The following is a 56534-nucleotide window of genomic DNA, read 5'->3' as shown; positions in this document are numbered from 1 at the left end:
TGTTTGGTGGCGAGAAGGAGAGTGGTGTTGTGGAGTTTTACCGCGGAGGAGTACTGGTCTCCACACTGATGTTTAGCTCGGATGCGGCAGGTGGAGAGTACAACCAGAACTTCCAGGTGCAGCAGGGCGGTTTTGACACCATGGTGATCAAGGCTACTAACAACGGCAATACCAATACCTCAGATAACAGCGACTTTACCGTCAAGTCTATCGAGTTCCTTGGCTCCTATACCCCGCAGGCGATTGCCTATGGTTCGGGTACAGTTGCAACGCAATGGGGGGCGGATGGTAAAGGTTATATGGCGCTGGACATCAAACCGGAAGATTTTGAACGCGGCCTGCTGACGGCCACTGGCTCCCCCATCACTATCAGCAAGAGTGGGAACAACACCCTGCTGGGGAATGATGGGAGTGGCAAATTGGTCTTCAAGTTGGAGTTCACCCCTGCTACCGGCAAATGGGAGTTCTTCCAGTATGCCGAGATGCAGCGTCCGGACGATGGCGACATCGACTTCACCTTCAAGGCCTTTGATCGCGATGGTGATAGCTCGCAAGGCAGCTTTGCTGTCAACCCGCTGGCGCGCCCGACTGTGGTCAATATAGCAAGTGACAGCGAGCTTGAAGGTACCAGTCTGCAACATGTAGTGACCCTGAGCGGGGCGACCAATGTGGTGACCCAGTACAGCTTCTCCATTGCCGGCACAGGAGCGAATGCCGCAACAAATGCTGATTGGGGAAGACCAACATTTAGCCATGGTGTGACTTTGAGCGCCGATGGCAAGAGTGTGAGCGTACCAGCCGGGGTGACCAGCTTCACGGTTACCGTGCCTACAGTGAACGATCGTCTGGTTGAGACTAACGAGACTCTGCAGGTGACCGTAGGTGACAAGAGTGGCACTGGCACCATCATCGATAACGATTTTAGAGTCCATTTAGAGAATGGTCTGGTTGATGAAGATGGTTTGTCTGGTGGCAATGCTGGTTTGCCAGAGCCTGTCGGAGAACCGATCAGTGGTCCGCTTTCTGTAACCCAGCAGCTACAGGTGACAGATGGTAGTGGTAACAACGTGACAGGTGTTCAGCTCAAGCTGTTGAGTATTGGCGGGATAACTGGCATAGAAGGACAAGTGTTGAACTGGGAGCAGGTTGGTTCGGGGCTTAATGGGTATATAGGTACCAAAACCCCTGCGAATCTGGCCTTTACCGTGACGGTAGATAACAACGCGAATCCGCCGAGCTATACCTTCACCATGATCAAGCCGCTCAGCCATCTTGTGGATGGTCAAAGCAATATATTGAGCAGTCAGGATGAGCTGCGTCTCACCGTGAACTATGAGGTGAGCAAAGCCGGTTTCGACACTATCCCCGACTCTTTCGTTGTTGCCGTACGTGATGATGTGCCGGTTGCCGGCCCGATTTTCCATGCTGTGGAGTCAGAAACTAAAGTCGGTGCTAATGTGCAGTTGATCTTGGATATATCCGGCTCTATGGCATGGGATGCAAAAACGGGAAGTGATAAAAATGTCATCAAGTCTCGTTTGGATGTAATGAAAGAGTCTGCTTACCAGTTGCTGGATCAGTATCTTGCGCAAGGGCAGACAAAAGTACAGCTTATCGTTTTTTCTTATGATGCAGCGCTTAAAGGCGATTCAAGCTGGCTTGATGTTGCAACTGCCAAAAATATCATCTCCCAATTGAAAGCCGATGGTTCCACTGATTATGATGATGCTCTCAAATTGGCCCAAAATAGTTGGGGGGGAAGTAATTCTGGGCGTTTGAATGGGGCCACCAATGTCAGTTATTTCTTATCTGATGGTCAACCGAATCCGAATGATGAAATTGATAAATTTGAAGAGCAGACATGGACAGAACACTTGCATAATAACAAGGTGACTGCACTGTCCTATGGCATGGGTGATAACGTACCAGCTAGTCATCTAGACAAAGTTGCATTCGATGGTTATTTGAATGTGGATGGAAATGCGGTAATTGTCCCAGATGTGACCAAGTTGCCACCCATTCTGTTGCAATCAGTGGTTCAGCCTATTGGTGGTAATTTGCTAAGCGGGTCTGATGGTTTTGGTGTGGGGGCTGATGGTGGTTTTGTGAGCCAACTTACGGTTCGCGGCGTGACGTATAACTTTAACGGTAATACTGTTACTACTTCTACTTCAGGCAGTTCCAATACGCTCAGCCATAGCTTTGATGCTGTAACCAAAACGCTGACTATCTACATCGATAACAAGCATTCACTGATTGTCGATCTTGATAACGGCAGTTATCAGTTCTTTGGTGCCGCAGTGTCGCCCTCGGTCAAGCTTGATTTCGGTTACACCTTGAAAGATCTTGATGGTGATACCAGTTCGAGCACGTTGACCTTTGTGGTGGGGACAGATGTAAGGTCTACAGGTGATGTGATTGATGATGTGCGATTGAATTATTTTGGTACCAGTTATGAACAACTGTTGTGGAGTAACCCTGCAGGAATCAGTAATCAGTTGATTGCAAACCATACTCGAGGTGTTGTGATTGACGTGGGGGCTGGCGGGGATAACGTATTATCTGGGCGTGGCGATGACATAATCTATCTTGGTGAAAGCCATGCGATTCTGGATCAGAATGCAAGTGCGCCTAACAATATAGCAGCCGCGCAACAAAAGCTGGTGTCGTTCATGAGTGGTGCGGACAGTAGCCTGCTAGTTACTCCAAGTAATGGTGAGGATAGTGCGCTGAAGACTCAGGCTTTTAGTACTGCCCATATTGATATTGCTCATGGGGGTGCCGGAAGTGATCGTATTTATGGTCAAGGTGGCGTTGACTTGCTATTTGGTGGTTCAGGTAATGATTTATTATTTGGTGGTGACGGAAATGACGGTCTGAGAGGGGGAACGGGTAATGATCTCCTTTCCGGCGGAACAGGGAATGACTATTTGAGTGGTGGTCTGGGCAACGACATACTGACCGGTGGCGATGGAGCGGATATCTTCGTGTGGAACAAGGGGGATACCGAATCAGGTAAGTTGACGGTTGATACTGTCACGGACTTCAAACCGAGCCTGAGTGATCCGACGCTGCGCGACAAGCTGGATCTGAGTGACCTGCTGGATCATGATGGGTCTAAAACGGAGTCATTGCTTAAAAATCTGTTGTCTGTGTCTGCAGATAGCCAAGGTGTGCATCTCAAGGTTAGCGATTCGGTGGGTGGTTCTGTGACCCAGGAGATTGTGTTGTCTGGCCACACTTTTGGCTCTCTGACCGGTAATAGTGGTGCAACGGCTAGCCAGGTGATCGATTACATGTTGACCAACAACATGCTCGATATCGACAAGTAAGCCCAACTCGGGGCAATAAAAAAGCGGCAGAGCAATCTGCCGCTTTTTTTATCTTTGCAGGGGAGTGAAATCAGTTGCCGAGGGTGGCAAACAGGCTCTGCTCCAGGGTGCCGCGGGAGACACAGACCGGCTTGATGGACGGGGCCGGTACGCGCTCGCCTGAGGATTCAACGAAGAACAGCTCGGTGTTGCCCTTGACGTTGACGGTGGCCACGCTGCTGTTGCCGCTCTGGGTGATGATCAGGTTGATCTGCAGGTTCGGGTTGCCCAGTGCAACTTTGGAACCCATGGTACCGCAGTCCAGCCACTCCAGCCCGTCGGCTGACTGGTTGACGTTGGCAGTCATCAGGCCGGAGCCACGCTGGCTGTTTTCGATGGTGAGGCCGTGATCGGTGAACCACTTCTCGGCGCGAGCCCACACCAGATCCACCGGGATCGCCATTTCCTGAGTGTTGTTGGTTGCCTTGGCAATTGGCGGGTTGTAGCGATACTCCTCACCGCCGTTATTGTCACCAGCACAACCAACCAGCAGCAGCGCCAATGCGCTCCCCATAATCTTTTTCATCTTGTTTCTCTCGTCCATATCACCAGGCCATTGGCCAACCGGCGCCTATTATCGCCGGAGCGACAATCTCTGTCAGCAACCATCCAGCGTTCGATGTTATGGGGAGGTGATCGGGGTGCTTTACAAAATTGGTTTGCTATCATAGATTTGCTCGAAATTCCTCCATAAGCACCCCTGTGACCAACATGCTCACCCCGGATCTGCTGCAGCAGATCATCGACCAATTGCCAATGAGTATCTTCTGTCGAGATAGTCATGGGCGTTACCTGTTCGCCAATCGTGAGTTTGCCCGTGAAGCCAAGCTGGAGTCGCCTGCCGAGGTTGTCGGCAAGACAGATGCAGATATGCCATGGGGCGATCTCTTTCGCAGTGAGGATGAGCAGCTGCTTGCTGGAGGCGTGCCGATGCTGTATCAGCAGCTCCATTGCAACCGGGGCGGGAATACCTGCTGGATGGAGGTGCACAAGGTGCCTCTTTACACCCCGCAGGGAGAGGCGTGCGCAGTATTCGGGGTGGTTAACGAGATTGCCCAGCGCAAGAGCCTGGAACAAACCGTCAAAAAGCAGCAGTTGTTGCAGCGTTTTCTGCTCGATGCCATTCCTGATCTGATCCGTTTCGATGATCACAACGGGGTGTTGCTGGAGTGCAACCAGGCGTTTCTCGACTTTATCGGCCAGGGGGCGGATGAGGTGCTGGGTCAGCAGCTACCGTTCCGGCTGGCGGCGCCGCAGGGGATGGGTCATGGCGAGTGTTGTCTGCTGGATGCCAGCGGGCAGGGGCGACACATGGAGATCACCCGGGTCGATGTCCCCGATGGTGATGGTCACTCCCTAGGGATCCTGACGCTAGGGCGTGACATCACCGGCCTGCGCACCACTCAGGCGCAGTTGCAGCAGGAGCAGCACTACGACAGTCTGACCGGACTGCTCAAACTCTCCCGGTTCTTGCAGACCAGCCGCCATCTTGGGGAACGCAGTGCCACATTGGTGCTGGTCGATCTGCACCATTTTCGTGAGATCAACGATCGCTTCGGGATACGGATTGCCGATCGCCTGCTCAGCCAGGTGGCCAAGCGGTTGCAGCAGCTGGTACCGCCGCGTTCCCTTCTCTGTCGGGTCGCTGCCGATGACTTCAGCCTGTTGCTGCCGGATTTCAATGAGCCATTGCAGGGGTGGAGCCAGCATCTGCAGCAGCAGTTGATGGAGCACTATCAGGTGGAAGATCATCGCATCCAGATCCCGGTGTTTCTGGGGCTGGCCCAGGGGCGGGCAAGCGATGCCGAGCGGTTGCTCAGCCATGCCGAGGCTGCGCTGGCGCAGGGCAAACGGCAGCAGCAGTACTGCACCCTGTTTGATCCCGAGCTGCATGCCCGGCTCAAGCGGCGTCAGTTGATCGCCGCCCAGTTGCCGCTCGCCATCAAGTCCGCCCAGCTGGTTGCAGTCTATCAGCCGATCATCTGTACCCGTACTCACCGGCTGCATGGCGCCGAACTGCTCTGTCGCTGGCCCCATCCCGAGCTTGGGATGATCTCCCCCGACGAATTCATTCCGTTGGCGGAAGAGATGGGGATCATCGGTCAACTTGGCCAGCTGATGCTGGAGCAGGGCTGTGCCCAGCTGGCGCAGTGGCAAACTGCGCAGCCGGATATGGTGCTCTCCATCAACCTCTCGCCGCTGCAGTTCCGTGATCCGGCGCTTTGTGAGCGGGTCTCTGCCTGCATCGCTCGCCATGGTCTCAAGGCCAGTCAACTGGAGCTGGAGATCACCGAAGGGGTACTGATGGAGAACGCCGACGAGATTGAGACCAACCTCGACAACCTGATTGCCGCCGGTTTTCAGTTGGCCATCGACGACTTTGGTACCGGTTACTGTTCACTGGCCTATCTGCCGCGTTTGCAGGTGGCGACCCTCAAGCTGGATCGCAGCTTCACTCAGGGGCTGGCCAGCAATAGCGCGACCACCGCTATCGTGCGTTCGGTCATCGGGTTGGGCCATGAGCTCGGGATCCGCATCACCGCCGAAGGGGTAGAGACACCCGAGCAGCAGTTGTGGCTGACCGAGGCGGGGTGTGATCGGTTACAGGGCTATCTGTTCAGCCGCCCCCTGCCGCCGACGGAGTTTGCTGCCAGCTATCTGGCGTGAGAGATCGTCAGAAACAACAAGGCCACTGCAAGGTGGCCTTGTTGTTTTACGATGGAGGCAGGATCAATCCTGGAAGTAGGTGCCCCAACCATCGTAATCCACCCCGTATTTTTCCAGGATGGGCAGCATCTTGGCGATATCGGCGACGATCGCTTCGACATTCAGCTTGCACTCGATGGTGGCATCGAAGCAGAAGATGGTGGCGCCGTCATCCAGCTCCATCTCTTCGGCATCGGTCACTTCAAAACCGGCCTTGAACAGGTCAACCGCTGCTTTTTCCAGACGGTCGAAATCCTGGCAGGCGAAGTGGTGCTCGATGTCGTAATCCGCATCGGGATTGCTGCCATCGGCCAGCAGTTCGTTGACGATCTCGGTGGTCTCATCACGCCACTCTTGCATATTCAGACTCATGTTGCCTCCAGGCGGTATCATTGCGGCAAAGCATACTCGCAGAGTGGATTCGGCTCAATGCGGCGGACCCACTGAACCTCGAATTTCCATCATATTGGCGCAGCCTGCAGGGCGTGCAGAGGCCAGCAAGTACGGCAAACAGGACTGAAATGGATAATAAATGGCCGCTTCGTTCGGTTGTTGAGCGAACGCGCTTTTTATCGTGCCATCATGGTTGACACTCTGCGCTGGAAAGGGTTTAATGCGCGCCGTTGCCCAGATAGCTCAGTCGGTAGAGCAGGGGATTGAAAATCCCCGTGTCGGCGGTTCGATTCCGTCTCTGGGCACCATAATTCCTCCTTAGTTCAGTCGGTAGAACGGCGGACTGTTAATCCGTATGTCACTGGTTCAAGTCCAGTAGGAGGAGCCAAATTCGAAAAGCCCGCTCAATCGAGCGGGCTTTTTCATTTCTAGTTGCTGTTGCATGCGGCCAAAAAGAGCGTCGCGCCACAGGTGGCACTGAACAGCAGCATTCCGGTTTGCAACATGCTGGCAGGGCATGGCTTCTTCTCTCTTTTTCTGGCCCTGATCCACTTCGGTTTCATCACATTCCCTTATCCATTTTGTCGGCCTGAATGGCTGCACTCCTGTGCAGGCGAGCCATCTTTGTTGAATGGCGCCATGGCGTCAATCTCCCCTGCAAAACAATTAATTCAGCACCGTTGAAGAGCGGCTTGTCTGGTGATGTTTCGGCCTTTAAGCCATTGTTAACATTTTGGAAAACTGGAGTGACCCTGTGGCTGGGCGGGGCTATGATGGGGTCAATGATGTTCCCATCCTGACGGAGAGATCCCAGATGAACAGCCCCTTGAGCTATGTACTGGACGGCATTCATTGCGAGCCGCACTTTTTTACCGTTCCCCTCGATCATGATGAGCCGGATGGTGACAGCATTACCCTGTTTGCCCGCACCCTCTGCCGCAAAGACAAACTCGATGACAAGCTCCCCTGGCTGCTCTTTTTGCAGGGCGGTCCCGGTTTCGGCGCGCCGCGCCCGACAGCCAACAGTGGCTGGCTCAAGCGGGCGTTGCAGGAGTTCCGAGTGCTGCTGCTGGATCAGCGTGGCACCGGGATGTCGAGCCCCATTCACGGGCAGATTCTGGCCAAAATGACCCCGGCCGAGCAGGCGGAGTATCTCAGCCATTTTCGCGCCGACAGCATAGTGCAAGATGCCGAGTTCATCCGGTTGGAGCTCAGCCCCAAGCATCGCTGGAGCCTGCTGGGGCAAAGCTTTGGTGGCTTTTGCTGCCTGACCTATCTCTCGCTCTTCCCTGATAGCCTGCGGGAGGTCTATATCACCGGCGGTATCGCGCCGATTGGCCGCAGCGCCGAGGAGGTTTACCGCGCCACCTACCAGCGGGTGGCTGACAAGAACCGAGCCTTCTTCGCCCGCTTCCCCCACGTTCAGGGGATTGCCTACCGGCTGGCCAACCATCTGCACCAGCATGATGTGCGACTGCCCAACGGCCAGCGCCTGACGGTGGAGCAGTTCCAGCAGCAAGGGCTGGATCTTGGTGCCACGGGTGCCTTCGAGGAGCTTTATTACCTGCTGGAAGAGGCCTTTATCGGTGACAAGCTGAGCCCGGCCTTTCTCTATCAGGTGCAGAGCATGCAGCCATTCAATACCAACCCGCTGTTTGCCATTCTGCACGAGGCTATCTACGCCGAAGGGGAGGCGACTCGCTGGGCGGCGGATCGGGTCAGAGGGGAGTTTCCTGCGGTGAACTGGGCACTCGGAAAGGATTTCGCCTTCACCGGCGAGATGGTTTACCCCTGGATGTTCGAGCAGTACCGCGAGTTGCTGCCCCTGAAAGAGGCGGCCCATCTGCTGGCCAACAAGGCGGACTGGGGGGCGCTCTATGACCCGGCACAACTGGCCCGCAACCAGGTGCCGGTGGCCTGCGCCGTTTATGCCGAGGATATGTATGTGGAGTTTGACTACAGTCGCGAAACTCTGCGTGGTCTTGGCAACAGTCGCGCCTGGATCTCCAATGAATATGAGCACAACGGTTTGCGCGCCGATGGTGAGGCGATTCTTGATCGTCTGATCGCGTTGAATCGCGACCGTTAATTGCCGTTATCGGCAACTATCGCGGGAGCCCGGACTCCCGCGATGGTTGTGATGGATAGTTGTTATGAAAGCGTGACTCCCTGAACCTTGCCCCGCGCCTGCCAGACGATGAGTGGATAGCTGGCTGATTAATTTCCCCCTCTTTCACTGTCTCTGTCGATCCCTCACCATATACTTTCCAAACGACTCTGTATTGAGCCGCGGTCAAACCGATTGACCAACCCGTGCTCGTTACCATTAGAAAGTCGCTCAGATGCTCTGTATCCCGCGTATCTGATATGCCATCTCTGCATGCCCCGCTATCCGGGGGAGGGGATGGTCGTGCTTTTCAATCAAGATAAGGATGTATGATGAGAAAGTCTCTGTTGGCCTGCTCCCTGTTGCTGTGCCCTGTCGTGTTTGCTGCCACCCCCCATTGGGAATATAGCGGTGAGGCGGGGCCTGCCCACTGGGCCAAGCTGACCCCTGAGTTTGGTCAGTGTGCGGGCAGCAATCAGTCGCCGGTTGACCTGAGCGGATTGGTCGAGGCCAAACTGGCCCCGCTGGTACTCCACTATCAGGCGGGTGGCAACACAGTGGTCAACAACGGTCATACCGTGCAGGTCGGTTATGCCCCGGGCAGCACCTTGCAACTCGATGGCACCAGGTTTGAATTAAAGCAGTTTCACTTCCACGCCCCGAGTGAGAACCTCATCGAGGGCAAATCCTATCCGCTGGAAGGGCATCTGGTGCATGTCAGTGACAAGGGAGAGATCGCCGTGGTGGCGGTGATGTTCGAGGCTGGCAAGGCCAATCCGGTGCTGGCGGCAGCCTGGGGTGAACTACCGGCTAAGGTGGGGGAGATCCACACCCTCAAGACGTCGCTCTCTGCTGAGCAACTGCTGCCCGAAAGCCATGACTACTATCGCTTCAGCGGTTCCCTTACTACGCCCCCCTGCTCGGAAGGAGTGCGCTGGCTGGTGATGAAGCAGCCGGTTGAGGTCAGTCAGGCCCAGATCGACGCCTTCAAGGCGGTGATGCACCACCCCAACAACCGGCCGGTGCAACCGCTCAATGGGCGCGTGGTGCTGCAATAACACAGCGTTGCAATAGCGCTGCAGATAGCAAACACAACAAGAGGGCCGTCAGGCCCTCTTTTACATGGCGAGGTATCGGCGTGCGATCAGAGGCTGGAGGCGATGCGGGCACCGAGGGCCGCGTTGTTCAGTACCAGCTGTATATTGGCCGCCAGCGAGTTGCCGCCAGTCAGCTCGCAGACGCGGGCCAGCAGGAAGGGGGTTGACGCCTTGCCCTTGATCCCCTGCTCGTCCGCTTCATGGAGCGCCTGGGCAATGGCTGCGTCGATATCGGCTTTCGGCATGGCGTGTGCGCTCGGGATGGGGTTGGCCACCACGGCGCCGCCCGCCAGTCCCAGCTCCCACTTGAGGCGCAGCGCCTCGGCGATGGCTGCCGGGGTATCGAGGCGATAATCGACCTTGAAGCCGCTCTCGCGGGTGTAGAAGGCGGGCAGCTCCTCGGTTTGATAGCCGATCACCGGCACGCCCTGGGTCTCCAGATACTCCAAGGTCAGCCCGATATCGAGGATCGACTTGGCACCGGCACAGACTACGGCCACCGGCGTTTGGGCCAGCTCCTGCAGGTCGGCCGAGATATCGAAGGTCTCCTGCGCGCCGCGATGTACCCCGCCGATACCACCGGTGGCAAAGACCCGGATCCCCGCCATGGCGGCGATGATCATGGTGGAGGCGACCGTGGTGGCCCCCATCCCCTTGCGCGCCAGCACGAACGGAATGTCGCGGCGGCTGCACTTGGTCACGTCGTGGCCTGCCCGGCCGAGCGCTTCCAGCGCACTCGCATCGAGACCCACCTTGAGGCGCCCATCGAGGATGGCGATGGTGGCCGGAATGGCGCCGTTATCGCGCACCACCTGCTCCACCTGACGGGCCGTCTCCACGTTCTGTGGATAGGGCATGCCGTGGGAAATGATGGTGGATTCGAGGGCGACGACCGGTTTGCCGGCAGCCAGCGCGGCAGCCACTTCCGGTTGGATATCGAGGTAAGCGTTCAGCATGAGTACTCCTCCAGTATGCGGTCAACGGCGGTCTTGCTCAGACCGGAAAAAACGGTATCGGAACAATTGACGGTGAGTGCGGCGCAGCCCAGGGCAAAGCGGGTGGTTTGGGCAATGTCGAGCTGTTGCAGCCAAGCGTGGGCAAGGCCAGCCATAAAGGCATCCCCGCCGCCGGTGACGTTGAGTACCGGACTACCCAGTACCGGCAGGTGACCCTGCTGCTCGCCATCGCTGTAGAAGATCCCCAGTTCACCCAGACTGAGGAACAGTCGCTTGACCCCGGCGCGGTGGAACCAGGCGGCTACCATGGGCCAGGTTTCGGGCCCGGCGATGGTCATACCGCACAGCTGCTCGGCTTCACTGCGATTGGGTTTGAGGGTGTGGATCTTGCCGAGCCAGGGGCGGATCTTCTCCACCTTGGCCACCGAAACGGTATCGACAAAGATGGCGTGCTCCCCCTGTCGCTCGAACAGCCAGTCGAGGGTGTGGATGGCCAGATTGGTATCGAGCACCCAAAGCCGGGCACCGCCGAGAAAGCCTGCGAGGGGGGTCAGGCGGGCAGGGGTGAGCTGCTCTATGATGGCCATGTCATTGATAGCGCAGCTCATTTCGCCGCTGCCATCATGCAGGCTGAGATAGCAGGAGGTGGCGTGACCATCGAGCACCAGAGTCTGGCGCACATCGACGCCGGCCCGCTGGCTCACCTCCAATAGATGGTGGCCATACTGGTCGTTGCCGACCGCGGTTAGCAGCCGGGTGTCGCTGCCGAGCCGCGCCAGATTCTCGGCGATATTGCGGCCAACACCACCGGCCGAGGTGCGCACCTTGCCCGGGTTGGAGTCGCCGAGCAGCAGGTTGTCGTGGCTGGTGCCGCAAATATCCATATTGGCACCGCCGATCACCACCACGTAGGGGCCCTCTCGCAGTACATAACCTCTGCCTTGCACATATCCCTGCCGGATCAGGCTGGAGATGTGGCTGGCCAGCGCGGAGCGGCTGATGCCAAGGCGATCGGCCAGCTCCTGCTGGGCAATCATGGGATCCTGACGCAGCAGGGCTAGGATCTCTTGTTCACGCTCAGTCATAGACAAATATCCATTTACAAACGTTTGTCTATTATTGCTGGGAAACGTTTGCTGGCTATCGGCTTGTACAAAATTTGTCGGCTTGCGCACAAAAAATCGACATTCAAAGCTGGGTTGGCAAGCGGTTTAGCCGGGGAGGGGACTTTTAATGGGTCGGTGGCCCTGCAACGGCTTATAATGGCCGCCGCAAGATGAGGAGAGATGATGGAAAAGAGTGCATTCTGCTGCGTGGGGTTGGTCAATCCCAAGTCTCCGGAAAATGTCGGCTCAGTGATGCGGGCTGCGGGCTGCTACGGGGTGGATGAGGTCTACTACACCGGCAACCGCTTCGAGCTGGCGCGCCGCTTTGCCACTGATACCAAGCAGATGGTGGAGAAGATCCCGCTGCTCGGGGTGGATGATCTGATGGCGTTTATCCCGCAGGGATGCGTGCCCGTGGTGGTCGATCTGATCGACGGCGCTACGCCGCTCCCCGACTATGTCCACCCTGAGCGCGCCTTTTATATCTTCGGGCCGGAGGATGGCACGCTCGATCCTGCCCTCTATGGCGCGGTGAAAGATGTGGTTTATGTGCCGACTCAGGGCTGCATGAATCTGGCTGCCTCGGTCAATGTGATCCTCTATGACCGATTGGCGAAGGGGTTCCGGCAACCCTGAGTTGTGGCGCGGCTACGGTGACTCAAACCACAATGGAAAGGTATTGCTCATGGGCAGGTTGCTGGCGGTGGCCGCTGTTGACGGGGCTGCGGCATCCTTCTCTTTCCCCTATGGTGGGATCAGTTTTCGCCGGCCTTGACCGCCTGCTCCTCGAGAAAGTCGCGGTAGTAGTCATAGAGGTGATAATTGCGATATATCTCGGCCAGCGTGCCGCGACGGATCAGATTCATCATCTCCTGATCCCACAACTGCAGTAGCCGCTCGCCCTGCTCGGTATCGGCAAAAATGGGGTAAGTCGGTATCCAGCGCAAAATGGTGCGGTACATATTGGCCGGGGTCTCATCGGCTGCATGGAGCACGCCAGCGGTCAGGTAATAGCGATAGCGCCCCTTGCCAATCAGCTGCAGTGCCATCTCATGGTTGTCGATTTCGTGCCACCGCATGGTGACCGGAAGATATTTATCCAGCACCCATCCTCGCCGCCAGAGTACGGTCTCTCCCTCCAGGCTGCGCTCTCCCCGCCATTGTGGCTGCCACTGCTTGAGCATGAAGACAGTCACATCATCGGCGGAGGCTGGCTGACGGGGCTGTTCGACCCCCTTGATCTCGTCCCGATAGACACTCATCGCCATATCCCCCTCTTGCCTGGCTACCATGGCGACGGCGCGTTTGTAGGGCACGATATGGGGCACGATCTGATAGCCGTGGGGTTGGTAGATGGTTCGCACCAGATCGAGATAGATACCGTGGCCATCCGGTTGGCAGAAACCGGGCCAGCCATCGCAATAGACGTGAATATCGGCTGTGCGAGCGTGGGCGATCGCACACAGAGAGCAAAGCAGCAAACAACCGATGCGCAGCATGGTCAGCATTATCCTCGCAGAGGTGAGGAGAGCACGTATCACCTGATTTATACCATGCATTGATCGCGGCAGGCGGAGAAAACATCTCGCATCTCCATTTTGCGACAGGGTCGAGGGTTATTTACGGTCGGATCGTTATGATCGAGTAAAGATTCAATAGCACCCCAATCAGTAGAGGAGACTGCATTATGCCATCGATCAAGACTCTGCTCTGTCCAGTCGATTTTTCCCAAATGTCTCGCGCGGTACTCGACTATGCCGTTTTTATGGCACAGAGCCATCAGGCCCAGCTCAAGCTGATCCACGTGGTTGATCAACTGCACGGTTTTGACAGTTACAAGATCCTTCATATGACGGCCATCGAGATCACCCACGAGATGGAGCGTCAGGCCAGAACCCAGCTCAAAGAGCTGGTTGCCACCCTGCCGATCCCGGCCACCTTTGATATTCGCTTTGGCCGCGCCGCCGATGAAATTGTCATTCAGGCCAAGGAGGATGAGGTTGAGCTGATCGTGATGGGCAGCCACGGTCGCTCCGGTATCAGCCATCTGCTGGTAGGCAGTGTCGCCGAGTCTGTGGTGCGTCATGCACCCTGTCCGGTACTGGTGGTGCGCCAATAACGCGCCACGTTTAGAGTGAAAAGCGTAACAAACAAGGCCAGCGATTGCTGGCCTTGCGTTTTCTGGTGTTGTGCCCGCTAGCCGTGGGCGTAGATGACACTCCCTCCCTTGATGGTATCTATGATGGCTCTGGCCTGCTCTTTGGGCAGGGCGGGGCAACCCCAGCTGCGCCCCAGCTTGTCATATTTGCGCAGATGAGTCGGGCTGGCATAGGCGGCGCCATGTACTACGATGGCACGCTTGCGGGCATTGCTGTTCTTGCCGGGGCTGAGTCCGTCCAGCCGCAGGGAGTAGCCATGCTTGCCCAGATAGGTTTCTGCGGTGCGATAGACGCCGAGGGAACTTTGGCGGGAGTTGAGCTGGTTGGAAAAGTGTTTTGCTGCCAGTTCACCTGAGTTGCGGCCATGACTGACCCAAGTGTGATAGAGCAGCTTGTGGCGTTTCATATCGATGACAAACAGCCTGCGCTGGGTGGATGGCTTGCTGTAATCGATGATGGTGAGAATGGGTTTTCGTTTGTGGCGCACAGTTTGATAACTGTTGAGTGCCTGACGAAAGGTCTGTTTATCCAGCTTGCCGGCCAGACCCAGTTGACGATAGAGGCTCTGATCCCAGCTGGCATCTGCCGTGCTGCTCCAGATGAGCGATATCAACAGCAGTGGCAACAGCAGCCACCCGCGTTGCCAGTCTATGTTCCCGCGCGCTTGTCTCATCCGTGAATATCTCCTTGTCACTCCCTGTCAACGACGCGGATATTGCCATCAATCCGCTCGATAGTTATATGCAAGGTGCTGAAAAGGCGCAATAAAAAACCGGCCGCAGAGCGGCCGGAAGTAATTCAAACAGTAGACATTGGTATCACAGGGTATAACTGACTTCCAATTACTTAGAAGTTGTACTGCAGGGCAACTGCGACTACGTCGTCGGTATTTTTGCCCAGAGAGTTGGTGGACTTGCCATCTACGGAGTCCAGCAGGTTCAGCTTGTAATCAACGTAGGCGTTGAAGTTCTCGGTGAAGTTGTACCAGGCACCGATAGATACGTACTCGGTGTAGGTATCATCGATACCGTGAGCGGAGTCTTTCACGTCAGTGCGCAGGTAGGCCAGAGAAGGCTTGAACTTGCCGATGGTGTACTGGGCAACGGCTTCGTAGCCATCCATCTTCTCGGCGTAGCCGTTGTTGACGAACAGGTGGTCTTCACCGTGGGAGTAGGTTGCAGCCAGGTAGAGGTCGCCAGTTGCATATTTGGCGCCGAAGCCCATCAGCTTGGCATCCTTGTCGCCACCGAAGGCGGCGTAGCGAGCTTGCTCGTCAGTCTTGCCAGCCTGGTTATAGGCAGCACCCAGGCTCAGGCCCATATCGAAATCGTAGTTGGCAGATACTGCGAAGCCTTCTTTGGAACCTTTCTTGTTCCAAGTAGTTTGGCCATTTACATCTTTGAAGTTGGAACGATCTGCATTCTGCGGATCATTGTTACCAGTGAACTGGGCACCCAGAGTCAGACCCTGGTAGTTATAGATGTACTGGGCCAGACCGTTGGTACGGCCGGTACCGAATACTTCAGTATCTTTGCCCAGGCCGTCACCGCCCCACTCAGGCAGAACGTCGGTATAGTTGTTGACGGCCTTGGTGAACAGGCCATCCTGACGACCATAGCTGAATGCGCCGAAACGGTCGTGCTTGATGCCGGCATACGCATAACGCAGCTCGTCGTTGTCAGAACCGGAAGTCGGCAGGTTGTACTCGGCAAAGCCGAACGCCTTCATCTCGGGAGCAATCTTGGTCTCGCCAGCAACGTGCAGACGGAAGTAGCTCTGGTCACCTTCGGAACCGTTGTCGTCAGTACCGTAGTAAGCACCTTGTGCACGGCCGCCGATTTCCAGCTTGGTATCGTTCTGGTTGTAAACGGTAGCAGCATGGGCGCCGCTCGCCAGCAGCAGGCTGGAGATGGCAATAGTCAGTGCAGACTTCTTCATATGCGTTATTCCTCTGATGTAAACACTTCCGAACTTGTTGTCGGTTCTGTGAAATCGGAAATGGTCCGATAGCCACACGGTAGGCGCCCCAACCTTGACTGGGCCTGAATCCATCATTGTTTAATTGAGGTGACGAGGTCGTTATCAAGACTGGGTGTGACGGTTTTTGACAAGATAAAAAGAGATTAAATTCAATGAATTATTTTCTAGTGACTTTTTTGACATCAAGGCTGTTCTGAGCAACAAGGTCGATGGCTCAAGTTGTGAGCTATATCACACAGGGGAGAATGGGGCGGGGCGGGAAAAACGGGGGGGAGCCTTGCAAGGCTCCCCCCAGTGATCAGAGGGGCTTTTGCCACAGGGTCAGCAGCAGATCCTGTTCCAGTTCATTCGGGCCCTGTTGCGCGAAAGCGTGACGCTGCTCACCGGTTGCCCGCCAGCCAAGACGGCTGGTCTCCAGAATAAAGCTGCGCATGGCCTGATCCATGGTGAGGCTGAACTGGCAGCGCTGTTGAGCCATCGGATTGAGGCCGCCGAGGGTTGGCCAGCTGAGAGGGTGTTCCATGCTCACCGGATTGAGGCTGACCCGCAGTTGCCACTGATGGCGCGGGCCCGGCTGCAGATAGAGCAGATAGCCACCGGGGGCCAGCCAGCTGACCAGCTGCTCGGTCTTGACCTTGAGATCGTTGACCAGCAGCACCTGAGCAGAGCCCGGTTGCAACGGCGCGCGAGCGGGATCGGCAATGACAAACTGGCCGTCCGGCTGCGCTTTTTTGGCGGCAAAGATGGTGTTCTTGGCGATATCAACCCCAGCAAACTGCCAGCCGGGCAGGCGCTCTGCCAGCGCGCGGCAGTAGTAGCCTTCACCGCACCCAAGATGGATCAGCTCTTGTGGGGCCAGCGGAGCGAGCAGGCCGGCCATGGCCTCAACCAGCGGCAGTTGGTGGCCGGCTTCCAGGAAATGGTGCTTGGCGCGCATCAGGGCACGGCTGTCGCTGTCTTTGGGGTTTTTCTTGCCGGGGATGAGATCCAGATAACCTTCCGGTGCCGGATCGAAGTGATGCTTGTTGTCGCAATAGCGCCCCTGGGAGGCTTCATGAAGATGGAGCGGACTGCGGCAACGGGGACATTGAAGATGCATAGTAACTCTCTGGGCGAATGCCGGAACAGTGAAGGGCGTTCGGGATTATAGGGGAGAGGATCAAAAAAGGCTGCCGTAGCAGCCTTTTTTATCCCAAGGCCTCAGTCAGGCCTGCGGACGGGTCATCAGCGAGTGCCAAATACCACAATGGTCTTGCCGTGAGCAGAGATGAGCTCCTGCTCTTCCAGCATCTTCAGGATGCGGCCCACAGTTTCACGGGAGCAGCCGACGATCTGGCCGATCTCCTGACGGGTGATCTTGATCTGCATGCCATCCGGGTGGGTCATGGCATCCGGCTGTTTGGCCAGGTTGAGCAGGGTCTGGGCAATCCGGCCGGTCACATCCAGGAAGGCGAGGTTACCCACTTTCTGGCTGGTGTGTTGCAGGCGCTTGGCCATCTGGCCAGAGAGACGCATCAGAATGTCCGGGTTGACCTGGATCAGCTGGCGGAACTTCTTGTAGGAGATCTCTGCCACTTCGCAAGAGCCTTTCGCGCGAACCCAGGCGGAGCGCTCGGGGTTCTCGTTCTCCTCGAACATCCCCATCTCGCCCAGGAAATCACCCTGGTTCAGATAGGAGAGGATCATCTCTTTGCCCTCATCGTCCTTGATCAAGACGGCCACAGTGCCCTTGACGATGTAGTAGAGGGTCTCCGCTTTTTCACCCGCATGGATCAGGGTGCTCTTGGCGGGATACTTATGAATGTGGCAGTGCGACAAGAACCATTCCAGGGTGGGATCGCTTTGCGGTTTGCCAATGACCATGAGAATTCCTCTGTAGTGTCTTTTTATGGACTTGTGCGTCCGGGCAAGCTGCCAATCTTGCCATTCCTTGTATTGGTCGCAGTAGGATAAGAGCCTTTGCCTGTGCTGACAAGGCTTTGCGGGCTTTTGACAGAGCCCTTTGAGTAATGCCTGCTGCGCCGCTCCGGCCATTCTAGGGAAGATAGAGGTCGGAGATGTTGATTTTGATCTATTTCCATCCCAACTCCCTCTGTTCGGCAGAGATAAGCGACTGGGTTATGCTAGGGATCCATCATCATGATTAACAGGAGAGAGTGCGAGATGAAAGCCAAGGTCAGCTGGGTGGAAGGGATGAAGTTTGTGGGTGAGAGTGAATCCGGTCACAAGGTGATCCTGGATGGTGCCAACCCCGGTGAAGGGGCCAGCCCGATGGAGATGATCCTGCTGGCGGTCGGTGGCTGCAGCTCCATTGATGTGGTCTCCATCCTCGAAAAAGCGCGCCAGTCGGTGACCGCATGCCATGTCGATGTCAGTGGCGAACGGGTCGATAGCGTGCCCCGGGTTTTCGAGAAGATTAATCTGCACTTCGTGGTGACAGGCAAGGGATTGGCAGAGAAACAGGTGGCCAGAGCGGTCGATCTGTCGATGGAAAAATACTGTTCTGTTTCCCTGATGTTGGAAAAAGCGGTACAAATTACCCATAGTTATCAAATTGTTGAAGCTTGATAACGATAGTTTCGTTGGTACCCTGGCATAAGGCCGTTACGTAAGGCCACTGCACAAGGCCATGACATAAAGCCATTACATAAGGAAAGTGCAATGAAAAAATTGATCGCTCTGCTTCCCCTTTTGGGCCTGGCGGCGTGCAGCAGCCCGCAACCTACCCAGTATCAATACAGCCAATACCAGTGTGGCGAAGAGATGCTGGCCGTTACCTATGATGCCCAGGCTGACATGGTGCAGTTCCCCTATGCCGGGGTTTATCACAAGCTGGCGCGTGTGGAGTCAGAGTCTGGCGCCAAATATTCCGACAGCGTCACCACCTTCTGGAATCAGGACAAACAGGCTCTCCTCACCCAGAAAGGAGTCACGCTGCTGACCTGTACACTTAAATAGGTGACCACAGATAGCTGAAGGTGTGCGGCTTTGTGTCCGGGTCTGGCCTAGGCCGAATTGGGTCAAGAGGTTGAGACCACAAAAAACGGCTTGCCGGGAGGCAAGCCGTTTTTCTATCCATCCGTTATCACTAAACAAGCGCTAGTTGGTGGGGACGCGATTGAGCAGCTCAGCCGCGAGCTGTTGGCTGAGTGCCTGACGCTGGCTGTCTGCAATGTTCACATCGCTGGTCAGCTGGATGATGCTGCTCCAGACCGCTTTCTGGGTTTTGCGATCGAGCAGCACGATGGCCAGCGACCCTTTGCGCTGGTTGGCCGAGGCATATACCCCGGGCGTCATGCCAAGACGGGCGAAAATCTCGCCGTCACTCATATCCTTGCCGCCCGCGACGCCGATGGCGACCCACAGATCCGCCTCGTCGAGCGGTGCGCTTTGCCATCCCTTGCCATTGAGCTCCCGGCTTACCGCCTGCTGCATCGGCTCCAGCCACCCTTCCGCCAACTCACCGGCAAATTGATACTGTTCGGCCAGGGCGTAGCGCGGGGTTGCACCATAGGTCCAGTTGCCCATCGGGCGAACCAGCATGGTGCCGGACTCCAGCGTGGGGGCCGCCGGCCCGCTGCTGCAACCGCCAAGCAGGGCGAGCAGTGCCACAGAGAGATAAGCAAGCCGCATCGTGAACTCCTTTGAATCAGGTTATTTTGCCGGTTTCGATCAATTGCTGGATGAGCGGGCGCAGGATCAGCTCCATCGCAAAGCCCATCTTGCCACCCGGCACCACTATGGTGTTCATCCGCGACATGAATGAGCCATCGATCATCGACAGCAGGTAGGGGAAATCCACCTGCTTGATACCGCGAAACCGGATCACCAGCATACTCTCGTCCAGACTCGGGATCACCTTGGCGCTGAAGGGGTTGGAGGTATCCACCGTCGGTACTCGCTGGAAGTTGATATGTGTGCGCGAGAACTGCGGGGTGATGAAGTTGATGTAGTCATCCATGGAGCGAACGATGGAGTCGGTCACTGCCTCGCGGGAATGCCCTCGCTCCGAGGTATCCCGGATCAGCTTCTGGATCCACTCCAGGTTGACGATGGGCACTACGCCTATCAGAAAATCCACGTGGCGCGCCACATTGTGATCCTCGGTGACCACGCCGCCGTGCAGCCCTTCATAAAACAGCAGATCGGTATTGCTGGGCAGATGCTGCCAGGGGGTGAAGGTGCCGGGCATCTGGTTGAAGGGCACTGCCTCGTCAAAGCTGTGCAGGTAGCGGCGATACTGGCCATTGCCATCCTGCCCATAGCCCTGAAAAAAGCTCTCCAGTAGCCCGAAGTCATTGGCCTCAGGGCCAAAATAGCTGATATGACGCCCCTGTTCGCGCGCCTTGCGGATCGCTACATCCATTTCCGGTCGGGTGTAGCGGTGAAAACTGTCACCTTCCACCACAGCCGCGGTATATCCCAGTTGATGGAACATGGAGCGAAAGGCGTTGGTGGAGGTGGAGGTGCCGGCACCGGACGAACCGGTAACAGCAATAATGGGGTGCTTGGCCGACATGGGATTCTCTCTTCCTTGGGAATTCCGTTATAAGGTCCGGATTGCGGTTGGGTCAAGACTGCTCGATGAAGCGGTCTTTCATCACGATATTCACCGATTCGTGCAGCTCGCTATAGACGATAACAGCTTTGCCTTGCTGTAATTGTTCTCTCACTGCATCGACTTTGACGCCAAGCGGTACATCCTGCTCTCCATATTCGGTTCCTTCCTGCAACACAAAGTGTTCGATCAGGTTGGTCAGGGTGTCGCCGTCCAGTTCTTGCCAGGGAATGATCATTTAAAGGTCTCACAGCAAAAGAGGTGATCGTCAGGCTATTGTTGTGTTGAATCCCGCGAATGCAATCACTTTTTACCTTTTCACCGGAGTCTGAGAGATGTTGTCTGAAGCGCAGCGCAGCGCGCCGTTAACCCTGACTGAGCATCTGGACAGCGCACGTCGAGAGGCGATTGCCCGAGGCATGGTGTGGTTCTGGTTGTTGAACTGGCTGGTGGTATTGTTTCTTTCGATACGCTACGAGGTTTACAGTCAGGTCGGGCTCGCCAGTGATGACAGCTTGCCCTGGCGCTTTCAGAGTGAGCTGGCCCTGGTCATGGTGGTGCTATTGCTACTACCTGTTGTCAGCCTGTTTTGTGACCATCTGCAGGATCGCCTCTGGTTACGGATGGCTGCGCTGGTGATGGTGCTATGGGGCGGACTCTGGACGCTGCACATCTACACGATTGGTCAGGTAGAGCTGCGGGGAGGGGTCAGCTATGCCAACGGGATCATGCGGCTCAACCTGCTGGCTGCGCTCATCGCGTTTTATCCCGACCGCAAGGTGTTGTATGGCTATCTCTTGGGCCCGATGACGGTGGGTGTAGGGTTGGAGCTCTTTTTGCGCGTCGATTTTCTCCAGATTTACCTGCTTGGCGTGTTGTTTGGCGTGATTGCGCTGGAGGTCGGCCGCCGCATGCTGCACCGCTGGTTTGAGCTTGCGATCATGCGAGAGCATGAAAATCTGATGCTGCTGCGCCAACTTGATCAGCTCGCCAAGCAAGATCCTCTGACCAGTGTCGCCAACCGGCGGCATTTCAATATCGAGTTGGAGCGCGCGTTGGCCCATAGCCAGGAGAGCGGCGCTCCGCTATCGCTCATTCTGATCGATGTGGACTATTTCAAGCGCTTCAACGACCACTACGGCCATCAGGTGGGAGATATGTGCCTCAAAGAGGTGGCACAAGCGCTCAACCGTGCGGTACGCACGCCATCTGATCTGGTTGCCCGCTATGGCGGGGAAGAGTTTGTGCTGCTGCTGCCCAATACCGACCGTCAGGCTGCGGCCAGCGTGGCGCAGCGGCTGCAAGATGGCTTGGCCAGCCTGCAGCTGGAGCATCTGGCGTCCGATGTTGCCCCCTGGGTGACGGTGAGTCAGGGGATTGCCAGCACAGTGTCCGGCGAAGGGGCGAGCCAGCTGCTGGAGCGGGCCGATCAGGCGCTCTATCGGGCCAAGGAGTCGGGACGCAATCAGTTCTGTGTTGCAGAGTGACTCTGTTCGGCAATCCAGCGACTGATCCGTTCATCCAGCCAAAACCGTGGCCGCCAGGGCGTGCCGTGCAGAAAGCCGACATGGCCGCCGCGCTGGCTCAACTCATAGCGCACCGTGGGCGAGAGTTGCTCCGGCCGGGGAATGACCGCGTGTGACATAAAGGGATCGTCGGCGGCGTGCAGGATAAGGGTAGGGATGGGGATTTGAGCCAGCAGCGGTAGCCCCGAGCAGCTCTGGTAGTAGTGGCTGGCGCTGTGAAAGCCGTGCAGCGGCGCGGTGACCAGCTCGTCAAAATCGCGCAGGGTGGCAATCTGCTCCACTTGTCGAGGTTGCCAGCGCTCACTCGCTTTCTGCTGCTGGCTGATCTTGTTGAGCAAATTGCGGCGCATGGTGCGCAGCAGATAGTTCTGATAGACCTTCGAGAAGCCCTGATTGACCCGCTCGGCGCAACTCGCAAGTTGCAGCGGGGCCGAGACCACCACCGCCGCCTTCAGCGCCGCAGGGCAGGCCCGCGCCAGCAGATTGACCAGCATATTGCCACCCAGTGAAAAGCCGATGGCGATCAGCGGTTTGCCCGGGAAGCGCTGGCTCAGCTCGGCAATCAGCTCCTGCGCGTCACCGATGGCGCCGGAGTGATAGGCCTGCAGGTGGCGATTGGGCTCGCCACTGCAACCGCGAAAGTGCATCAGCACGGCCTCTCTGCCCTCTTGCTGCAGATGGGCGAACAATCCCTTGGCATAGTGGGAGTGAATGCTCCCCTCCAGCCCGTGAAACACCACTATCAGCGGCCGTTCATCAAGGCTGACTTCCCCGCTCCAGGCGAGGTCGACAAAGTCCCCATCCTGCAGTTCAAACCGCTCCGCCACAAAACGGGCAGGGGGGCGGCGCAGCCATTTGGGCAATATGGTCTGCAGATGAGGATTGCGTGCCCACCAGGGGGCGTGGAAGTGGCTCTCGGTCAGCATGGGGTCAGTCGGTCTGGGTCGAAGATAAGGAGGACGGGAGGCGTGTTCCTCCCGCCAGTCATTGGCTTATTTCAGCAGGCGATCGTGATGTTCGGCGCCGCGCAGCATGGCCTGGATCAGCTCATTGGCTTCGAACTTGGTCAGCGCCTCATGGGCTCCCACCTGATGGGCCCGCTCCACACTGATCTCGCTGGAGAGCGAGGTGTGCAGGATGATGTAGGCCCCCGCCAGTTTGCTGTCGCTCTGTACCTCGAAGGCCAGCTCGTAGCCATCAAGCCCCGGCATCTCGATATCGCTAACCAGAATGTCGATCGGGGTCTTCTGGCTTGCCCGCGTCTGCATCAGGGTCAGTGCATCCTTGCCATTGGTGCAGACCTCATAAGGGATATTGATGTAGTCGAGGGCGGCCATCAGCTGACGGCGAGCGACCGAAGAGTCATCGACCAGCAGGATCCGCATCGGCTTGATCCGTTCCCGCTGCACATCGGTCAGTACCGGATAGAGGTGGCTCGGATCATCCGGATAGACCCGGGAGAGGATCAGCTCCACATCCAGCAGCTGGATCAGCTGGTCATTGACCCGGGTCACGCCGGTTACGAACACATTGTGACCGAGAGAGGCGGGTGGCGATTCGATATCGCGCCAGTTGCACTCGGTGATCTTGTCGATGCCCCGTACCAGAAAGCCCACCAGGGTACGGCGGCAGTCGGTAATGATGATGAAGCAGTGGGGCATCTCCTCCTTGCTGATGGGGCGATAGCCCACCGCCATCGCCATGTCGATCACCGGAATGGTGGAGCCACGCATATTGGCAGCCCCCAATACGGTCGGGTGCGAGTGCGGCATTGCCGTCAGCTGGGTGTAGGGCACTATCTCCTTCACCTTGAGGGTTCCGATGGCAAAGGATTGTTTGGCTGAAAGGTGAAACAGCAACATGCCCTGGGATTGATTGGCTTTGCTCGTCATGGCAGATGTCCTGTTGGTCGAAACGTTGGCAGTCACTTCAGGCCTCTAGCATAAAGGATTACGGGGGGAATGGCCCTTCCTTGTTAACGACCATCTGGCAAAAAACTGGACTCATTCAGCCAATTTCGTTGGCGTATTCCATCGGCGTCCGGTTATTGATCGCCATCCTCGCCAACGCCCCACTGCTGGCAGGCTGCTTGCAATGTGGCCTCATCGGCATAACCCAGCTTGCTGGCCACCTGCGCGGGTTTGCTGCCGCCTTTGAGCAATCTGAGCGCCTGCAGCAGTTGCCACTGTTGTTGCAATTCACTCCCTTCCACCGGCGCATCGGCTTGTTGTGCCCACTGTTGCTGAGACTCCGGTTGGCCATTGGCCAGCGCTTGCCAGCAGGCTTGCAGCTCACCGTGACCCTGCTGGCTGATGGCACACTGTTGCAGCTCATCCAGGATCACCTGCAGTCGCTGACCGTAGGCCCCTTGCCACTCTTTTGGACGTTGCCACCGGGCCAGAGAGTCGAGCAGGGCATCGAGCAGCGGGGTGGTCTGCAGCCAGCCTGCCTGCTGCGGCTGAGCCACGCGCAAAGAGACGCTCAGCTGATCGTACTCGCAACCGCTGAGGGGGCTGAAGGCCGCGAGGGCATCGGCGCAGAGCCAGAAACTGCTGCCTGCCGGCAGCAACAGCTCATGTTGGCCCAGTCTCAGCAGCGCGGCGCCCCGGGTGATCCGCAACAGCTGCCCGACCGGAGTTCGTTTGCGGTTGCCGGCGTGCAGGCCCTGGCAGGAAAAATGGTGATACTCGATGGCGTGATGCATGTAAAAACCCTGATATGATGCTGCCTGGAGGTAACAAATATGGAAACCAGACGTAAAAAACGCTTCATTGCCGGTGCTGTCTGCCCGGCGTGCGGCAAGTTGGACAACATGATGCTGTATCTGGAGCATGGAGTCGAGAAGGTGACCTGTGTCGCCTGTGGCGATACCCAGGTACAAACGCCTGCCGAGGTCGACAAGCAGACTCGCGAGGCGGAAGAGGTGATCGGGGTGTTTCGCCCCTGATAAGGGAACGGCGGGTGGAATGCGGGTCTCCTCGCTGACGCTGTTGCCGTTTTTTTCGTCACTCCGTGGCACGGCACGGCATATGCGCGGCCCGCTTTTTAGGGTATTCTGAGCCCGTTTTTTTCTATCCGCAGGATCCTGACATGAAAGTAGCTCCTCTGAGCGTGGTTACGCTGGAATACACAGTCACCGACGAGCACGGTGAAGTCATCGACAGCACTGTCGGCAAAGAGCCGCTGGTCTATCTGCACGGCACCCGTTACCTGGTCTCAGGCCTGGAAGCCGAGTTGGAAGGTCGCGCGGTAGGTGAAGCCTTCGAAGTGACTCTGGCACCGAGCCAGGCCTACGGCGAATATGATGAGACCCTGGTACAAGAAGTACCGGGCGAGCTGTTCGACGGCATGGAAGTCTCCGAAGGGGATACTTTTGTGGCTGAAACCGACGATGGCCACCGCCCGGTGACCGTGGTTGAAGTGTCCGAAGAGTTCGTCAAAGTGGATGGCAACCATCCGCTGGCTGGCGTAACCCTGGGCTTCAAGGTCGAGATCAAGGACGTGCGTGCCGCCACTGCCGAAGAGCTGGCCCACGGCCACGTTCACGGTGCCGGTGGTTGCGGTCACGATCACGGTCATGACCACGATCACGGCGGCTGCTGTGGCGGTCATGGTCACGACCATGATGAGGAGCACGGTCAGGGCGGTTGCTGCGGCGGTGCTGGCCACGGTCACGATCATGGCCACGACCACGGTGACGACCATGGTCACGGCGGCTGCTGCGGTGGCGGCGGTTGTGGTGGCAAGGGCCATCACCACTGATCACGGCCATGCCGATGATAAAAAATCTGCCGTAGGAGTCATACCGAGCAATTAATGCTCATTAATTGCTCCTCCTTGGATGATGAAATCCGAAGCCGGTTGTCTTGGCTTCGGATTTTTTATGTCTGTCAAATAGGCTCGCGGCTTTTCCCAAGCTAATAGGCTGCTTATTTTTGATTAATGCTCAACATTATTCCCTCTCGGTTCCGCGATGGGGCTTTTGTGCGGAGCGCAAACGTCATCTGCAAACGAGTCATCAAATCGGTGTCTTCATCAGCACAATATGACCATGTTAGGTCATGTCCCAACAGCTATAACGAGCCAGCGTCAGTCTCTATTTGGTCTCGTTGTGTCCCATAAAAAAAAAGCCAGTCAGGCTTAACTGACTGGCTATTGCCTAGTGACTAACTGATAGGCGCGAAGCCTTACAGCTGCTCGATACCGACGATATGCCAGGGGGCATTGTTCTTGGCCAGATCGCGCTCGAGGTGCCACACCTCTTTGATGTCTTCTTCGACCTGCTCCTGACGGTCCATGTAGCGGCCGCTGAAGCGCACGCTCACCTGAGCCCAGTCGCTGCCGTAGTCGGCGCGTACCAGCTGGGTATCCACATACATTACTTCTGTGTGCTGGTCGCCAGTCAGTTCGGCGCGCTCGGCTTTGAGCTGCTCAAAAAGCTCGGGGCTGACGTACTCGCGCACCTTTTCCAGATCGTTCTTGTTCCACGCCTCTTGCAGGGTGCGATAGTGATCGCGGGCACCGGCCAGGAAGCTGTTCATGTCAAAGCCTGGCGGCAGGCGGAACGGCACGTCGCTGTCGGCAAAGCCGGTGGCTTGCGGTGCGCTGTTGCTCTGCTCAAACTGCTGCGGGGCCGCGGATTGCGGTGGCTGATAGCCCGCATAGGCCGCCTGTTGTGGCTGTGGCGTCGCGACCTTGCCCTTGCGCAGGGTACGGATCAGGAAGACTACCCCCAGCGCCAGCAGGGCGATCAGCAGGAAGTCCATTCCTTGCAGACCTTCAAAGGCACCGCTGCCCAGCAGGTAGGCAAACAGGCCGCCAGCCAGCAGGCCGCCCAGCAGGCCACCCATCATGCCGCTCTTTTTCGGCGGAGTCTGGGCATTCAGTGTCGGATTCTTGTTGTCGACCGGTTTGGCCGCAGGCTGGGCCGGCGCAGTTTTGTAACTTTTACCAAAGGATTTGCCGCCGCCAAACTTCTTGGCTTCGGCGTGAGGTGCCCCCAGGCCAATGGCCAGGATCACGGCAAACAGGGTCAGCATCTTTTTCATTTTGACTCTTTTCACTCTCGTCTGTGGGTGGGGCATGCTCCGCTTTGGCAAGCTCAGCAAGGCGCATGGCAGGCTGCCTGTCCCTAATTGTGTCGCAGCTTGTATTCATCAATATCACCTCTGGCATGAATTATTCATGAACGAGGTTGCCGCGATGCGGCGTCAAACAAGAGGAGTAAACCGGATGAAAAGCAGAAGATTGAGTCGCAAGGAGCGCAAAATGCGAAGCAAAATCAAAATGGTCAAGGTAGAGCAGACTCTGGTTTGGCCCTTTATGATGGTATGAGCCGCCAGATAGGGCTCGCCGTAGTTGGCTTTCTTTTGTAAAATTCCCGTCCCCTTCCCGCTGCGGTTTTTATGTGTATGGCAGAGCAAGTGACGGCGAAAAAAGACGCCAAGACACAACAGCTGAAAGTTCCTCCCCACTCTTTTGAGGCCGAACAGTCCGTACTGGGCGGCCTGATGCTGGATAACGATGCCTGGGATCGGGTTGCCGAACGGGTGATCGATCAGGATTTCTACAGCCGTCCGCACCGGTTGATCTTCCAGGCCATGACCCGCCTCTCCAACGCGGGCAACCCCATCGACCTCATCACCCTGCAGGAGGAGCTGGAACGCTCCGAACAGCTGGAAGAGGCGGGTGGCTTCGCCTATCTGGTGGAGATCGCCAAGAACACCCCGAGTGCCGCCAACATCAACGCCTACGCCGAAATCGTGCGCGAGCGGGCGGTGGTGCGGGAGATGATCTCGGTCGCCAACGAGATAGTCGAAGCGGGTTACGAGCCACAGGGCCGTACCTCCGGCGATCTGCTGGATCTGGCCGAGAGCAAGGTATTCAAGATTGCCGAGCAACGCACCAGCGCCAACGAGGGGCCTCAGCCCCTGAAGCTCATCCTCGAGCAGACTGTCGACAAGATTGAAGAGCTGTTCAAGACCCCCCACAACGGGGTGACCGGGGTATCGAGCGGTTACAACGATCTGGACAAGATGACCGCCGGTTTGCAGCGTTCGGACTTGATCATCGTGGCGGCCCGTCCCTCCATGGGCAAGACCACCTTTGCCATGAACCTCTGCGAGCATGCGGCCCTCACCGCCGACAAGCCGGTGCTTATCTTCTCGCTGGAGATGCCCTCCGAGCAGATCATCATGCGTATGCTCGCCTCGGTCGGTCGCATCGACCAGACCAAGGTGCGTACCGGTCAGCTCGACGACGAGGATTGGGCGCGCCTCTCCTCCACCATGGGATTGCTGCTCGAGAAGGGCAAGATGTATATCGATGACGCCTCCGGCCTCACCCCGACCGATGTACGCTCCCGTGCCCGTCGGGTGGCACGCGAGCACGGTGGCCTATCCATGATCATGGTGGACTACCTGCAGTTGATGCGGGTGCCGGCGCTCTCCGATAACCGGACCCTGGAGATCGGCGAGATCTCCCGCTCCCTCAAGGCCTTGGCGAAAGAGCTGCAGTGCCCGGTGGTGGCGCTCTCCCAGCTGAACCGAAGCCTGGAACAGCGGGCCGACAAGCGCCCGGTCAACTCGGATCTTCGTGAATCGGGCTCCATCGAGCAGGATGCGGATTTGATCATGTTTATCTATCGTGATGAGGTTTATCACGATGACAGCCCGGACAAGGGGATTGCCGAGATCATTATCGGCAAGCAGCGTAACGGCCCTATCGGCCGGGTGCGCCTCACCTTCCAGGGTCAGTTCTCCCGGTTCGACAACTACGCCGGTCCGGCGTTTGACGACGACTATTGATGTAAACCCAAGGTGATGGCGGTTTCGTCATTACCACGACTGCCCTGATCGACAGCCAGTCATTGGCTGCTGCTCAGGGCCTGTTTTCCCGGTTCGACAATTATGCCGGTCCGGCCTTCGACGACGATAAGTGAGTGGCGGTCTTCTGCCCGATGAGGGGGAGGCCATTTGTGCCCTCGTAAGGGAAAACCATGAAAGCGGCTACTGCCCAAATCAACACTGCGGCCTTGCGCCACAACCTCGCCGTGGTCAAGCGCCACGCCCCCGCTTGCAAGATCATCGCGGTGGTCAAGGCCAACGCCTATGGCCACGGACTGCTGCCGGTCGCCCGCACCCTGGTGGATGCGGATGCCTATGCGGTGGCCCGAATCGAAGAGGCGCTGATGCTGCGCTCCTGCGCCGTGGTCAAGCCCATCGTGCTGCTGGAGGGTTTCTTCTCCGCCGACGATCTGCCGGTGCTGGCGGCCAATAACCTGCAGACGGCGGTTCACACCTGGGAGCAGCTCGAAGCGCTGGAGCAAGTCGAGCTGCCAGCGCCCGTGGTGGCCTGGCTCAAGCTCGACACCGGCATGCACCGCCTCGGGGTGCGTGCCGACGAGATGCCCGCCTTTATCGAACGACTCGGCAAGTGCAAGAACGTGGTACAGCCGTTCAACATCATGACCCACTTCAGCCGCTCCGATGAGCTGGAGCAGCCCACCACCCGCGAGCAGATCGACCTCTTCAGCAAGTTGACCGCGCCGCTAGCGGGCGAGCGGGCCATGGCCAACTCGGCGGGCATTCTGGCCTGGCCGGACTCCCACTGCGACTGGGTGCGCCCCGGCGTCATCCTCTATGGCGTGTCGCCCTTCCCCAACACGGTGGCGGCCGATTACGATCTGCAGCCGGTGATGACCTTGAAGACCCAGCTGATTGCGGTGCGGGATCACAAGGCGGGCGAGCCGGTGGGTTATGGCGCCAACTGGGTGTCGGATCGTGATACCCGGCTCGGGGTGATCGCCATCGGCTACGGTGACGGTTATCCGCGCATGGCGCCCAATGGCACTTCCGTGCTGATCAACGGCCGTATCGTGCCGCTGGTGGGGCGTGTCTCCATGGATATGAGCACGGTGGATCTGGGGCCGGGCGCGACCGACAAGGCAGGCGACGAGGCGGTGCTATGGGGCGAGGGGTTGCCGGTGGAGCGGGTGGCCGACGAGATTGGCACCATCCCCTACGAGCTCATCACCAAGCTCACCTCCCGCGTCTTTATGGAGTACGTCTGATGTGGCAGCAGTGCCTGCTGACTCTGAAGCCCCGTTCGCGGGGCTTTCATCTGGTGACGGACGAGCTGGTAGCCAAGCTGCCGATGCTGGCGGATTACCGAGTCGGCATGGCGCACCTGCTGTTGCAACACACCTCCGCCTCGCTCACCCTCAACGAGAACTGCGACCCCAGCGTGCGCAGCGATATGGAGGCCCATCTGCACCGGCTGGCGCCGGAAGATGCCCCCTACTATCGTCACACTTATGAGGGGCCGGATGACATGCCCGCCCATATCAAATCCTCCCTGCTCGGGGTGAGCCTGCTACTGCCGATCCGTGACGGTCAGCTGGCACTTGGCACCTGGCAGGGGATCTGGCTTGGCGAACATCGCGTCGATGGCGGTGCCCGCAAGGTGCTGGTGACCCTGCAGGGTGAGTAATCAGACTACAACTAGCTGAAAGATGAAGATAAAAAAGAGGGATGGCGCCGAGCCATCCCTCTTTTGTTTTTACGATTTCGCGAGCTATCTGCTTGCCAGTCGTGAAGCGCTCTGCGTGGCTCAGGCGACCTTGAAGGGGGTCAGCTCGGCCAGCGGGGCGGCGTCCATAAAGGCTTGCGGCTCCTGACCGTGTTTGAAGATCTTGAAATCCTGCTCGCGGGCGCTCCAGTACTCCAGACGCTCGCTGCCGTTTTCTCCGGTGATTTGCAGCAGACTCGCTTCACGCAGGGCCACCACATATTCGCTCGGGTTGATGGCGCAGAACTCGGCCAGACGCTCGTCGCGGGTCTCGCCCATGTGGCCGCTGATGCTGGCATCCAGATAGTGCGGGTTGATCTGCAGCGGGAACAGGCCCAGCGCGGGCAGCACGGCGGCGTTGCAGACCGGCATGTCGTTGGTGGTGCGGATGCTCGGGGTCGCCACGTTGCAACCGGCGCTCCAGCCCACATAGGGGACGCCCCGCTCGCGCACGGCACGCTGGATCGGCACGATCAGGCCGTTTTCATGCAGCAGCTGATTCAGGCGCCAGGTGTTACCGCCGCTGATAAAGATGGCGTCGGCCTGATTGACGGCCGCGACCGGATCGTCGAAGTGGTGAATGCTGATGGTCTCGATCCCGAGGCTCTCGGTAAGTTCGTTGGCGCGGGCAACCCAGTCGCTGCGGATCACCGCGTAGGGGATGAGCAGGATGCGCTTGACCTGTTTGCGAGCTAGCAGGCTCTGCACCCGATCGCGGGCCCAGCCGAGCAGACCCGGAAATTCGTTGGCTTTACCATTGCTAAGCAGAAGCAGTTCCATCAAATCGTTCCTCAAAAAGTGAAAGCGGAGGAGGGAGGGCCACCGGATCCGCCGTGCGGCCGGATGGCAAGAGCGGGCATGCTACCACCATTGGCGTGGCGGTTCTGTGATCGCGAGGCCCATTCAACTGTTATGGATGGGGGATGCCATGCCAAGCGGTGGATTAATGAGCCGTGGTCAATGCGCCACCCCTCGCCAATAAAAGACCCCGCCGCAGCGGGGTCATGGCAGAGTTAGTCGAGTTTGAGATCGACCCACACCATGCGGTGATCCGAACTGACTCCCTTGGCGATGCCGAGTTTCGCATCATAGACCAGGTGATAACCGGCCTCGAAGCTGGCAGGCCAGAAGACGCCGCTTTTGACCGCGTTGAGGTTGGCGGAGGGGATGACGTGATCCAGCTGCAGCACGCTGCTGTTGGTGATCCGTTCCGGGTTTGGGCGATTGAGGTTGCGTTTGCAGTCGGTCCCCTTGCTGACACACTCCGGGCCCCCTTCGCTGACCGGGATCAGGGTGCCATTGGTGATGGCCTGATTCATCAGCGGGTTGTTTAGCAGATCCTGAATGGCGGTCAGGTCACCGTCACCGGTGAGCGGATCGGCGTTGAGATCCCCGGCGATGACGAACTTGGCGTTTTTGGCCAGTCCACCCTTGGTGCCCTTGTCATCGGTCATGTAGTTGAGACCCTTGACGTAGTCATTCCAGAAGGCGATCTCGGCGCGGTTGTGCTTGACGGTGTGACGCGCCGCGTTGGCAAAAATCGGCGGGGTCGGGTGGGAGATCAGGAAGTGGATCACCTCTTCACCCTTCTCGGTCTTGATCAGTACCGGCACATCGGCGTGGTTCTTGGAGGAGAGCGGGTACTGCTGCCAGGCTGCGTCTGAATACCAGGCATCGCCACACTGGCGGCTGGCCGGGATCTTGACCTTGGGATTGTTGCAGTCATCGATGATGGGATTCTGTTCGCCCGGCATATCCTTCCACTTGAAGTGCTGGAAGGTACGGATCTGCTTGGTGTCGATGGGGTATTTGGACATCACCGCAAAGGCGTACTGGCCGTGATAGTTGCCAAAGCCCCAGGCATCGTCGGGGCCGTTGTTGATATTGCCATCCAGATTGAGGTCATAACCGCTCATCAGGCCGGTGTTGGTAGCGAAGTTCTGCATCACCGGATAGCTGATGGCGGTCACTTCGGCGTGCTGGGCGTGGGCCAGATAGTTGTCATTGAAGGCTTTCAGATCGGCGGTGCTCTCGCCTTTGCCGTCGTTGTCGAACTCGTTGAGCAGGAACACATCCGGACGGGTGCGCTGGATGATCTCCGCCACGTTGCGGATCTGCTGCACGTTCTTGGCTTTGGTTTCAGTGGCGCCGCTCAGGCTCCCTTCGGCGAGGCGGGCCAGCAGAGCATCCTGCTCGGTGCGAGTCAGCGCCAGCTCACCGGTCAGCATACCGGCGGCAGTGCGGTCAAAAGAGAGGTTGAAGGTGGCAAAACGAACCATGGGATCAGCTGCCTTTGAGTCGTTGTCGCTGTTGCAGCCAGCCAGCATCCCGAGGGAAATGGCGGCAGCCAGTAGGGTCTTGTTGATATTTTTCATTGTAATTATTCCGTAGCATCAATGAGTTATGCCTTCTGTGAGGCGGCGCCATTATAAGTAGACGGCGATGCTGCGGGGATTTTGCCTGAGTAAAGTGTGAGGATATTCACACCACATATCTGGCGATGATGAATGTTAGCAGGGCGATATGGGGTGTGAAAAACCGGTTTATACGCTGCAGTTTCCGGGATGAATGGCGCACTTCCTGCCGTTACCGCACTCTGAATTTGTCACACCACCATCGGCAGGCCGCTCTCGGGGTGGTGGATCACCTGTGCCGGATAGTCATAGAGACGGGCGATCAGCTCAGGGGTGAGCACCTCGGCAGGCGTGCCATCGGCCATCAGCTTACCCCGTTCCAGCATCACCAGCCGATCGGCATAGCGCGCCGCCAGATTGAGGTCGTGCAGCACCACCAGCACAGCTGTATTGCGGCTGGCGAGGGCGCGCGCCATGGTGAGCAGCTGATGCTGGTATTTCAGATCGAGCGCCGAGGTGGGCTCGTCGAGCAGCAGCAAGCGGGGTTGCTCGGCCTGCTCGGTCGGAGAGGGGGCCTGCCAGATCTGCGCCAGCACCCGGGCAAACTGCACCCGCTGCCGCTCGCCGCCAGAGAGCCCGGGATAGAGCCGCTTGGCCAGATGCTCGACCCCGGCATGGGTCATGGCCGCCGCCACAATTTCGTCACGCCGCGCCGCCGGTTCACTGTGGGGCAAGCGCCCCATTGCAACCACTTCCTCGCAGAGAAAGGGGAAGTTGAGGGAGGAGCTTTGCGGCAATACCCCGAGTCGGTGGGCCAGTTGGCTGCTGTCCCACTGCTGGCGATCTGCGCCAAACAGGGTGATGGAACCCTCATATTCCAGTTCGCCGGTCAGGCACTTGAGCAGCGAGCTCTTGCCCGCCCCGTTGGGGCCGAGCAGCGCGGTCAGGGTGCCGCTCTCGAGACTAAGATCGAGCCCATCCAGGATCTGGCGCTGGCCGCGACGCAGGCTGAGTCGGGTGCAGCTCAACAGGGGGGAGGAGAGTGAGGATGAGAGTGGTTGCATAACAGTCCGTATCACAGGGCGCGGCGGCCTTTTACCAGCAGCCAGATGAAGAAGGGAGCGCCGAGCAGGGCGGTGATGATGCCCACCGGCAGCTCGGCCGGGGCCAGCAGGGTGCGAGCCAGCATGTCGGCCGCCAGCAGCAGGGCGGCGCCAAGCAGGGCCGAGAGCGGCAGCAACCTGACATGGTTGGGGCCTGCCAGCAGGCGCACCAGATGGGGCACTACCAGCCCGACGAAGCCGATCATCCCCGATACCGCCACCGCCACCCCGACGCCCGCTGCGGTGAGCAGAATCAGGCGACGTTTGAGGGATTGCACATTGATTCCAAGATGACGGGCTTCTCCTTCACCCAGCAGCAGGGCGTTGAGGGGATTGGCATCGCGCATAAAGAGCCACAGCAGGGCCGCCAGGGTGAGCAGGGCCAGCGCCACATCGGCCGGTTTGCCTGCCGCCAGCGTTCCCATCTGCCACAGGCTCAGGTTGCGCAGCATCTGATCGTCCGCCAGATAGGTGAGCAGGCCGATCACTGCACCGGAGAGCGCCGTGATGGCGACCCCGGCCAGCAGCATGACGGTGACCGAGGTGCCCCCCTCACGGGTGCCGAGCAGATAAACCAGGGTGGTGGTGAGCGCGCCGCCGAGAAAGGCGAGCAGCGGCAGCAGACCAACCCCGATGGTGGCTTGCAGCTGCTGGCCGAGGGGGGCAAGCAGCACGATGGCGAGTGCAGCCCCAAGCGCAGCACCGCCGGAGACACCTATGATGCCGGGGTCAGCCAGGGGGTTGCGAAACAGTCCCTGCATCACGGCGCCACATAGCCCGAGGATCCCCCCCACTGCGATGCAGAGCAGGGTTCTCGGCAGCCGAATTTCCTGCACGATCAGCAGCTTGTGTGACTCAATCCCGCTCTCCTGCCCGGCAAACAGCGCCCGCAGACTCTCGCCCAGGGTGAGGGTCATGGGGCCGGTTGCCAGCGAACCGAGCAGCAACAGTGCCAGTGCGGCCGTGGTGAAGGCAAGCAGCCAGGAGAGGGGTAACCGCATCATGACCCCTGCTTGATCCACTGGGCGATCTGGTTCGCCTGTTGCAGGGAGTTGAGGCTCAGGCCCCCTTGCAGGGCGTGGCCGTCGATGGCGTGAATGGCGTTGCGCTTACCTGCCGGGGTAGCCGCCAGGGCGGGCACTTCTGCCAGCACCTTGGCCGGATCGGCATATTGCTGCCAGTCACGACCACTAACCAGTACCAGATCGGGCTGCATCTCGATGAGGGATTCGGCGGATACCGGCTTGTAGTTGCGCAACTCGGCGACCGGATTGATGCCGCCTGCCAGCGAGATCAGCGCGCTGGCGGTGGTGTCCCCCCCGGCGATGCTGGTGGGTTGCCCCTTGTGCAGCAGCAGGAAGGCGACCTTGAGCGGTTTGTTCTGTTTGGCTTGCGCCGCCAGCTGATCGGTCTGAGCCTGGATCTCTGCCTTCAGGCGATCGCCAGCGGCTTTGTCGCCCAGCAGGCTGGAGAGGGTGTCGATACGTTGGTTGAGGTTGGCGAGGGTCGGCGCGGTATCCAGCACCTCCACCTTGACCCCGGCACGACGCAGCTGATCCAGGGTCGGGGCCGGGCCCATCTCGTCGCTGCCCACCAGTCGGGTGGGGGAGAGGCTCAGGATCCCTTCGGCGGCCAGCGCCCGGTGATAACCCACCTTGGGCAACCCTTTTGGCAAGGGGCTGCTGACATCGGTGGCGATCAGGCTCGATTCACCGCCAAGGGCCAGAATGAGTTCTGTGGTGGCGGGGCCGATACTGACGATACGCTCTTTCTGTCCGTCGGCGGCAACGGCAGAGAAGGGAGAGAGTGAACTGCAGAGCAGGGTGATGGCGAGGGCAAGACGACGGCCCATGCTAACCTCCGAAGGGGTGAATGAAACGGGTGTGCCGCCGAGAATATCAAGGCTTTGGAAAAAATGCACTGATAATGATAGCAATTATCAATTGCATTGATTCCAGTGCTTTATTAGAGTAGCCGCCATGATAAACAGCGGGACAACATGGTCCCGCAGAGGGAGAAAACATGAGCATTGCACAACGCATTCACGCGCTGCTGGAGCAGGATCCCGGCGCTCATCCGTCCACCCTGGCGGCCCAGCTTGCCATCAGCGAATGGGAGGTGGTTCGCCATCTGCCCGCCGAGCTGGTGACCCTGCTGCCCGCCGATCGTGCGCAAGGTCTGCTGGAAGATTTGGCCGACTGGGGCCCGGTGACCACCATCGTCGAATCAGAAGGTTCCATCTTCGAGGTAAAAGCCCCCTTCCCGAAAGGCAAGGACGCACGCGGTTACTACAACCTGATGGGCCGCGACGGTGAGCTGCATGGTCACCTCAAGCTCGACAACGTGGCGGGGATTGCGCTGGTCAGCAAACTGTTCATGGGCAAGGAGGGGCACTCCTTCCAGTTCTTCGGTCACTCCGGCCGCTGCATGTTCAAGGTCTATCTGGGTCGCGACGAGAAACGCCAGCTGCTGGCCGATCAGGTCACCCGTTTTATGGCGCTGCGCCACAACTCTCAAGAGGAAGTCAAAGCATGAGTGAACGTCAGGAGCGTCTGCAGAACCGCCTGCAACCGGAGATCCGCGAGTTTCGCGACAGCTGCCGCACCCTGCAGCTCGCCACCGTCGATGGCGAAGGCAATCCCAACGCCAGCTATGCCCCGTTCGTGCTGCAGGAAGATGGCTACTATGTGCTGATCTCCGAGATCGCCCGCCACGCCCGCAACCTGCAACAGGTGCCGCGGGTATCCCTGATGCTGATCGAGGATGAGAGCGGTGCCCGCGAGCTGTTTGCCCGCAAGCGCTTGACCTTCGATGCGGTGGCTGAAGTGGTGGCCCGTGATGACGCTCGCTGGAGCAAGGCAGTGGCGGCGCTGGAGGGGCGTTTTGGCGAGATCATCAAGGGTCTCTCCAACCTCAAGGATTTCAAACTGTTTCGCCTCAAGCCGGAGCAGGGGCTGTTCGTCAAGGGCTTCGGCCAGGCGTTCGCGGTCTCCGGTGACGAACTGGTGGATTTCGTCCATCTGGTGGAAGGGCACAAGCGCATCGACAACGGTGCCGAGCTCACCAGCCCGGCCGATGCGCCGGTCTGATAATCCCTGTCGACCACGACAGCCGTTATAACAAAACGGGCAGCCACTGGGCTGCCCGTTTTTATTGCGTTATCTCATCCGGCCTGTTCAATCCTGCCAGCTGGCCTTGTTGGGAAAAGCGCGACGATCGGCGTCGGTGGCCGTTTCGTTGCACTCCCCCCGCACCTTCCAGGAGGTCTGGCTCAGCACTATGTAGCCCTGGCGGCAATACTGCTTGGTCGCCAGGGTCTCGGTCAGCAGGTTCTCCTGCAACGCCTCTCGCTGTTCTAGCAGCCGCTGGCTCTGGGCCGCCGAGAGGCCGCGTGGCAAGGTGTCGTTGGGCGCGGCTTCAAAGGTGAAGCGCTTGCTCCCCTCCTCGTTGATGTGGGTCAGAAACAGAGGTTCCGGCCCGTCATACTTCTGTCCGGGCAAGCTGGAGCAGGCCGACAGAAAGGGAACAATCAACAACAGGGTGGCAGACAACAGGCGCACGACAGACTCCAGTGAGAAACGAAGCGAGGCTCGCAGATTAGCACGGCTGCAGGGCGGGTGTTACTGCCAGCAGCTCGTCGGTGGTGAGCAGGGTCACATTGCGCCCCTCCGGCAGGCTGAGGTGGCGCCACATCCAGTGATGGTGCTCGGTGATCTGGGCCGCGCTCAGGTGGGGGCGATCGGCGGTGGTGTGACCATCGCTCAACACCAGCACCTCGTACCCATGGGAGGCGGCACTGCGCACCGTGGTGTCGACGCAAAAATCGGTGGCACAGCCACAGAGGATCAGTCGATCGACCGGCTGCTCGGCCAGCAGGAAGGCGAGCTCGGTGTCGAGAAAGCTGTCACAGGCCGTTTTGCGTACCCGGCTCTCCCCCTTGGCCGGTTGCAGCGCACTGTGCAACTGCCAACCCGGGGTGCCCGGTTCCAGTTCGGTACCGGGGGGCGAGTCATGCTGGATATAGATGACCCGTCCCTGTTGCTGCCTGACATGGGCCGCAGCCCGATTGATATTGGCCAGCACCTGCTCCTGGCGGTAACGGGGCTCGTTGAACAAGCCTTGCTGCACATCGATGATCAGTAACACATCCATATTTTACCCGCCGTTTCCTGGAAGATTAGGGTTGCAGCCACTGGCTGCAGTCACGACTGCGGGATTGATGCAGCGCGCCCATATCTTGCTTCATCTCGTCACTGTTTTGCCAGCGCTTAGGCAGCGGCATGATGGTTACCTGCACATCGGCTGCGCGATCTGCAACAGAGGTCTCATCTGTACGAGGCACGACCAGCGCTACCTTGAGGGCAGGATTGCGGCTGGCGATGCGACTGGCGAGCCCAAGCCCCCCCTCGACGTGGAAATTGCCGGCGATATGCATGATCTGCTGGCCCGGGTGCTTGACGAGATAATCCACCATGCTCTCGGCCATGGTGTCATCCCAACTGGTCTGGGCGGCGAAGCGGCGGGCGTTGCTGTCGGCATCGCCATGGTGCATGGAGGCCATAAATTTCTGGCGATAGGGGTCATCCCCCAGCGTCAGCTGGCGGGCCAGCTGGCTGCGACGAGTGGCTGGCAGTTTGTCGAGCCACTCAGCCCCCTCCTGACCGACACAGCTCACCAGCGGCTTGGGGGCGTTGGCGGCGATCACCGGCATCCGGTGCGCTTTGGCAAACTCTACCAGCGGGCGGTAGTCGCTCGGATAGTTGGGCCAGGCGTTGCCTTCGCGGATCAAGGCAGCCTCACCAATCTGGTTCGCCAGATAGGCATCCAGCGTCTTCTGATCGGCGCGGCTGAACTGCTCCATGGAGAGGGCCAATGGCCGCCCGTGCTGCTGGCCAGCGGTGTAAAGCCCGCTCAGCAGGCGCGATTGCAAAAGATGCACGGCGGGATGGCTGTGCAGCTCACCCACCAGAATGATGTCGGCGTCGGCAATGCGCGCGATCGCCTGCTCCAGCGTCAGGTCTGCGTCTCCTTCGCTGCTTAGCCGGTAGTCATAGAGCGTCTGCAACTGTGATGACTGGGTCGGTTGGGTGGGGGTGGCACAGGCTGCCAGCAGCAGCGGCAGGGCGAGCAGGGGAAGTCGTCTAATCATGGGATCTCACGGCTGATATGCCCGGATGCCGGTGCATCTCGGGGGGCTAATAGAGAATAAGGGCAACACAGGGCGACAGTGTAAAACCAATTTGGTTCAAAACAAATGAGAATGATTTCGTTTCTTGTTGATCTTTGTCGAGAGCCGGGTAATATGCGGCCTGTTTGATAACAGTTCTCAATAAGGATTCGCTGTGACCCATCATAACGCACTCTCTCTGGTTGCCCTCGCCGTGGCGGCCGGTCTCTCCTCCCAGGTCTTTGCTGCCACCCAGAAGGCGGATGAAGTCGTGGTCGTCAGCGGCTCACGGATGGAGCAAAAACTGGAAGATGTCTCCGGCCCCATCTCGGTGATCACCGCCAAGCAGATTGAAGAGCAGGTCGTCACCAACGTCGCCGACCTGTTCCGCTACGAACCCGGTGTGACCGTGCTCGGCGGTCAGGGGGATGCGCAGACCTTCATCATCCGCGGCATGGGTGAAAACCGGGTCAAGGTGGTGCGCGACGGTGTGCGCCAGAACGATGCCTACAGCAAGGGCGGGGTTGGCCAGAGCTACTTCGATACCGACATGATCAAGCAGGTAGAAGTGGCCAAGGGGCCGGCGTCTGCCGCCTACGGCTCCGATGCGCTGGGTGGTGTGATTGCCATCACCACCAAGGATGCCAGCGACTTCCTCAAGGGCAAGGATAGTTATCTGGATGTGACCAGCGGTTACGCCTCCAGCAGCCACCAGAAGATGGCGGGCTTTACCGGCGCCCTGCGCACTGGTGAAGTGGAGAACCTGCTGCGCTACACCTGGCGCGATGGCGGTGTGACCCAGAATTTCGACTCCACCAAGAACGACTTCGATATCGGTACCCACGCCCTGCTGCTCAAGAGCAAGTGGAACCTCTCCGATGAGCAGTTCCTCAAGCTGACCGTTGACTACCTGACCGATGGCGAGGAGCCGGATGCGGTCAAGCTCAACAAGGTCGGTACCGGTACTGCCCGTGTCTTTGATCAGCCCATCACCGACAAGCAGACTGACAACCTCTCTGTGGTGCTGGATCACGGCATCGCGCTGAATCAAGGCTGGGCTGATCGGATGGATAGCAAGGTTTACTTCGCCCGCACCAAGCAGACGTTGGATCAGTACGCCTCATCCAAGTATCCGGTCAGCCCCGGCAATCCCTATGTGACCAAAAACTCGCTGGATCACAACGTGTTCGATCAGAAGAACATCGGCGCCCAGCTGCAGTTCCACAAGGCGGTCGCCAACCACCGTCTGGCTTGGGGGGCTGAATACGAGCACACCGACAACGAACGTACCCGTTACAAGGGGCCGACGACTCCCGGTGATTTTGTCGGCTACAACGAGCTGAGCTTCCCGGCTACCACCAGCGAGCGCAGCGCCCTGTGGGCCTTTGACGAGATCAAGTTTGGCGAGCGCTGGGTACTGACCCCGGGGGCCCGCTATGACTACTACCGGATGACTCCGGACAACGATCCGGCCTACACAGGCGACAAGCTGCACAAGTTCTCCGAAGGGGAGTTGTCACCCAAGCTGGGTCTGGTGTTCAAGGCCCACGAGGCGGCCAACCTGTTCGCCCAGTACAGCCACGGTTTCAAGGCCCCCATGTATGACAGTGCCTTCTCCACTCTGAACCATCAGGCGTACGGCTATCGCATCGAGCCCAACCCGAACCTCAATCCGGAGAGCAGCGACGGCATCGATCTCGGCGTGCGTGGCAGCAGCAACGGCTTCAGCTATGAAGTAGCCAGCTTCTACAACAAGTTCGAAGATTTCATCGAGATGGTGGAAGTGGGCAAAGAGGGGCGCACCGCCGTCTACCAGTACCAGAACCTGAGCAAGGCGACTACCAAAGGGGTCGAAGCCAAGGCGGATTACTGGCTCAACGACATCGTCAATGTCTGGGGCAACCTCGCCTACATCGAAGGCAAGGATGGGGATGGCAACTACATCAACAGCCTGAGCCCGCTGAACGGCTCCGTCGGTGTGCGTCTGGAACAGGCCCAATGGAACTTCAACACAGCCCTCCGCTTTGCTGACGACATGGACAAAGTCCGCAAAGACAGCAAAGGCAAGGATTACGTGAAGAGCGCCGGTTGGGGTGTGGTGGATATGTACGCCCAGTTCAACCCGATGACCGACCTGCAGCTCAACGTCGGGGTCTTCAACCTGTTTGACAAGGAGTACACCAGCTACGAGCGCATCGCCGGTCGTGCCGAGGGCTCCGATAACAGCATGATGACCGAACCGGGCCGCAACCTGAGTGCACGGGTCAAATACGTATTCTAAAGAGCAAACAACAGACGCAGATGATCAAAGGGGCTTCGGCCCCTTTTTTGTCGCCGCCATGTTGTGACGATGGCGCAGAGCAGATGTTTGCCTAAAAAAGAAACCCGCCATGGGCGGGTGGAAGGATTGCAACACTAACCAGGAGGAGGTGTTACCAGGTAGACCCCACCTCTTCGGTAATAGTTCAATTTTATTGAAGTTTTTTCGTTTTCTGCGTAGGGTTTCCATCGGGATCTGCGGGGGAGGATGGGTTATCATTCTGCTCCCGTCATCCGGTTGCAGAGGATCTATGCCCGCGTTTTCCTGGTTAGCGCTCTTTTTCGGCGCCTTCTATTTTGTCTACGGTGCTTACTTGCCGTTCTGGTCGCTCTGGCTGGAGGGGGTGGGCGTCAGCGCCGAGATGATTGGTCTCCTGCTGGGGGCGGGGATGGCGATCCGCTTTGCCGGCAACCTGATGGTGATGGGGCAGATCAAGGGGGCGGGCCATCTGCTGCCGGTTACCCGGTTGCTCTCCCTGCTCAGTCTGCTGGCGTTTCTCGGCTTCTATCTCAGTCATAACCTCTGGTGGCTGGTGGGTTTGACCCTGCTGGCGAACTTTATCTATCCGACTCTGATGCCGGTGGGAGAGGCGCTGGCGACCCGCATGGTGGTGCAGGCGTACCTCGATTACGGCAAGGTGCGGCTGTGCGGCTCCTTTGCCTTTATCGTCGCCTCTACCCTGGTGGGGGCGCTGGTGGGCAACTTCGGTAGTGACTGGATTTTGCACACCATGGTGGCGGGGCTGGTGCTGATGCTGCTGCTCAGCTGGCTGCCGCTCTATCCGGCGCCACAGGATAGTCAGGGCGAGCGGGCCAAGGCGTCATTGCTGGCAACCCTGCGCAGCGCACCGGTACGCCGTTTCCTATTGCTGACGGCGTTGCTGCAGGGGAGCCACGCCGCTTATTACGGTTTCAGCGCCATCTACTGGAAGGCGCAAGGGTATAGCGGCACCATCATCGGCTATCTCTGGGCGCTCGGGGTGGTGGCCGAGATCTGCATGTTTGCCGCCGACAAGCGCTTCTTGCAACGCTTTGGCGCCCAGAGTCTCTTTATTGCCGGTGCCATCGGTTGTGTGGTGCGCTGGGTATTGCTGGGTGCCTCGACCGAGTTGTGGGTACTGGTGCTGGGGCAACTGCTCCACTCGGTCACCTTTGGCATGAGCCATCTGGGGGCTGTGCGCTTCATGACTCGCCAGCTGCCCGCCGAGCAGTTGATCCCGACCCAGGCGCTCTATGCGGCCCTTGGCCTCGGCATGACGGTGGCGGCCCTGATGGCGGTCTGTGGCGTGCTGTTCGAGCCTCTCGGTGGTGGCATCTTCTTCCTGATGGTGCTGGTGGTCTTGCCGGTCTTCTTCCTGCGGCTGCGCCCCTTTGCGCCCTCTGCGCAGGAGAGTGCTCCAGCCTGATATTTGTCTATTTGAATCATCACCTAACAAAAGGGAGAGCCACGGCTCTCCCTTTTTCGTTGTCGCGGTTGCGCTGTTACTGCTGCTCGCCCAGATAGAGGCGGCTGAGGCGGCGCCAGGTGTCCGAGCCTATGGTGCCGGCAAGCAGCTCATTGGATGCAGCATCAAAGCGGCCATCCGGCAGCCAGCCCAGTTGGGGCAGCAGTTGCGCCAGCGTCACGTCATTGTGCTGCAGCTCCCGCTCCAGCACTTCCCAGAAGGCGCTCCCCTTGACGTAAAAGAGCGGGTAGTAGGAGTGATCGCCCGTCAGTACCTCGCGAGCGGCACGATAGAGGCCGCTCTCGCTATGGGGCAGCTGTTTGCCCCGCTCGGCCAGCTCGTTGACCGCCGTGACTTGATGCAGCCGAAAGCGGCGCAGCGCCTTGATGGCGAGGTACTCGGCGAGGCTCTCGTTGACCCAGGTGGGTTGTGGATCAGAGTGGCGAGCGCTGAGGATATGCACCGCCTCGTGGGCCGAGGTGCGCAGCAGGCGCAAGGGGGCCTGTGGCGTCGGCTTGCCAGCCTCGGTGGGGTAGTTGGCGACAAACACCTGATCCCCAGCTGCGCCGCCAAGGGATCGGGTCGCCACATCCCGCCCCAGCCACACCAGTTGCCACGGGTGAGTGGGCGGATCCACATCGAGCTGGAAGGCCAGATAGTCGATGATCTCATTCAGTTGCTGCTGCAAGGCCGGCAGATCGAACTGGTTGGCGGTCTCGTCATGGCTCAGCACCAGCCGCGGATCCGGCTTGGTGACGGGCACTGTGTCCAGACCAAACGGCAGGATCAGCGGCGGCTGGTTGACATCCGGCAGTGGTTGGCAGCTGCCATCCGGCAGACAAACCTTTCCTTGGCGACTCCCCATCTGGCGCACAAAGTTACCCCACTCGGTCAATAGCCACTGATTGGGTGCGAACAGAAGCGACTGTTGGGCCGAGGCATCAGCACCCTCTGCCGGAGCCGGTGTGAGCGTGATCTGCCAGCCGATCTCCTTGCAAGAGAAGGGCTGGTTGAGGGCAACCGGCTGGTTGTCTGCAAGGCAGACCAGCGCGGGGGAAACCGGCGTGGCACTGCCCGGCAACTGACGAGCGGGGAGCAGGGTAAAGGGAGGCTTGCCCTGCATGGTGAGGCGCACTTGCAGCACATTGGCGCTGGCGCCCTGCTCGATAAGATAGCGGGGGCCGTTCGCGTCATTGCCAGCGCAGGCCCACAGCGGCAGCAGCCACAGGGCAAACAGGGTGATATGACGACTCATAAGAAGGTTAGCGCTCCTGCTCGTAGCCCAGCAGATCGCCGGGCTGGCAATTGAGTTCACGGCAGATGGCCTCCAGGGTGGAGAAGCGCACCGCCTTGGCGTGGCCATTCTTGAGGATCGAGAGGTTGGCCTCGGTGATGTCGATGCGCTGGGCCAGCTCGCGGGCGGTCATTTTGCGCTCTGCCAGCAGGGCATCGAGGCGGATGATAATGGGCATACGTTCCTCACACCGTCAGTTGCTGTTCATCGGCCAGCAGTTTGGCCTCGCGCATGACCAGTGCCAGCGCCAATACGATCAGTCCCGCCAGCAGTACCCGGAAATCGGAGGTACTCAGCGCTATGGTACCGAGTACTTCCGGGCCTCTCATGGTAAGCACCGTATCCAGCAAGGGGGTCAGGATCAATTCGACCAGGAAGGTTGTACAGAGCAGCAGTCCGATCTGCCGATAGCGGCGGATCTGCTCGAAGGTGAAGAGCAGACCGGCGCGGTAGCCACGAAACAGCTGGCGCAGTTGCCAGAGCATCATCATAAAGACCAGATCCGGCAACAGCTGCACCAGGGTGCCGAGCAGCCGGGTGGAGAAGTGAAGGGGATAGTCGGCAGGATTGATGCCGGGGCGGCTCAAGATGGTGTTGAGCTTCTCCTGCAGCAAATCGGCGCCACCGAAGGGGGTCCACACCTCCAGCAAGGTGATCAAAGGGGTCGCCAGCAGTGCCAGCAGTAGCAGCCATTCGATCAGCATGCTCGAGCGTTCGAGTTTGTTGGAGATCATCTCATTCCTCACTGTGATGGTTTTATCTGAAAGGTAAAGTTTATCGTTTATCAATATTCACATCGGCAATGTTTATTGTTTTGCGATATACAGTCAAGATAAAACTTATTGAAAAACGATAATTTCAATCTGTCCGAAGGGGATGACTTTTGGCTGCTGCCTCTCTAGACTGGCGAGGCTGTATACAAAAACTCAACATGGACAAGGAGTTATCGATGCACCAGGGATGGCTGCTGATCGGATTGTCGCTCACCTATCTGGGGCTGCTGTTTCTGATCGCCTTCGTGGCAGACAAGCACAAACGGCACCGTCTCAAGGGGCAACCGCTGCTCTACAGCCTGTCGCTGGCGGTCTACTGTACCTCCTGGACCTTCTTCGGCACCGTGGGGCAGGCGAGTGAATCCCCCTGGTCGCCGGTGCCCATCTACCTTGGCCCCATGCTGGTCTTTCTGTTTGGCTGGCGGCTGCTGGCTCGCCTTATTCTGGTTGCCAAGCGCGAGCACATCACCTCCATCGCCGACTTTATCGCCGCCCGTTACGGCAAATCCCAGCGGCTCGCCATGGTGATCGCCCTCATCGCCATCATGGGGATCCTCCCCTATCTGGTGTTGCAGCTCAAAGCCATCGTCACCGGGCTGGATCTGCTGATGGTCAACAGTGGCGGCATCAGCCCGACCAGCAATACCAGCGAGTTGGCGCTCGGGGTCACTCTGCTGCTGGCGCTGTTCAGCATCCTGTTCGGTACCCGCCATCTCGATGCCACCGAGCACCACAGGGGGATGGTGGTGGCCATCGCCTTCGAGTCGGTGGTCAAGTTGCTGGCCTTTATCGCGGTGGGGGGCTTCGCTCTCTGGCTGATCTTGAGCAAACCCGGCGAAGCTCACGAGCAGGTGACCCGCGACTTCTTTGCGCAGGTGGTGGCGGTGAGCCCCGGCAACCTGCTGGAGCTTGCCATCTATACGGTGCTGGCGATGTGCGCCGTTATCTGCCTGCCGCGCCAGTTTCATGTGACTGTGGTGGAGAACAATCAGGGGCAGGATCTTCACTGGGCGCGCTGGATCTTCCCGCTTTACCTGTTCGTGATGGGGCTCTTTATCTGGCCGCTGGCGCTGGCGGGCAAGCAGTGGGTGGGTGCCGATATGGCCTCCGACACCTATGTGATCAGTTTGCCGATGGCCCTCGGTTTCGATGGCATGGCGATGTTGGCGTTTCTCGGCGGCACTTCGGCGGCCACCGGCATGGTGATCGTCTGCACCATCGCGTTGGCGATCATGGTGAGCAACGATCTGGTGCTGCCGGTGTTGCTGCGCCGCTTCTGGCGGCAGGGGCGCGACGAGCGGCTGGTAAGGCTGCTGTTGCAGGTGCGCCGTGGTGCCATCCTGCTGATCTTGCTGGCGGCCTGGGGGCTTTACCTCTGGCTCGGCGATCTCACCAGCCTTTCCCGTATCGGCTATCTCTCCTTTGGCGCGGTGGCCCAGTTTGCGCCGGCCCTGCTGCTCGGCCTCTACTGGCGTCACGGCAATCGCAAGGGGGTTTATCTTGGGTTGAGCCTCGGGGTGAGCCTCTGGTTCGTCACCCTGCTGGTGGAGAGCGGGCTGCTGGCCGGTTCACCGCTGGCCGAACTGTTGGCGCCGCCGGACTGGCCTGCGTTTCGCGAGCTGAGTCTCGGGGCCTGGTGCATCTTCCTGAGTCTGCTCTTCAACCTGCTCGGCTATGTAGCCGGTTCTCTGCTGTCGCGACCTGCGGTGAGCGAGCGGCTGCAGGCGGCCAACTTTGTCGGCAAGCCGAGCCGCGATACCGCTGCCCTCTATCAGGCGCGGGTCTCGGTCAAGGAGCTGGAGATGCTGGCGGCCCGCTTTGTCGGCTCAAGCCGGGTCAAGCGTGCCTTTGGTCGTTTCGCCGGTGAGCGGGGCGGCACCCTGGCGCCCCAGATGCAGGCCTCGGCCGAGCTGATTGCCCACACCGAGCGGCTGCTGGCGGGGGTGTTTGGTACCTCGTCAGCGCGGCTGGTGCTTGCCTCTGCCCTGCAGGGACGTAACATGCAGCTCGAGGAGATCGCCACCATAGTCGATGAGGCCTCCGACGTGTTTCGCTTCAACCGCGGCCTGCTGCAGGGGGCGATCGAGCATATCGGGCAGGGGATCTCGGTGGTGGACAGGGAGCTTCGGCTGGTGGCCTGGAACCGCCGCTACATCGAGCTGTTCCACTATCCGCCGGGGCTTATTCAGGCAGGGCGTCCCATCGAGGCGATCATTCGCTACAACGCCCAGCAGGGGCTCTGTGGCCCCGGTGATATCGAGGATCACGTGGCGCGGCGGGTTGCCTTTATGAAGCGCGGCAGCGCCCATATCTCGGCGCGGGAGCGCCCGGACGGGCGGGTGATCGAGATGCAGGGCAACCCCATGCCCGCCGGCGGTTTTGTCATGACCTTTACCGACATCACGCCGTTTCGCGATGCGGAGCGGGTGCTGCGCGAAGCGAACGAACATCTGGAGGCACGGGTGGCCGAGCGCACCCGTGAGCTCTCCGAACTCAACCGCCAGCTGCTGTTGGTGAACCAGCAGGTGGAGCGGGCCAATCAATCCAAGAGCCGTTTTCTGGCGGCGGTCAGCCACGATCTGACCCAGCCCCTCAATGCCGCCAAGCTGTTTACCTCCTCCCTGCTGGAGATGTTGCCCGATGCTGGCGAGCAGGCCCGCATCGCCCGCCATATCGATGATGCGCTGGGGGCGACCGAGGATCTCATCACCGATCTGCTCGATATCTCGCGGCTCGAAGCGGGCAAGTTCAAGGCCAAGAAGCTCGACTTTGCCCTGTGCGATCTGCTCGACAACCTCAAGGCGGAGTTTGGCGTGCTGGCGCAGGCGGGGGGGATCCACTTCTCGGTGGTGGAGAGCAAGCACGCGGTGCACAGCGATGTGCGGCTGCTGCGCCGGGTGTTGCAGAACTTCCTCACCAATGCGTTTCGCTACAACCCGGGGGGCCGGGTGCTGCTTGGTTGCCGCCGGATGGGGGAGAAGATCCGCATCGAGGTATGGGACAACGGCCCCGGTATCCCGCAGGACAAGCAGGAGGCTATTTTTGACGAGTTCTCCCGTCTCGATCACTCCCGCACCGCCAAGGAGCAGGGGCTGGGTCTGGGGCTTGCCATCGCCCGCGGCATCTCGCAGGTGCTCGGTCATCAGCTCACATTGCAGAGCTGGCCGGGCAAGGGATCGGTCTTTGCGGTGACCCTCAATCTGGCGACCCGGCCGGTCACGGCCCATCAGCTGGCGGCGCCGGTGGTGCGTGACAGCCAGCTGGAAGGGGTAGCCGTGCTCTGTATCGACAACGAGCGGGACATTCTGACCGCCATGAGCACCCTGCTCGGCCGTTGGGGCTGCGAGGTGCGCTGCGCCGTCGATCTGGCCGAAGCCGAGGCCCTGGTGGCAGAGGGGTTTGTGCCGCGGCTGGTGCTCTCCGACTACCACCTCGATGATGGCAAGACCGGGTTGGAGGCGCTCGCTGTCCTGCAACAGGTGTGTGGCGACGAGCTGGGAGGGATCATCATCAGTGCCGATCGCAAGAGCGAGCTGCAGGCGCAGATCCGCGAGCGGGGGTATGGCTACATCAGCAAACCGGTCAAACCACTCAAACTGCGGGCTCTGATGAACAGTCTGCTGCTGCGCTAGCCACATCCGGGGCGGCTAGCCGTGAACCGACTCACAAAACCGTGCAATGGTCCTGTGGCCCGTGGTCATGGATAAATGCCGAAAACAGAGATTTATTGGCGAAGATCTCTTCATCTCCCTGCGCAATCGCCGCCAGTTACAGTATTGGCTTGCCACTGTCGGTCAACGCCGACAGTGGCAGACCGGATTGGCTCACTCTATAGTCGGGATGCGATTTTTTGCATCGCAAATGAAGTAACCGAAGGGCAAACCGATCGCAAGATCGGGACGCAAAGCTTCCGGTCCAGGGATGAGCCGTACTTGAGATAGCGGGGCCACCACAGGTTGTTGTGCACCTTTGCCAAGAGGCCGCACTGCCGTCTGCGTTACCTGTCAGGGCGTAGCCCTTTTCGTTGCCAACATAACGAAATAGGGAAATAAAATAATGCTAAGTCCAAAGCCTACCATGCTGGCCCTCGCGGTCGGTCTGTGCTGCGCCTCGTCCGCTTATGCTGCGGCGCCCGGCAAGCCGACCATCGGATGGGGCCCCACCAAGTTTTCCATCGTTGAAGTCGATCAGGCAGCCACTGCCTACAACAATCTGGTCAGGGTAAAGGATGCCGCCGATGTGGAGGTGAACTGGAACCTCTGGAGCGGCGATCTGGGCCAGAGTGCCAAGGTACTGCTCAATGGTCAGGAGGTGTGGTCCGGCCCCTCGGCCGCGGCGGGCAGCGCCAAATTCAAGGTGAAGAAAGGGGGGCGCTACCAGATGCAGGTGGCGCTGTGCAACGCCGATGGCTGTACCCTCTCTGATGCCAAGGAGATCGTGGTCGCCGATACTGACGGCAGTCATCTGGTGCCACTCAAGGCGCCGCTGCAGGAGAACAACAAACCCTACGCCAACAAGTCCGGCAAGGTGGTCGGTACTTACTACGTGGAGTGGGGGGTCTATGGCCGCAAGTTTACGGTGGACAAGATCCCGGCCCAGAACCTGACCCATATCCTCTATGGTTTCACCCCCATCTGCGGCGGGGATGGCCTCAACGACAGCCTCAAGGAGATCGAAGGGAGCTTCCAGGCGCTGCAACGGGCGTGTGCCGGCCGGGCCGACTTCAAGGTGGCGATGCACGATCCCTGGGCCGCCATCCAGATGCCGCAAGGCAACCTCACCGCCCATGACGAGCCCTACAAGGGCAACTTTGGCGCCCTGATGGCGCTCAAGCAGGCCTATCCGAACCTCAAGATCCTCCCCTCGGTCGGCGGCTGGACCCTCTCTGATCCCTTCTATTTCCTCGGTGACAAAACCAAGCGCGACGTGTTCGTCGGCTCGGTGAAAGAGTTCCTGCAGACCTGGAAGTTCTTCGACGGTGTGGATATCGACTGGGAGTACCCGGGCGGACAGGGCGCCAACCCGAAACTGGGCAGCCCGAGTGATGGTGCCACCTATGTGGCCCTGATGAAGGAGCTGCGGGCCATGCTCGACGAGCTGGAGGCCGAGACCGGTCGCCAGTATGAGCTCACCTCGGCCATCGGGGCGGGGGGCGACAAGATCCAGGATGTGGACTACAAGGCGGCCCAGCCCTACATGGATCACATCTTCATGATGACCTACGACTACAACGGTGCCTGGAGCAACACTGAGCTGGGTCACCAGACCAACCTCTATGCGGCGAGCTGGGATCCCGCTACCAAGTACACCACCGACAAGGCGGTGAATCAGCTGCTGGCGCAGGGGGTTGAACCGGGCAAGCTGGTGGTCGGGGCCGCCATGTATGGTCGTGGCTGGACCGGGGTGAGCGGTTATCAGGGCAACAACCCCTTCACCGGCAAGGCGACCGGCAAGGTGAAAGGCACCTGGGAGGACGGGGTGGTGGATTACCGCGACATCGTCAACAACCGGATGGGGGCGGGCTGGGAGAAGGGCTACGACGAAGTGGCCGAGGCGCCCTATCTGTTCAAGGCGGCGACCGGCGATCTCATCACCTATGACAACGATCGCTCGGTCAAGGCCAAGGGGCAGTATGTGCTGGCCAACAAGCTCGGTGGCCTCTTCTCCTGGGAGATCGATGCCGACAACGGCGACATCCTCAACGCCATGCACGAGGGGTTGGGTCACGGCAGTGGCGTCACGCCACCGGCCAACAAGCCGCCGCTGGCCAACGCGGGCAGTGACCTCAAGGTGACCGGCCCGACCGAGGTGACGCTGGATGGGTCGGCCTCCCACGATCCGGAAAACAGCGCGCTCAGCTACAGCTGGAAGCAGATCTCCGGGCCGCAGGCTGCCCTGCTCGATGCCACTCAGGCCAAGGCCCGTGTTGTACTCGATGCGGTGACTGCCGACATCAATCTGGTGTTCGAGCTGACGGTGACCGATGACCAGCAGTTGAGTGCCAAGGATCAGGTTGTTGTCACCAACAAGGCGCCGCAGGCCAATATGGCGCCGGTGGTGAGTGTACCTGCTACTGCCTCTGTGGAGGCGGGCAAGCAGGTGACCATCAAGGCGACCGCCTCTGATCCGAACGGTGATCCGTTGACCTATCAGTGGAGTGTGCCGGCAGGCATCACCGCAACGGGTCAGAACAGCGCCACTCTGGTGGTCACCGGCCCGAGCGTAACCAGCGACACCGGCTATGACCTGAGCGTCACCGTCTCTGACGGCGGGCTGGATGCCAGCGCGGCAACCCGTCTGACGGTCAAACCGGCCAGCAGCGGCGGTGGTTGCACGGCGACCGATCCGGATGCGGCCAACTGGCCAGTCTGGAAAGCGGCCAGCACCTATAACAGCGGCGACAAGGTGAGCCACAACCAGCTGGTGTGGCAGGCCAAGTACTGGACCCAGGGCAACGAGCCTAGCCGCACCGCGGATCAGTGGCTGCTGGTGAGCAAGGTGCAACTGGGTTGGGATGCCAATGTGGCCTACAACGGTGGCGAGCTCACCACCCATAACGGCCGTCAGTGGAAGGCGCAGTACTGGACCAAGGGCAATGAGCCCGGCAAACACGACGTCTGGCAGGATGTGGGAGCCGCCAGCTGTAAATAAGCATTGAATGATGGCGGGGCATGCCAGTCATGCCCCGTTTTTTCTCCTCGCTTCGCCACATTCTGGCGGGTCTGCCAATCGGTTTCCCCAGCTTCTCTCGTGTCCCTGCAAAGTGCTCACTCTTGCCTAGTGATTAATGCTCTCCCCGATAGCTGGCATCTGTGCCGCACGCTGCTCTTTGTGGTGCCGCTTGTGTTGATACATGTCGGCATCGGCTCTGGCAAACGCGGCGGCAAAGTCGCCGCGATAGGGGGCCATCCCCATGCTGCACGAGATAGTGGGGGAGGCGCTGGCCAGCATGGCCGTCAGCCTGGCCATTGTCTGTTGCAGCTCGGTCGGTGTCAGAGTGGTGAGCAGCACAAACTCATCCCCGCCGAAGCGGGCGGCAATCACCCCCTGACCGAAGTGCTGGCGTATGCCATCTGCGATAAGGCGCAGGGCCTGATCACCGGCCAAATGGCCACTGCTGTCATTGAGCTGCTTGAGATTATCCATGTCGATCAGCAGCAGGGTGCCTTCCGGCTGCCCCTGCAGAGCGAGTTCGAATTGCTGGCGATTGGCGAGCCCGGTCAGCTGGTCGGTATTGGCCAGCTGATAGATGCGGCGGGACTGCTGATAGATGGTGATGGCGTGGCGAATATCCCGCACCAGGATCGCCATCAGGTGGCTGTCGTAGCGGGTAAAGGCATTACGTTTGCTGCTGTCCATATTGATCATGCCGTAGAGCTGACCATCGATATGGATCGGGGTCGCCAGCGTGGCCTGGATGGGCAGGTCGGTGCAGTTGACCAGCAGCTCTCTGTCCTGTTCGGACAGGGGCATGGTGGCATTTATCTTCGACAGGTCGTTGATCAGCAGTGTTTTGTTGCAGCGCCCCTGAGTCAGCTTGTACTGAAAGGTGTGCTCCAGCGGCAGATTGATCCGCCGCAGTTTCACCAGATCCATGCCGATGGCGGCTTCATACCTCAACATGCCTGTGCCCGGCAGCAGCTTGATCAGGCAGCCCATCTCGGCCCCCGGGATCAACATCACGGCTCGTCTGAGCAGGTCCTCCAGAAAGGCCTCTTCGGTCTGGTATTGCGCCGAGTTGCGGGCCAGTTCGGCGGTGGTTTCGTTGATCTTGAGCGCCTCACTCAGATGCTGCCACTGGCGGTGCAGATGGTAGCGGTAGTGGCGATAGAGCCAGAAGGTGCAGATAAGGTAGCTCTGGACTAGCAAGGTGCTGGCAAGCGGCGCCCTTTGCCAGCCATTGAGGCTATTGATAAGCCAGATCATCCCGGCCAGTGGCAAGGCATAAATCGTCAAACGAACAAATTTGTCGTATCTGGATAACCGGGTGCGTGAGGGCAATTCGCTGGGCATGAAGACACCTGCTGGCCATGCAAAGCGGCGATTATAAATTCATTAGTTGCGATACAGATGGGTCTTTTGTCGCATATTGTTCTTACTCATTGATTTTTCTCAATTTGGTGTGATGCAGATCAAAAAAATGGTGTGAGGTATCTGGTTGGAGGTGATGAGATTATGTCTGCATATCCGGCTGTTTTTTAAACATTAATTTCTTGAAAGTGGGTAATTGTCGGGGTTGGTAACCGGTGGGCTGGCAATGGTCCGATTTGCTTACTTATCAGAATTACCCTACAGTCAATCGGCGATTATTTATCGCCAGAAATAACGTTGTGACAAGGGCAAACCGATTGAAAAGTCGGGACGCAAAGCTTCCGGTCTAAGGGTCAAGACGACCTAGGATAGCGGGGCCACCACAGTAGAATGCAGGCTGCCTTTGCCAAGGGGTGGCCGTTTTTGTGTCACCTGTCGTGTTGCGTTGCCCTTTCGTTTTTCCCATAACGAAACGAAAAGGAAAGCAATATGCTAAGTCCAAAACCCGCACTGCTGGCCATGATGGTCGGCACCCTGCTCGCCTCCTCCGCCGCTTATGCGGCAGCTCCCGGAAAACCCGCCATCGGTTGGGGCCCCACCAAGTTTGCCATCGTCGAAGTCAACCAGTCCGCGACCGCTTATAACGAGCTGGTCAAGGTGAAGGATGGCGCCGATGTGACCGTCACCTGGAATCTCTGGAACGGCGATATTGGCCAGCGTGCCAAGGTGCTGCTGGATGGCAAGGAGGTGTGGTCCGGTCCCTCTTCCGCCGCGGGTACCGCCACCTTCAAGGTGCACAAGGGGGGCCGCTATCAGATGCAGGTCGCGCTGTGCAACGGCGATGGCTGTACCCTGTCTGATGCCAAGGAGATCGTGGTCGCCGATACCGATGGCAGCCACCTTGCGCCGCTCAAGCCTGCCCTGCAGGAGAATAACAAACCCTATGTCAACAAGTCCGGCAAGGTGGTCGGCACCTACTATGTGGAGTGGGGGGTCTATGATCGCAACTTCACCGTGGACAAGCTGCCGGCCCAGAACCTGACCCATATCCTCTATGGCTTCACCCCGATCTGTGGCGGTGATGGCCTCAACGACAGCCTCAAAGAGATTGCCGGCAGCTTCCAGGCGCTGCAACGTGCCTGTGCCGGGCGCAAGGATTTCCAGGTCGCCATTCACGATCCCTGGGCCGCGCTGCAAAAAGGGCAGGGGTCACTGGTCGCCTGGGATGAGCCCTACAAGGGCAACTTCGGCAATCTGATGGCCCTCAAACAGGCCTATCCGGACCTGAAGATCCTCCCCTCAGTCGGTGGCTGGACCCTCTCCGACCCCTTCTTCTTCATGCATGACAAGGCCAAGCGTGACGTGTTCGTCGCCTCGGTCAAAGAGTTCCTGCAGACCTGGAAGTTCTTCGACGGTGTCGATATCGACTATGAGTTCCCGGGTGGCGATGGCGCCAACCCCAATCTGGGGGACAAGACCAAAGATGGTGAAACCTATGTGCTGATCATGAAGGATCTGCGCGCCATGCTCGACGAGCTGGAGGCCGAGACCGGTCGCACCTATCAGCTCACCTCTGCCATCGGTGCCGGTTACGACAAGATCGAGGATGTGGATTACAAGGCTGCCCAGCAGTACATGGACCACCTCTTCGTGATGAGTTACGACTACAACGGTGCCTGGAGCAATACCTCCCTGGGTCATCAGGCCAACCTCTATCAGGCCACCAACGGCTCGGCCAACAAGCGCTACAACACTGATGCAGCGGTACAGCAACTGCTGGCGCAAGGGGTCGACTCCGAAAAGCTGGTGATCGGTGCCGCCGCCTACGGTCGCGGCTGGAAAGGGGTGAGCGGCTATCAGGGTAACGATCCCTTCACCGGCACCGCCACCGGCAAGATCAAAGGCACCTGGGAAGATGGCGTGCTGGATTATCGCCACATCGTCAACAGCCATATGGGCGCAGGCTGGGAGTACAACTACGACGAGACTGCCGAAGCGGCCACCCTGTTCAAGCCCTCCACCGGCGAGCTGATCACCTATGACGACGAGCGCTCGGTCAAGGCGAAAGGCCAATACGTGCTGGCCAACAAGCTGGGCGGGCTCTTCTCCTGGGAGATCGATGCCGACAATGGCGACATCCTCAACACCATGCATGAAGGTCTCGGTCACGGCGAAGGGGTCACTCCGCCAGCCAACAAGCCGCCAGTAGCCAATGCGGGCAGCGATCTGAGTGTCACCGGCCCGACCGAGGTGACGCTGAACGGCTCCGCCTCCCACGACCCGGAAAATGGCTCCCTGACCTACAGCTGGAAGCAGGTCTCCGGCCCGCAGGCCGCTCTGCTTGATGCCACTCAGGCCAAGGCCCGGGTTGTACTCGATGCAGTGTCCGCCGACATCAATCTGGTGTTCGAGCTGACGGTGACCGATGACCATCAACTAACCGCCAGGGATCAGGTGGTGGTGACCAACAAGGCGCCGCAGCCCAACCTGCCTCCGGTGGTGACTTTGCCTGCCAGCGTCAAGGTGGAAGAGGGCAAGCAGGTGACCATCACTGCCAAGGCATCCGACCCCAATGACGACGAGCTGATCTATCAATGGCAAGTACCTGCCGGTATCACGGCGACCGGCCAGAACAGAGCCACCCTGGTGGTCACCGGCCCGGCGGTGGATGTCGAAACCGGTTATGACCTCTCTGTGACCGTCTCCGATGGCGCACTCGATGCCAACGCGGCCACCCATCTCACCGTCACGCCAATCAACGAAGGCGGTGAGGGGGGCTCTTGCAACACCACAGATCCGGAAGCAGCCAACGTTCCCGCATGGCAGGCCAGCAAGGTCTATAACGGCGGTGACAAGGTGAGCCACAACCAGCTGGTATGGCGTGCCAAGTACTGGACTCAGGGTAATGAGCCGAGTCGCTCCGCCGATCAGTGGGCGCTGGTGAGTCAGGTTGATCTGGGTTGGAACGCAGCCGTTGCCTATAACGGCGGGGATCTCACCAACCACAACGGCCGTCAGTGGAAGGCCAAGTGGTGGACTCAAGGCAACGAGCCGGGCAAGCACGATGTCTGGCTGGATATCGGGGCAGCAAGCTGTAACTGAGGCCTCCTCACCGATGACGGGGCATGGCGACATGCCCCTCATTCCCGGTAGCAATATGAACGAGAACCCGACAATGACCACAAATGTGACCCGAATCGCTGCCCTCATCATGGCAACCCTGGCGGCTGGCCCCTTGTCTGCCACCACCTCGCCCCTGATATTCAATGACACGACCCCGCAAAGCGATCTGGCGGGTAGCCTGGCTGCCAGCGTGCAGTTTGCCCAGAGCCAGATCCTGCCGTCCCATCCCAAAGAGGGGGATCGCCAACCCATCCTGACCAGCCTGCGCAAGAGCCTGCTACTGGTGAAACCGCTCCAGGCCGACGGGGTGACTCCCATGACGGTGGAGGCTAGTGACGGCAGCGGCAAGCTGCTTGGCACCCTGACCTTGTCGCCGCCATCGGCGCTGCCAGAGACTG

Annotated in this window: 50 protein-coding genes, 2 tRNA genes and 2 riboswitches (2 of these 54 cut by a window edge); of the genes, 24 read left to right on the top strand and 28 right to left on the bottom strand. The window is 59.0% G+C overall.

Translation table 11 applies throughout. From position 1 onward, the window contains the following. On the top strand, positions 1-3332 hold the 3' portion of the coding sequence (locus AB5Y67_RS20935; RefSeq protein ID WP_368208069.1) for a VCBS domain-containing protein. Its footprint begins 1618 nt before the window's first position; the window shows 3332 of its 4950 coding nt (coding positions 1619-4950); its start codon lies beyond the left edge, outside the window; the stop codon is at positions 3330-3332. A 70-nt stretch (positions 3333-3402) separates the two neighbouring features. On the opposite strand, the gene AB5Y67_RS20930 is transcribed toward AB5Y67_RS20935, so the two are convergent. After that, positions 3403-3897, bottom strand: a complete 495-nt coding sequence (locus AB5Y67_RS20930) for a hypothetical protein (RefSeq protein ID WP_005335330.1) — start codon at positions 3895-3897, stop codon at positions 3403-3405. Between the two features lie 185 nt (positions 3898-4082). On the opposite strand from AB5Y67_RS20930, the gene AB5Y67_RS20925 reads away from it, so the two are divergent. After that, positions 4083-6038, top strand: a complete 1956-nt coding sequence (locus AB5Y67_RS20925) for an EAL domain-containing protein (protein ID WP_164461936.1) — start codon at positions 4083-4085, stop codon at positions 6036-6038. A gap of 63 nt (positions 6039-6101) precedes the next feature. Here the strand turns inward: AB5Y67_RS20925 and rraB are convergent, their stop codons facing one another. Beyond that, positions 6102-6437, bottom strand: a complete 336-nt coding sequence (gene rraB, locus AB5Y67_RS20920; RefSeq protein ID WP_026034893.1) for a ribonuclease E inhibitor RraB — start codon at positions 6435-6437, stop codon at positions 6102-6104. A 265-nt stretch (positions 6438-6702) separates the two neighbouring features. On the opposite strand from rraB, the gene AB5Y67_RS20915 reads away from it, so the two are divergent. The 4 genes from AB5Y67_RS20915 (at position 6703) to AB5Y67_RS20900 (ending at position 9635) form a co-directional block, all read left to right on the top strand. Then, a tRNA-Phe gene (locus tag AB5Y67_RS20915) sits at positions 6703-6778 on the top strand. A gap of 4 nt (positions 6779-6782) precedes the next feature. Continuing rightward, positions 6783-6858: transfer RNA gene (locus AB5Y67_RS20910), tRNA-Asn, on the top strand. A gap of 426 nt (positions 6859-7284) precedes the next feature. Next, positions 7285-8559, top strand: a complete 1275-nt coding sequence (locus AB5Y67_RS20905; RefSeq protein ID WP_199427372.1) for an alpha/beta fold hydrolase — start codon at positions 7285-7287, stop codon at positions 8557-8559. Positions 8560-8909: 350 nt separating this feature from the next. After that, positions 8910-9635 carry a carbonic anhydrase gene (locus AB5Y67_RS20900; protein ID WP_123172451.1) on the top strand — a complete coding sequence of 242 codons (726 nt, stop codon included), beginning with the start codon at positions 8910-8912 and terminating at the stop codon, positions 9633-9635. 86 nt (positions 9636-9721) lie between these two features. On the opposite strand, the gene AB5Y67_RS20895 is transcribed toward AB5Y67_RS20900, so the two are convergent. Both AB5Y67_RS20895 and AB5Y67_RS20890 read right to left on the bottom strand, forming a co-directional pair. Continuing rightward, a complete protein-coding gene (locus AB5Y67_RS20895; RefSeq protein WP_123172452.1) occupies positions 9722-10630 on the bottom strand; it encodes a pseudouridine-5'-phosphate glycosidase in 909 nt (302 codons plus the stop codon). After that, complete coding sequence (locus AB5Y67_RS20890) at positions 10624-11715, bottom strand: PfkB family carbohydrate kinase (RefSeq protein WP_123172453.1); 1092 nt, start codon at positions 11713-11715, stop codon at positions 10624-10626. The genes AB5Y67_RS20895 and AB5Y67_RS20890 overlap by 7 nt, the downstream gene beginning before the upstream one ends. A 204-nt stretch (positions 11716-11919) precedes the next feature. Here AB5Y67_RS20890 and AB5Y67_RS20885 point away from each other — a divergent pair, with 204 nt between their 5' ends. Then, the gene (locus AB5Y67_RS20885) at positions 11920-12372 is read left to right on the top strand and encodes an RNA methyltransferase (protein ID WP_005335311.1); all 453 of its coding nucleotides are present in this window, start codon (positions 11920-11922) and stop codon (positions 12370-12372) included. 119 nt (positions 12373-12491) lie between these two features. Here AB5Y67_RS20885 and AB5Y67_RS20880 read toward each other — a convergent pair whose 3' ends face one another. Then, entirely contained in the window at positions 12492-13235 is a 744-nt protein-coding gene (locus tag AB5Y67_RS20880; RefSeq protein WP_368208068.1) for a substrate-binding periplasmic protein, read from the bottom strand. 188 nt (positions 13236-13423) lie between these two features. On the opposite strand from AB5Y67_RS20880, the gene AB5Y67_RS20875 reads away from it, so the two are divergent. Beyond that, positions 13424-13855, top strand: a complete 432-nt coding sequence (locus tag AB5Y67_RS20875) for a universal stress protein (protein WP_005335309.1) — start codon at positions 13424-13426, stop codon at positions 13853-13855. Between the two features lie 77 nt (positions 13856-13932). Here the strand turns inward: AB5Y67_RS20875 and AB5Y67_RS20870 are convergent, their stop codons facing one another. The 4 genes from AB5Y67_RS20870 to crp form a co-directional block, all read right to left on the bottom strand. After that, positions 13933-14568, bottom strand: coding sequence for a murein L,D-transpeptidase catalytic domain family protein (locus tag AB5Y67_RS20870; RefSeq protein WP_005354246.1), 636 nt, complete (start codon positions 14566-14568; stop codon positions 13933-13935). Positions 14569-14741: 173 nt separating this feature from the next. Further along, positions 14742-15833: a porin gene (locus AB5Y67_RS20865; RefSeq protein WP_150389549.1), complete on the bottom strand. Its 1092-nt coding sequence runs from the start codon at positions 15831-15833 to the stop codon at positions 14742-14744. 340 nt (positions 15834-16173) lie between these two features. Next, positions 16174-16974, bottom strand: a complete 801-nt coding sequence (locus tag AB5Y67_RS20860) for a putative RNA methyltransferase (RefSeq protein WP_120415518.1) — start codon at positions 16972-16974, stop codon at positions 16174-16176. A gap of 125 nt (positions 16975-17099) precedes the next feature. Next, a complete protein-coding gene (crp, locus tag AB5Y67_RS20855) occupies positions 17100-17738 on the bottom strand; it encodes a cAMP-activated global transcriptional regulator CRP (protein WP_005335304.1) in 639 nt (212 codons plus the stop codon). A 300-nt stretch (positions 17739-18038) separates the two neighbouring features. Between crp and AB5Y67_RS20850 the strand changes: the two genes are divergently transcribed. Both AB5Y67_RS20850 and AB5Y67_RS20845 read left to right on the top strand, forming a co-directional pair. Beyond that, on the top strand, positions 18039-18443 hold the full coding sequence (locus tag AB5Y67_RS20850) for an OsmC family protein (RefSeq protein WP_005362569.1): 405 nt from the start codon (positions 18039-18041) through the stop codon (positions 18441-18443). A 93-nt stretch (positions 18444-18536) separates the two neighbouring features. After that, a complete protein-coding gene (locus AB5Y67_RS20845; protein ID WP_040067985.1) occupies positions 18537-18833 on the top strand; it encodes an MliC family protein in 297 nt (98 codons plus the stop codon). A gap of 141 nt (positions 18834-18974) precedes the next feature. Here AB5Y67_RS20845 and AB5Y67_RS20840 read toward each other — a convergent pair whose 3' ends face one another. From AB5Y67_RS20840 to AB5Y67_RS20830, 3 genes are read right to left on the bottom strand one after another with little or no spacing between them, the layout of a single operon-like run. Continuing rightward, positions 18975-19508, bottom strand: a complete 534-nt coding sequence (locus AB5Y67_RS20840) for a DUF4136 domain-containing protein (protein ID WP_199427369.1) — start codon at positions 19506-19508, stop codon at positions 18975-18977. 16 nt (positions 19509-19524) lie between these two features. Then, positions 19525-20394, bottom strand: a complete 870-nt coding sequence (locus AB5Y67_RS20835) for a phosphoribulokinase (protein ID WP_005335299.1) — start codon at positions 20392-20394, stop codon at positions 19525-19527. Between the two features lie 52 nt (positions 20395-20446). Next, a complete protein-coding gene (locus tag AB5Y67_RS20830) occupies positions 20447-20671 on the bottom strand; it encodes a YheU family protein (protein ID WP_005335298.1) in 225 nt (74 codons plus the stop codon). 97 nt (positions 20672-20768) lie between these two features. Between AB5Y67_RS20830 and AB5Y67_RS20825 the strand changes: the two genes are divergently transcribed. Next, on the top strand, positions 20769-21920 hold the full coding sequence (locus AB5Y67_RS20825; RefSeq protein ID WP_199427368.1) for a GGDEF domain-containing protein: 1152 nt from the start codon (positions 20769-20771) through the stop codon (positions 21918-21920). On the opposite strand, the gene AB5Y67_RS20820 is transcribed toward AB5Y67_RS20825, so the two are convergent. The 3 genes from AB5Y67_RS20820 to AB5Y67_RS20810 all read right to left on the bottom strand — a co-directional run bounded on the left by AB5Y67_RS20820 (position 21899) and on the right by AB5Y67_RS20810 (position 24663). After that, positions 21899-22885 carry a hydrolase gene (locus AB5Y67_RS20820; RefSeq protein WP_150389547.1) on the bottom strand — a complete coding sequence of 329 codons (987 nt, stop codon included), beginning with the start codon at positions 22883-22885 and terminating at the stop codon, positions 21899-21901. The genes AB5Y67_RS20825 and AB5Y67_RS20820 overlap by 22 nt on opposite strands. A 66-nt stretch (positions 22886-22951) precedes the next feature. After that, positions 22952-23851: a chemotaxis protein gene (locus AB5Y67_RS20815; protein WP_005335289.1), complete on the bottom strand. Its 900-nt coding sequence runs from the start codon at positions 23849-23851 to the stop codon at positions 22952-22954. A 152-nt stretch (positions 23852-24003) separates the two neighbouring features. Next, positions 24004-24663, bottom strand: a complete 660-nt coding sequence (locus AB5Y67_RS20810) for a hypothetical protein (RefSeq protein WP_199416820.1) — start codon at positions 24661-24663, stop codon at positions 24004-24006. 39 nt (positions 24664-24702) lie between these two features. Here AB5Y67_RS20810 and AB5Y67_RS20805 point away from each other — a divergent pair, with 39 nt between their 5' ends. Together AB5Y67_RS20805 and slyD are read left to right on the top strand one after the other, a co-directional pair. Continuing rightward, complete coding sequence (locus AB5Y67_RS20805; protein ID WP_005335287.1) at positions 24703-24906, top strand: YheV family putative zinc ribbon protein; 204 nt, start codon at positions 24703-24705, stop codon at positions 24904-24906. 143 nt (positions 24907-25049) lie between these two features. Further along, entirely contained in the window at positions 25050-25721 is a 672-nt protein-coding gene (gene slyD, locus AB5Y67_RS20800) for a peptidylprolyl isomerase (RefSeq protein WP_005335286.1), read from the top strand. A gap of 425 nt (positions 25722-26146) precedes the next feature. Here the strand turns inward: slyD and AB5Y67_RS20795 are convergent, their stop codons facing one another. Next, entirely contained in the window at positions 26147-27007 is an 861-nt protein-coding gene (locus AB5Y67_RS20795; protein WP_199427367.1) for a Tim44 domain-containing protein, read from the bottom strand. 363 nt (positions 27008-27370) lie between these two features. Between AB5Y67_RS20795 and dnaB the strand changes: the two genes are divergently transcribed. The 3 genes from dnaB to AB5Y67_RS20780 all read left to right on the top strand — a co-directional run bounded on the left by dnaB (position 27371) and on the right by AB5Y67_RS20780 (position 30449). After that, positions 27371-28765: a replicative DNA helicase gene (gene dnaB / locus AB5Y67_RS20790; protein ID WP_026035132.1), complete on the top strand. Its 1395-nt coding sequence runs from the start codon at positions 27371-27373 to the stop codon at positions 28763-28765. A gap of 191 nt (positions 28766-28956) precedes the next feature. Continuing rightward, complete coding sequence (gene alr / locus AB5Y67_RS20785; RefSeq protein ID WP_021230808.1) at positions 28957-30030, top strand: alanine racemase; 1074 nt, start codon at positions 28957-28959, stop codon at positions 30028-30030. Continuing rightward, entirely contained in the window at positions 30030-30449 is a 420-nt protein-coding gene (locus AB5Y67_RS20780) for a secondary thiamine-phosphate synthase enzyme YjbQ (protein ID WP_150389544.1), read from the top strand. Before alr ends, AB5Y67_RS20780 begins: the two co-directional genes overlap by 1 nt. 120 nt (positions 30450-30569) lie before the next feature. Here AB5Y67_RS20780 and pepE read toward each other — a convergent pair whose 3' ends face one another. The 5 genes from pepE to AB5Y67_RS20755 form a co-directional block, all read right to left on the bottom strand. Beyond that, complete coding sequence (gene pepE, locus AB5Y67_RS20775) at positions 30570-31307, bottom strand: dipeptidase PepE (RefSeq protein WP_150389543.1); 738 nt, start codon at positions 31305-31307, stop codon at positions 30570-30572. A 233-nt stretch (positions 31308-31540) separates the two neighbouring features. Beyond that, on the bottom strand, positions 31541-32902 hold the full coding sequence (locus AB5Y67_RS20770; protein WP_150389542.1) for an endonuclease/exonuclease/phosphatase family protein: 1362 nt from the start codon (positions 32900-32902) through the stop codon (positions 31541-31543). 230 nt (positions 32903-33132) lie between these two features. After that, entirely contained in the window at positions 33133-33945 is an 813-nt protein-coding gene (locus AB5Y67_RS20765; protein ID WP_064335610.1) for a heme ABC transporter ATP-binding protein, read from the bottom strand. A gap of 11 nt (positions 33946-33956) precedes the next feature. Then, positions 33957-34988 (bottom strand): iron ABC transporter permease, encoded by a 1032-nt coding sequence (locus tag AB5Y67_RS20760; protein WP_013723506.1) that lies wholly within the window; start codon positions 34986-34988, stop codon positions 33957-33959. Continuing rightward, on the bottom strand, positions 34985-35836 hold the full coding sequence (locus AB5Y67_RS20755) for a hemin ABC transporter substrate-binding protein (protein WP_042080088.1): 852 nt from the start codon (positions 35834-35836) through the stop codon (positions 34985-34987). The genes AB5Y67_RS20760 and AB5Y67_RS20755 overlap by 4 nt, the downstream gene beginning before the upstream one ends. A gap of 170 nt (positions 35837-36006) precedes the next feature. Here AB5Y67_RS20755 and hutX point away from each other — a divergent pair, with 170 nt between their 5' ends. Next, positions 36007-36519, top strand: coding sequence for a heme utilization cystosolic carrier protein HutX (hutX, locus tag AB5Y67_RS20750; protein ID WP_042080089.1), 513 nt, complete (start codon positions 36007-36009; stop codon positions 36517-36519). Continuing rightward, a complete protein-coding gene (gene hutZ, locus AB5Y67_RS20745) occupies positions 36516-37073 on the top strand; it encodes a heme utilization protein HutZ (protein ID WP_005335257.1) in 558 nt (185 codons plus the stop codon). The genes hutX and hutZ overlap by 4 nt, the downstream gene beginning before the upstream one ends. An 87-nt stretch (positions 37074-37160) precedes the next feature. Here the strand turns inward: hutZ and AB5Y67_RS20740 are convergent, their stop codons facing one another. The 3 genes from AB5Y67_RS20740 to AB5Y67_RS20730 are packed head-to-tail and all read right to left on the bottom strand — an operon-like array spanning position 37161 to position 39133. Further along, positions 37161-37544 carry a hypothetical protein gene (locus AB5Y67_RS20740; protein ID WP_199427365.1) on the bottom strand — a complete coding sequence of 128 codons (384 nt, stop codon included), beginning with the start codon at positions 37542-37544 and terminating at the stop codon, positions 37161-37163. 37 nt (positions 37545-37581) lie between these two features. Further along, positions 37582-38136: a cysteine hydrolase family protein gene (locus tag AB5Y67_RS20735; RefSeq protein WP_064340768.1), complete on the bottom strand. Its 555-nt coding sequence runs from the start codon at positions 38134-38136 to the stop codon at positions 37582-37584. A 25-nt stretch (positions 38137-38161) separates the two neighbouring features. After that, positions 38162-39133: a ChaN family lipoprotein gene (locus tag AB5Y67_RS20730; RefSeq protein WP_199427364.1), complete on the bottom strand. Its 972-nt coding sequence runs from the start codon at positions 39131-39133 to the stop codon at positions 38162-38164. Positions 39134-39326: 193 nt separating this feature from the next. On the opposite strand from AB5Y67_RS20730, the gene AB5Y67_RS20725 reads away from it, so the two are divergent. Both AB5Y67_RS20725 and AB5Y67_RS20720 read left to right on the top strand, forming a co-directional pair. Next, positions 39327-41432, top strand: coding sequence for a TonB-dependent hemoglobin/transferrin/lactoferrin family receptor (locus AB5Y67_RS20725; protein WP_199427363.1), 2106 nt, complete (start codon positions 39327-39329; stop codon positions 41430-41432). Between the two features lie 289 nt (positions 41433-41721). Continuing rightward, complete coding sequence (locus tag AB5Y67_RS20720; protein WP_199427362.1) at positions 41722-42876, top strand: 3-phenylpropionate MFS transporter; 1155 nt, start codon at positions 41722-41724, stop codon at positions 42874-42876. Positions 42877-42952: 76 nt separating this feature from the next. Here the strand turns inward: AB5Y67_RS20720 and AB5Y67_RS20715 are convergent, their stop codons facing one another. From AB5Y67_RS20715 to AB5Y67_RS20705, 3 genes are read right to left on the bottom strand one after another with little or no spacing between them, the layout of a single operon-like run. Next, positions 42953-44170: a hypothetical protein gene (locus tag AB5Y67_RS20715; RefSeq protein ID WP_199427361.1), complete on the bottom strand. Its 1218-nt coding sequence runs from the start codon at positions 44168-44170 to the stop codon at positions 42953-42955. A 7-nt stretch (positions 44171-44177) separates the two neighbouring features. Then, positions 44178-44387, bottom strand: coding sequence for a helix-turn-helix transcriptional regulator (locus AB5Y67_RS20710; RefSeq protein ID WP_005348179.1), 210 nt, complete (start codon positions 44385-44387; stop codon positions 44178-44180). Between the two features lie 7 nt (positions 44388-44394). Further along, positions 44395-44943: a DUF2975 domain-containing protein gene (locus AB5Y67_RS20705; RefSeq protein WP_149152309.1), complete on the bottom strand. Its 549-nt coding sequence runs from the start codon at positions 44941-44943 to the stop codon at positions 44395-44397. A gap of 215 nt (positions 44944-45158) precedes the next feature. Between AB5Y67_RS20705 and AB5Y67_RS20700 the strand changes: the two genes are divergently transcribed. Next, positions 45159-48614, top strand: a complete 3456-nt coding sequence (locus AB5Y67_RS20700) for a PAS domain-containing hybrid sensor histidine kinase/response regulator (RefSeq protein ID WP_319920102.1) — start codon at positions 45159-45161, stop codon at positions 48612-48614. Between the two features lie 234 nt (positions 48615-48848). Continuing rightward, positions 48849-48936, top strand: a riboswitch (cyclic di-GMP riboswitch). Positions 48937-49038: 102 nt separating this feature from the next. Beyond that, complete coding sequence (locus AB5Y67_RS20695; protein WP_199427359.1) at positions 49039-51633, top strand: glycosyl hydrolase family 18 protein; 2595 nt, start codon at positions 49039-49041, stop codon at positions 51631-51633. 126 nt (positions 51634-51759) lie between these two features. On the opposite strand, the gene AB5Y67_RS20690 is transcribed toward AB5Y67_RS20695, so the two are convergent. Further along, positions 51760-52995, bottom strand: coding sequence for a sensor domain-containing diguanylate cyclase (locus tag AB5Y67_RS20690; protein ID WP_199427358.1), 1236 nt, complete (start codon positions 52993-52995; stop codon positions 51760-51762). 315 nt (positions 52996-53310) lie between these two features. Next, a riboswitch (cyclic di-GMP riboswitch) is annotated at positions 53311-53398 on the top strand. Positions 53399-53502: 104 nt separating this feature from the next. Here AB5Y67_RS20690 and AB5Y67_RS20685 point away from each other — a divergent pair. Continuing rightward, on the top strand, positions 53503-56115 hold the full coding sequence (locus AB5Y67_RS20685; RefSeq protein ID WP_199427357.1) for a glycosyl hydrolase family 18 protein: 2613 nt from the start codon (positions 53503-53505) through the stop codon (positions 56113-56115). Between the two features lie 73 nt (positions 56116-56188). Further along, positions 56189-56534, top strand: the 5' end (the start) of a protein-coding gene (locus AB5Y67_RS20680; RefSeq protein WP_320628423.1) for a M66 family metalloprotease. It continues 2636 nt past the right edge of the window; 346 of the gene's 2982 nt are visible here — the first part of the coding sequence; it begins with the start codon at positions 56189-56191; the stop codon falls past the right edge of the window.

It is taken from the genome of Aeromonas sp. s12 (assembly GCF_040907925.1).
Classification (GTDB): Bacteria; Pseudomonadota; Gammaproteobacteria; order Enterobacterales; family Aeromonadaceae; genus Aeromonas; species Aeromonas veronii.
This window is presented reverse-complemented; position numbering and strand designations above follow the sequence as displayed.

Coding starts and splice junctions, on each gene's coding strand:
- AB5Y67_RS20765 (WP_064335610.1), bottom strand. CDS start 33,945: ATGCAACCACTCTCATCCTCACTCTCCTCCCCCCTGTTGAGCTGCACC.
- AB5Y67_RS20860 (WP_120415518.1), bottom strand. CDS start 16,974: ATGCATCTTCAATGTCCCCGTTGCCGCAGTCCGCTCCATCTTCATGAA.
- AB5Y67_RS20835 (WP_005335299.1), bottom strand. CDS start 20,394: ATGTCGGCCAAGCACCCCATTATTGCTGTTACCGGTTCGTCCGGTGCC.
- AB5Y67_RS20715 (WP_199427361.1), bottom strand. CDS start 44,170: ATGAGTCGTCATATCACCCTGTTTGCCCTGTGGCTGCTGCCGCTGTGG.
- AB5Y67_RS20905 (WP_199427372.1), top strand. CDS start 7,285: ATGAACAGCCCCTTGAGCTATGTACTGGACGGCATTCATTGCGAGCCG.
- AB5Y67_RS20930 (WP_005335330.1), bottom strand. CDS start 3,897: ATGAAAAAGATTATGGGGAGCGCATTGGCGCTGCTGCTGGTTGGTTGT.
- AB5Y67_RS20795 (WP_199427367.1), bottom strand. CDS start 27,007: ATGAAAAAGATGCTGACCCTGTTTGCCGTGATCCTGGCCATTGGCCTG.
- AB5Y67_RS20825 (WP_199427368.1), top strand. CDS start 20,769: ATGTTGTCTGAAGCGCAGCGCAGCGCGCCGTTAACCCTGACTGAGCAT.
- AB5Y67_RS20925 (WP_164461936.1), top strand. CDS start 4,083: ATGCTCACCCCGGATCTGCTGCAGCAGATCATCGACCAATTGCCAATG.
- AB5Y67_RS20705 (WP_149152309.1), bottom strand. CDS start 44,943: ATGATCTCCAACAAACTCGAACGCTCGAGCATGCTGATCGAATGGCTG.
- AB5Y67_RS20720 (WP_199427362.1), top strand. CDS start 41,722: ATGCCCGCGTTTTCCTGGTTAGCGCTCTTTTTCGGCGCCTTCTATTTT.
- AB5Y67_RS20830 (WP_005335298.1), bottom strand. CDS start 20,671: ATGATCATTCCCTGGCAAGAACTGGACGGCGACACCCTGACCAACCTG.
- AB5Y67_RS20850 (WP_005362569.1), top strand. CDS start 18,039: ATGAAAGCCAAGGTCAGCTGGGTGGAAGGGATGAAGTTTGTGGGTGAG.
- dnaB (WP_026035132.1), top strand. CDS start 27,371: ATGGCAGAGCAAGTGACGGCGAAAAAAGACGCCAAGACACAACAGCTG.
- AB5Y67_RS20755 (WP_042080088.1), bottom strand. CDS start 35,836: ATGGGCCGTCGTCTTGCCCTCGCCATCACCCTGCTCTGCAGTTCACTC.
- pepE (WP_150389543.1), bottom strand. CDS start 31,307: ATGGAACTGCTTCTGCTTAGCAATGGTAAAGCCAACGAATTTCCGGGT.
- AB5Y67_RS20760 (WP_013723506.1), bottom strand. CDS start 34,988: ATGATGCGGTTACCCCTCTCCTGGCTGCTTGCCTTCACCACGGCCGCA.
- AB5Y67_RS20890 (WP_123172453.1), bottom strand. CDS start 11,715: ATGACTGAGCGTGAACAAGAGATCCTAGCCCTGCTGCGTCAGGATCCC.
- AB5Y67_RS20895 (WP_123172452.1), bottom strand. CDS start 10,630: ATGCTGAACGCTTACCTCGATATCCAACCGGAAGTGGCTGCCGCGCTG.
- slyD (WP_005335286.1), top strand. CDS start 25,050: ATGAAAGTAGCTCCTCTGAGCGTGGTTACGCTGGAATACACAGTCACC.
- AB5Y67_RS20710 (WP_005348179.1), bottom strand. CDS start 44,387: ATGCCCATTATCATCCGCCTCGATGCCCTGCTGGCAGAGCGCAAAATG.
- AB5Y67_RS20845 (WP_040067985.1), top strand. CDS start 18,537: ATGAAAAAATTGATCGCTCTGCTTCCCCTTTTGGGCCTGGCGGCGTGC.
- AB5Y67_RS20695 (WP_199427359.1), top strand. CDS start 49,039: ATGCTAAGTCCAAAGCCTACCATGCTGGCCCTCGCGGTCGGTCTGTGC.
- AB5Y67_RS20820 (WP_150389547.1), bottom strand. CDS start 22,885: ATGCTGACCGAGAGCCACTTCCACGCCCCCTGGTGGGCACGCAATCCT.
- AB5Y67_RS20875 (WP_005335309.1), top strand. CDS start 13,424: ATGCCATCGATCAAGACTCTGCTCTGTCCAGTCGATTTTTCCCAAATG.
- AB5Y67_RS20700 (WP_319920102.1), top strand. CDS start 45,159: ATGCACCAGGGATGGCTGCTGATCGGATTGTCGCTCACCTATCTGGGG.
- AB5Y67_RS20865 (WP_150389549.1), bottom strand. CDS start 15,833: ATGAAGAAGTCTGCACTGACTATTGCCATCTCCAGCCTGCTGCTGGCG.
- AB5Y67_RS20900 (WP_123172451.1), top strand. CDS start 8,910: ATGAGAAAGTCTCTGTTGGCCTGCTCCCTGTTGCTGTGCCCTGTCGTG.
- AB5Y67_RS20690 (WP_199427358.1), bottom strand. CDS start 52,995: ATGCCCAGCGAATTGCCCTCACGCACCCGGTTATCCAGATACGACAAA.
- AB5Y67_RS20735 (WP_064340768.1), bottom strand. CDS start 38,136: ATGGATGTGTTACTGATCATCGATGTGCAGCAAGGCTTGTTCAACGAG.
- hutZ (WP_005335257.1), top strand. CDS start 36,516: ATGAGTGAACGTCAGGAGCGTCTGCAGAACCGCCTGCAACCGGAGATC.
- rraB (WP_026034893.1), bottom strand. CDS start 6,437: ATGCAAGAGTGGCGTGATGAGACCACCGAGATCGTCAACGAACTGCTG.
- AB5Y67_RS20780 (WP_150389544.1), top strand. CDS start 30,030: ATGTGGCAGCAGTGCCTGCTGACTCTGAAGCCCCGTTCGCGGGGCTTT.
- AB5Y67_RS20810 (WP_199416820.1), bottom strand. CDS start 24,663: ATGCATCACGCCATCGAGTATCACCATTTTTCCTGCCAGGGCCTGCAC.
- AB5Y67_RS20885 (WP_005335311.1), top strand. CDS start 11,920: ATGGAAAAGAGTGCATTCTGCTGCGTGGGGTTGGTCAATCCCAAGTCT.
- AB5Y67_RS20815 (WP_005335289.1), bottom strand. CDS start 23,851: ATGACGAGCAAAGCCAATCAATCCCAGGGCATGTTGCTGTTTCACCTT.
- alr (WP_021230808.1), top strand. CDS start 28,957: ATGAAAGCGGCTACTGCCCAAATCAACACTGCGGCCTTGCGCCACAAC.
- AB5Y67_RS20685 (WP_199427357.1), top strand. CDS start 53,503: ATGCTAAGTCCAAAACCCGCACTGCTGGCCATGATGGTCGGCACCCTG.
- AB5Y67_RS20880 (WP_368208068.1), bottom strand. CDS start 13,235: ATGCTGCGCATCGGTTGTTTGCTGCTTTGCTCTCTGTGTGCGATCGCC.
- AB5Y67_RS20840 (WP_199427369.1), bottom strand. CDS start 19,508: ATGCGGCTTGCTTATCTCTCTGTGGCACTGCTCGCCCTGCTTGGCGGT.
- hutX (WP_042080089.1), top strand. CDS start 36,007: ATGAGCATTGCACAACGCATTCACGCGCTGCTGGAGCAGGATCCCGGC.
- AB5Y67_RS20870 (WP_005354246.1), bottom strand. CDS start 14,568: ATGAGACAAGCGCGCGGGAACATAGACTGGCAACGCGGGTGGCTGCTG.
- AB5Y67_RS20730 (WP_199427364.1), bottom strand. CDS start 39,133: ATGATTAGACGACTTCCCCTGCTCGCCCTGCCGCTGCTGCTGGCAGCC.
- AB5Y67_RS20770 (WP_150389542.1), bottom strand. CDS start 32,902: ATGAAAAATATCAACAAGACCCTACTGGCTGCCGCCATTTCCCTCGGG.
- crp (WP_005335304.1), bottom strand. CDS start 17,738: ATGGTCATTGGCAAACCGCAAAGCGATCCCACCCTGGAATGGTTCTTG.
- AB5Y67_RS20805 (WP_005335287.1), top strand. CDS start 24,703: ATGGAAACCAGACGTAAAAAACGCTTCATTGCCGGTGCTGTCTGCCCG.